Annotated in this window: 43 protein-coding genes (1 of these 43 running past the window's edge); 16 read left to right on the plus strand and 27 right to left on the minus strand. The window is 56.7% G+C overall.

Annotation, left to right across the window (positions count from 1 at the left end; translation table 11 throughout):
- Positions 1-80: 80 nt before the first annotated feature.
- The 6 genes from RY113_RS07755 to RY113_RS07780 all read right to left on the minus strand — a co-directional run bounded on the left by RY113_RS07755 (position 81) and on the right by RY113_RS07780 (position 6180).
- Positions 81-341 carry a helix-turn-helix domain-containing protein gene (locus tag RY113_RS07755; protein ID WP_315914126.1) on the minus strand — a complete coding sequence of 87 codons (261 nt, stop codon included), beginning with the start codon at positions 339-341 and terminating at the stop codon, positions 81-83.
- A gap of 583 nt (positions 342-924) precedes the next feature.
- Entirely contained in the window at positions 925-1596 is a 672-nt protein-coding gene (locus RY113_RS07760; protein ID WP_315914127.1) for a DapH/DapD/GlmU-related protein, read from the minus strand.
- A gap of 51 nt (positions 1597-1647) precedes the next feature.
- The gene (locus RY113_RS07765) at positions 1648-2865 is read right to left on the minus strand and encodes a hypothetical protein (protein ID WP_315914128.1); all 1218 of its coding nucleotides are present in this window, start codon (positions 2863-2865) and stop codon (positions 1648-1650) included.
- 37 nt (positions 2866-2902) lie between these two features.
- On the minus strand, positions 2903-4063 hold the full coding sequence (locus RY113_RS07770) for a glycosyltransferase (RefSeq protein WP_315914129.1): 1161 nt from the start codon (positions 4061-4063) through the stop codon (positions 2903-2905).
- Entirely contained in the window at positions 4064-5245 is a 1182-nt protein-coding gene (locus RY113_RS07775) for a CDP-glycerol glycerophosphotransferase family protein (protein ID WP_315914130.1), read from the minus strand.
- A gap of 569 nt (positions 5246-5814) precedes the next feature.
- Positions 5815-6180 (minus strand): transposase, encoded by a 366-nt coding sequence (locus RY113_RS07780; RefSeq protein ID WP_315914131.1) that lies wholly within the window; start codon positions 6178-6180, stop codon positions 5815-5817.
- A gap of 575 nt (positions 6181-6755) precedes the next feature.
- Here RY113_RS07780 and RY113_RS07785 point away from each other — a divergent pair.
- From RY113_RS07785 to RY113_RS07805, 5 genes are all read left to right on the plus strand, one after another.
- Positions 6756-8246 (plus strand): polysaccharide biosynthesis tyrosine autokinase, encoded by a 1491-nt coding sequence (locus RY113_RS07785; RefSeq protein WP_315914132.1) that lies wholly within the window; start codon positions 6756-6758, stop codon positions 8244-8246.
- Between the two features lie 100 nt (positions 8247-8346).
- Positions 8347-9801 (plus strand): sugar transferase, encoded by a 1455-nt coding sequence (locus tag RY113_RS07790; RefSeq protein WP_315914133.1) that lies wholly within the window; start codon positions 8347-8349, stop codon positions 9799-9801.
- Positions 9802-10053: 252 nt separating this feature from the next.
- Positions 10054-11844: a DUF4012 domain-containing protein gene (locus RY113_RS07795; RefSeq protein ID WP_315914134.1), complete on the plus strand. Its 1791-nt coding sequence runs from the start codon at positions 10054-10056 to the stop codon at positions 11842-11844.
- 173 nt (positions 11845-12017) lie between these two features.
- Complete coding sequence (locus RY113_RS07800; RefSeq protein ID WP_315914135.1) at positions 12018-12644, plus strand: LPXTG cell wall anchor domain-containing protein; 627 nt, start codon at positions 12018-12020, stop codon at positions 12642-12644.
- Between the two features lie 101 nt (positions 12645-12745).
- Entirely contained in the window at positions 12746-13204 is a 459-nt protein-coding gene (locus RY113_RS07805; protein ID WP_315914136.1) for a VanZ family protein, read from the plus strand.
- Positions 13205-13251: 47 nt separating this feature from the next.
- Here RY113_RS07805 and sufU read toward each other — a convergent pair whose 3' ends face one another.
- The 3 genes from sufU to RY113_RS07820 all read right to left on the minus strand — a co-directional run bounded on the left by sufU (position 13252) and on the right by RY113_RS07820 (position 16128).
- Positions 13252-13713 (minus strand): Fe-S cluster assembly sulfur transfer protein SufU, encoded by a 462-nt coding sequence (gene sufU / locus RY113_RS07810; RefSeq protein ID WP_110104588.1) that lies wholly within the window; start codon positions 13711-13713, stop codon positions 13252-13254.
- On the minus strand, positions 13710-15029 hold the full coding sequence (locus tag RY113_RS07815; RefSeq protein ID WP_315914137.1) for a cysteine desulfurase: 1320 nt from the start codon (positions 15027-15029) through the stop codon (positions 13710-13712). The genes sufU and RY113_RS07815 overlap by 4 nt, the downstream gene beginning before the upstream one ends.
- 127 nt (positions 15030-15156) lie before the next feature.
- Positions 15157-16128: an acyltransferase gene (locus RY113_RS07820; protein WP_315914138.1), complete on the minus strand. Its 972-nt coding sequence runs from the start codon at positions 16126-16128 to the stop codon at positions 15157-15159.
- A gap of 197 nt (positions 16129-16325) precedes the next feature.
- Here RY113_RS07820 and RY113_RS07825 point away from each other — a divergent pair, with 197 nt between their 5' ends.
- Positions 16326-17639 carry a UDP-glucose/GDP-mannose dehydrogenase family protein gene (locus RY113_RS07825; protein ID WP_315914139.1) on the plus strand — a complete coding sequence of 438 codons (1314 nt, stop codon included), beginning with the start codon at positions 16326-16328 and terminating at the stop codon, positions 17637-17639.
- A gap of 346 nt (positions 17640-17985) precedes the next feature.
- Positions 17986-19695: a right-handed parallel beta-helix repeat-containing protein gene (locus RY113_RS07830; RefSeq protein WP_315914140.1), complete on the plus strand. Its 1710-nt coding sequence runs from the start codon at positions 17986-17988 to the stop codon at positions 19693-19695.
- A 91-nt stretch (positions 19696-19786) separates the two neighbouring features.
- On the opposite strand, the gene RY113_RS07835 is transcribed toward RY113_RS07830, so the two are convergent.
- On the minus strand, positions 19787-20728 hold the full coding sequence (locus RY113_RS07835; RefSeq protein ID WP_315914141.1) for a glycosyltransferase: 942 nt from the start codon (positions 20726-20728) through the stop codon (positions 19787-19789).
- Between the two features lie 434 nt (positions 20729-21162).
- Between RY113_RS07835 and RY113_RS07840 the strand changes: the two genes are divergently transcribed.
- The 4 genes from RY113_RS07840 to RY113_RS07855 are packed head-to-tail and all read left to right on the plus strand — an operon-like array spanning position 21163 to position 26340.
- A complete protein-coding gene (locus RY113_RS07840; protein WP_315914142.1) occupies positions 21163-22488 on the plus strand; it encodes a hypothetical protein in 1326 nt (441 codons plus the stop codon).
- Positions 22473-23930 carry a polysaccharide biosynthesis tyrosine autokinase gene (locus tag RY113_RS07845; RefSeq protein WP_315914143.1) on the plus strand — a complete coding sequence of 486 codons (1458 nt, stop codon included), beginning with the start codon at positions 22473-22475 and terminating at the stop codon, positions 23928-23930. Before RY113_RS07840 ends, RY113_RS07845 begins: the two co-directional genes overlap by 16 nt.
- 2 nt (positions 23931-23932) lie before the next feature.
- A complete protein-coding gene (locus RY113_RS07850) occupies positions 23933-24829 on the plus strand; it encodes a hypothetical protein (RefSeq protein WP_315914144.1) in 897 nt (298 codons plus the stop codon).
- Positions 24830-24834: 5 nt separating this feature from the next.
- The gene (locus RY113_RS07855) at positions 24835-26340 is read left to right on the plus strand and encodes a lipopolysaccharide biosynthesis protein (protein WP_315914145.1); all 1506 of its coding nucleotides are present in this window, start codon (positions 24835-24837) and stop codon (positions 26338-26340) included.
- An 8-nt stretch (positions 26341-26348) separates the two neighbouring features.
- Here RY113_RS07855 and RY113_RS07860 read toward each other — a convergent pair whose 3' ends face one another.
- The 11 genes from RY113_RS07860 to rfbA all read right to left on the minus strand — a co-directional run bounded on the left by RY113_RS07860 (position 26349) and on the right by rfbA (position 42108).
- Positions 26349-27659: a Coenzyme F420 hydrogenase/dehydrogenase, beta subunit C-terminal domain gene (locus RY113_RS07860; RefSeq protein WP_315914146.1), complete on the minus strand. Its 1311-nt coding sequence runs from the start codon at positions 27657-27659 to the stop codon at positions 26349-26351.
- Positions 27656-28819 carry a polysaccharide pyruvyl transferase family protein gene (locus RY113_RS07865; protein WP_110104598.1) on the minus strand — a complete coding sequence of 388 codons (1164 nt, stop codon included), beginning with the start codon at positions 28817-28819 and terminating at the stop codon, positions 27656-27658. Before RY113_RS07865 ends, RY113_RS07860 begins: the two co-directional genes overlap by 4 nt.
- Positions 28816-29574 carry a CDP-alcohol phosphatidyltransferase family protein gene (locus tag RY113_RS07870; RefSeq protein WP_315914147.1) on the minus strand — a complete coding sequence of 253 codons (759 nt, stop codon included), beginning with the start codon at positions 29572-29574 and terminating at the stop codon, positions 28816-28818. Before RY113_RS07870 ends, RY113_RS07865 begins: the two co-directional genes overlap by 4 nt.
- Positions 29575-29654: 80 nt before the next feature.
- A complete protein-coding gene (locus RY113_RS07875; RefSeq protein WP_315914148.1) occupies positions 29655-30818 on the minus strand; it encodes a glycosyltransferase family 4 protein in 1164 nt (387 codons plus the stop codon).
- A 15-nt stretch (positions 30819-30833) separates the two neighbouring features.
- Entirely contained in the window at positions 30834-36224 is a 5391-nt protein-coding gene (locus RY113_RS07880; protein WP_315914149.1) for a PKD domain-containing protein, read from the minus strand.
- 29 nt (positions 36225-36253) lie between these two features.
- A complete protein-coding gene (locus RY113_RS07885) occupies positions 36254-36952 on the minus strand; it encodes a DUF4352 domain-containing protein (protein WP_315914150.1) in 699 nt (232 codons plus the stop codon).
- A gap of 4 nt (positions 36953-36956) precedes the next feature.
- Entirely contained in the window at positions 36957-37958 is a 1002-nt protein-coding gene (locus RY113_RS07890; protein ID WP_315914151.1) for a glycosyltransferase family 2 protein, read from the minus strand.
- Between the two features lie 8 nt (positions 37959-37966).
- Positions 37967-39031, minus strand: a complete 1065-nt coding sequence (locus RY113_RS07895; RefSeq protein ID WP_315914152.1) for a glycosyl transferase — start codon at positions 39029-39031, stop codon at positions 37967-37969.
- Complete coding sequence (locus RY113_RS07900; protein WP_396334224.1) at positions 39028-40212, minus strand: DUF1972 domain-containing protein; 1185 nt, start codon at positions 40210-40212, stop codon at positions 39028-39030. Before RY113_RS07900 ends, RY113_RS07895 begins: the two co-directional genes overlap by 4 nt.
- 101 nt (positions 40213-40313) lie before the next feature.
- Complete coding sequence (locus tag RY113_RS07905) at positions 40314-40775, minus strand: adenylyltransferase/cytidyltransferase family protein (protein WP_110104606.1); 462 nt, start codon at positions 40773-40775, stop codon at positions 40314-40316.
- Between the two features lie 460 nt (positions 40776-41235).
- Complete coding sequence (gene rfbA / locus RY113_RS07910) at positions 41236-42108, minus strand: glucose-1-phosphate thymidylyltransferase RfbA (protein WP_315914154.1); 873 nt, start codon at positions 42106-42108, stop codon at positions 41236-41238.
- A gap of 51 nt (positions 42109-42159) precedes the next feature.
- On the opposite strand from rfbA, the gene rfbB reads away from it, so the two are divergent.
- The 5 genes from rfbB (at position 42160) to RY113_RS07935 (ending at position 50914) form a co-directional block, all read left to right on the plus strand.
- A complete protein-coding gene (gene rfbB / locus RY113_RS07915) occupies positions 42160-43197 on the plus strand; it encodes a dTDP-glucose 4,6-dehydratase (RefSeq protein ID WP_315914155.1) in 1038 nt (345 codons plus the stop codon).
- Entirely contained in the window at positions 43194-44639 is a 1446-nt protein-coding gene (locus RY113_RS07920) for a bifunctional dTDP-4-dehydrorhamnose 3,5-epimerase family protein/NAD(P)-dependent oxidoreductase (RefSeq protein ID WP_315914156.1), read from the plus strand. Before rfbB ends, RY113_RS07920 begins: the two co-directional genes overlap by 4 nt.
- Before the next feature lie 5 nt (positions 44640-44644).
- Positions 44645-45829: an L-2-hydroxyglutarate oxidase gene (lhgO, locus tag RY113_RS07925; RefSeq protein ID WP_315914157.1), complete on the plus strand. Its 1185-nt coding sequence runs from the start codon at positions 44645-44647 to the stop codon at positions 45827-45829.
- 440 nt (positions 45830-46269) lie between these two features.
- Positions 46270-48888: a WecB/TagA/CpsF family glycosyltransferase gene (locus RY113_RS07930; protein ID WP_315914158.1), complete on the plus strand. Its 2619-nt coding sequence runs from the start codon at positions 46270-46272 to the stop codon at positions 48886-48888.
- 205 nt (positions 48889-49093) lie between these two features.
- Positions 49094-50914 (plus strand): DUF4082 domain-containing protein, encoded by a 1821-nt coding sequence (locus tag RY113_RS07935; protein WP_315914159.1) that lies wholly within the window; start codon positions 49094-49096, stop codon positions 50912-50914.
- Between the two features lie 75 nt (positions 50915-50989).
- Here the strand turns inward: RY113_RS07935 and RY113_RS07940 are convergent, their stop codons facing one another.
- The 6 genes from RY113_RS07940 to RY113_RS07965 all read right to left on the minus strand — a co-directional run.
- The gene (locus RY113_RS07940; protein ID WP_315914160.1) at positions 50990-53017 is read right to left on the minus strand and encodes an O-antigen ligase family protein; all 2028 of its coding nucleotides are present in this window, start codon (positions 53015-53017) and stop codon (positions 50990-50992) included.
- Complete coding sequence (locus RY113_RS07945) at positions 53004-53738, minus strand: hypothetical protein (RefSeq protein WP_315914161.1); 735 nt, start codon at positions 53736-53738, stop codon at positions 53004-53006. The genes RY113_RS07940 and RY113_RS07945 overlap by 14 nt, the downstream gene beginning before the upstream one ends.
- Positions 53739-53860: 122 nt before the next feature.
- Positions 53861-54730 (minus strand): glycosyltransferase, encoded by an 870-nt coding sequence (locus RY113_RS07950; RefSeq protein ID WP_315914162.1) that lies wholly within the window; start codon positions 54728-54730, stop codon positions 53861-53863.
- Between the two features lie 76 nt (positions 54731-54806).
- On the minus strand, positions 54807-55958 hold the full coding sequence (locus RY113_RS07955) for a glycosyltransferase (RefSeq protein WP_315914163.1): 1152 nt from the start codon (positions 55956-55958) through the stop codon (positions 54807-54809).
- Positions 55955-57208: a glycosyltransferase family 4 protein gene (locus RY113_RS07960; RefSeq protein WP_315914164.1), complete on the minus strand. Its 1254-nt coding sequence runs from the start codon at positions 57206-57208 to the stop codon at positions 55955-55957. Before RY113_RS07960 ends, RY113_RS07955 begins: the two co-directional genes overlap by 4 nt.
- Positions 57205-57671 carry the final stretch of an oligosaccharide flippase family protein gene (locus RY113_RS07965; protein WP_315914165.1) on the minus strand. Its footprint extends 997 nt past the window's final position, so the window shows 467 of its 1464 coding nt (coding positions 998-1464); the start codon falls outside the window, past its right edge; the stop codon is at positions 57205-57207. The genes RY113_RS07960 and RY113_RS07965 overlap by 4 nt, the downstream gene beginning before the upstream one ends.

Here is a 57671-nt window from a genome sequence, read left to right on the forward strand (position 1 = left end):
CTCTATTATATCGAATAACGGGCAAAATTAACAGGCTTTTATCAAGAAAAACCCCGAAAAATCAACGAACCCCGAACCCGTCACCAGAGCGTGTCCAGAGTCCTGAGGACCGGATCCGTCTCGATCTTGCGTGCCTGCGGACGGCTACGCCGACGCTCAGCAGCACAGTCCGCGCTCACCGGCCGGTAGCCACGGGTCTTCGTCGAATTCCGTCCACGCTCCCGCCAAATGATCGTGTGGTCCCGGCCAAGGTCAACACCGATCTGACGATCCGTCTTGCCAGCCAAGATGCTGACGGCGATGTCCGCCCGATCCGAAAACGACAACGGTCTACGACCCACCAGCAACTCCTCTACTCAACCAACTTGTTGCTTCGAGGGTATGACACCGCCGATCCTCCGGTGCCTCAAACGCTCTCTTGCACGGGAAGTATTTCACATGCTGTCCAATCCGCAACCGGTCATCCATGGCAAGGAACTACGCGAATTCCGTCTGGAAATAGGGCTCAGCATCAGCACCGCAGCACGCCTTCTAGACTGCGAGCTCAACCGCTATCCCGACTCGAACGAGGCATCACCAAAGACCAAAAAAGAGCCCTTGAATACCAGAAATGGCTCACCGACTACCAGCAGTCACAACCGCTGAGAACAGTAGCTTGACAACTATAGGAGCATCAGTTGGTTAGTTTCTTTTGGGTCAAAGTGGCAAAAAAATGGTCAGGTCAGGGCTGAGGAAGGTCGCGTTATTCATGAGGGACTTGCGGTAGAAAATTCAGATATAGACAATCCGATCCTCGCCCAAGGCCCTGGCACCTCACAAAAGACTTTGCAGCCACGTGGCATGAATGCAAAAAAACAAACTGCATCCAGCGTTCGGTTCTCCGCCTGGCTGACAGCACGCCGGGCCCAACCCAACCCTTGAATATCAGCTGATAAGACGGGCAGGAACTCCCGCTAGCACAGAACCTTCAGGGAAACTTCGGGTAACCACAGCACCTGCACCAACAGTGCAGTGATTGCCTAGAACAACTCCATCCAAAACCACAACTCGATGGCCTAACCAACAACCTTCACCAATTGTTATTCCTCTACGCACCACAGAATGCGAACTCGCTCTCCCAATTTCATCAAGAACATGATTTTCGGCAATGAGAGTCACCCCAGATCCAAACTGACATCCTTCTCCGATCTCTATTTTACCTCCAACACCAATAATAGAGTTTGGACCAATATAGGTGCGCGAGCCGACCACTAGACCTTCCCCGGGGTTTGATGGATGAGAGGCGCACTGAATCCAAGCTCCTTCTCTAATAGTTACCGAGTCCCCTAATGTTATTCCTCGCTTTCCAAAAGCATTGATTATTGAATTATCTCCAATCACACAAGATGATCCCATAACAATATTCTTACCATACATTATAGAAACTCGCCGGCCAAAAAACATAGGAAACTTTGCGCTACCTATCCGAATGCGCCAAAGAAAGCCCCGCACGAAAGCCAGACCGCCTTTCCGTAAATACCAACCAATGAGGACACCGGTTTCAATATTCTCCTGCTGTGGCCTGTACCTACTCAGCATTCTCGATACTATATTCACAATCACTCACCTATCTAAATCTAAAATATGCATTAAACAAATATCATTCCTTCAGGAATGAACAACAACTGAGTAACTCTGCATCTCACTATTTCGCCGTGAATAGCGTAAATATGTAATAGCCACAAGTATCGCTTGGAAACTGCATGCCAAAAACTGTCCCCACACTGCGCCAACTAGGCCACCCAAATATAGCCCAATGAAGAATAATCCAACCGTAAGGACACTTCCAATCAATTGCAGCCCGAGAGTAGTCCTAGGCCAATGTACTCGTAGTCCCATAAAGAACGGCATACTAATTCCCAACGCAACTGTCTGCAGCGCAATAGGGATTAAAACTGATCGAGCTCCGTCCCAAGTTTCCCCTAGAACAAGCCGACCAATACCGTCAGGAATGAAGGCTAGAGCCAGGGTCCAAAAACCAGCGGAAATTGCAAGTAACAAGGACAGCCGAATGAGCCAAGAGGTCCGTCGCTTCACGTCTACTTGGTTGAGCAAAGGGGCACCAAAGGACGATACCGTACCAAGGAGAACAGTCAGTGGACCACTTAGCGTAGCGGCGCCACGGTACGAACCCGCCGCCGAAGGACCAGAAAGGCCGCCTATTGCTAGTCCCAAGGACTGGCTAGCTCCCCGCATTGCTACAAACTCCAGTAAAAAACGATGCCCGACATAATCCCGGGTGAAATAATAACGAAAAGTTCCGACAATTGAGGATTTCAATGGCACATAAAAAGTACCAACAAAAAACGATATGCATCCCGCTGAAGCCCAAGCGACCGCAACATTCCAAGCCTTCATTTCTCCTGATGGGACAATAATGCTAATACCCATCAAAAAAAGCACGGCAAAAAACAACCAAATAGAATCTAAAAGAAGCGCGATTCGCATACGCTGTTGGACAGCGCAGGCAAATCTCATTACCTCTTGGCCGACAAGAAAAGGTAACGCAACAGCAAAAGGTAGCAATGAAAGAAATATACTGGGAAAAAAATACTTGACGATAACAAGAAGACTAACAGCAACTGGAACAGCCATGATCGTAGCAAATTTGACAGCCCGCGCCGAAGATTTCCTCAAAACTTGGAACTCGCCCTTTGCTATGACAAGTTCTTGGCCAACAAATGACTGAAAAACTCCTATTAGGATTACAAAGACAATATAGGCGATGGCAAATTGACCGAACTCGCTAGCTGATAATAAAATAGCGGCCGCAAGAGTGGATCCGAAATTTGTAACACTTGATACAGCTTGGTCCAATGCACTCACTACTGCACTACGATATGAACGAGACTTCAAAGACCCACTATCCAAGATGACCTACCGGATACGGCCGAGTATTCAGTGCGCGAATATATTCGTTACGGATAGATTCAGTAGTCAAATCCCAGGTAATTGAATAGGACGGAATTTCAGGAGCGCTACAGCTAGTAATCATAGCCTGAGCCACTTTCAGAACTTCGTCGATTCCACCAGAAAGCACCTCGGTAACAGCATTTCCAAGCCACTCCTTGGAGCTCCCGCCATTTGCCAGGGAGACTACATGACAGCCACTGAATACCGCTTCCAAATCGACGAGACTCTGCACCTCAACCCAAGAACAATTTAGTAAAACGATACTAGATCGCATTCTATTCAAAACTTCTTCGTGGGGCAAGCCAGGAATCCAATTTAGAATGTCACAACTACGAACTAAATTTTCGAATTCCTCGACATATTTCCTCTCATTATAATTACGAGTTCCAATGAATGTTATAGGGACTTTGCGTTTGATAGCAGTTTTCGCAATATCTAATTGACGCTTCCTAGACTCAATTCTTCCGACTACTAAAATCCCGGTTCGATTTTCAACAACTGAGTATTCAAAAGCAGGCTTGCCATTAGGTGTAATAGTAGCATTACGGCCATGCCAACTAAATTCTGATATTATTGAATTGCGCTCAATATTTGATAGAAGGAAAATTCCGTCCGCTGATTCAAGCACTTTACAAATATTTGATCTCAATAGAATGCAATCCCTTAGGGCTTGTAGTCCACTCTTCGCTCGATGCGTAAAACTCGTGGAATCCGCTTGCCAAGTGCGTAAAAGGAAAACCGCCAATGAGCGTGTGTTTTCAGAAAGAAATGCTACAATCTTTTGCCCAGTTTGTAGACGCTGAGCTCGGCGCATCGATTCCACATATATTTTTCCATGGTGAATAGTGCTAATAAAAAATACGTGACCTGCAGCCAGTCTCGCAACGGCCAAAAACTCGAAGTTACGGTCCATATTGAAATAATGTACAATCGAATCTCTTCGAATAGCGAGGTTCGGCGAATAGGCTACAACCCTAACATCATCGCCTAAAGATTCGAGAACTTGAGCATAGTGCAGGGCTTGAATAACATCCCCGCCTTCTTTTGTAAATGCATCTCTTCGAAGGACAAGGTCGACGAGGAGCGGTTTCTCAGTATATAAGTTGGTCATTTAGAGTTTGCCTTGTCGATCTACTTCAATAGTTTTTATTTTTGCTTCTGGTAGATGCCCTTGAATACTTAGGAACTCTAATAGCCGAGCTGCTGGTTTATCAAGATTCACGACTCCGAATCGGGCCCTAGCGTCATCACGCAATTTTGATCCGGATGCTTTGCCCATAATTTCCGAAGAAAATAGACCTATATTGTTACTGGATTCAAGTTTGTGGCCTGGAAGCGAACACATCACATCCTCGGGGTAGAGTCCGCGAGACTCAGTGTATTTTTCTTCATCTGGCACTAAGAACCCAATCGGACGGTCCAACATTAGGTAGTCGATCCACACACTTGAATAGTCAGTTATCAGGCCGTCTGACGCACCTAGTAGTCCGTAGAGCGTCAGGCCCGCCTCGGCGATCTGGGAGTCGGACACCACATTCAGACCTTCAAATTCAATGTCAATGGCATCGAGCGGATGTTTCTTCGCCACAACTTGGATACCGTCCGACGCCAACCGCCCAAGTACATATGAGAAGTAACTTCTCAGGTCTTGTGAACCGCCGTCCTTCCACCCACCAACTAAACCAGTGCCCGTGGACGTTCGATAAGTTGGTAGCCATACAATAAATGGCTTTAGGGGATCGATTCCAATAAATTTGAGTGAGTCAATGGAATTCGTCGCCAAGAGCTGCTCCTGTCGCGGCAGCCCGAACATTAGTATTCCACTACTCGGTGTGCCCAATTCTTTTGCTCTATATTGGGCGAAAACTTGACTCGAACTTACGAAATAGTCTGCAGGAACTGTTGGCCGCTTACCCTCTCCACTGTGCCCCTCTTTCTTAGGTCCATCTCCGTGCCAAAGATTTACGAATACTTTACCTTGAACGGGTCTTGGATTTCCGTAAAGACCATGAGTGAAAAAGACGCATTTTGAAGTGAGAAATGCGTAATAGCCACGGAAAGAGCGTTTTGGTAGGAATCTCACGGATTCTTTGGGTGCTATATTAAGGATTTTCAAATGCGTGGAGGAAGGAGCATCTAACCATGCAAACGGTACCTCCAGACGAATAAGCTCTCGAGCAATTTCTACTGCATTACCCTCATCAGAAGGCCATCCTGTAACGACGGCGTGCTCACGTATCGGCGTAAGCCGAAGTAGGATCTCTGTGCATGAAACTAATGCATGTCTGATCATTTTCTTAATTGAATTTCCTTACGTTCGATAGCTTTTGTTCTGCACAACGTAACTGCTATTTTACAAAATGACTGTTATATATATGTATATATTTTCGTCCACAGGCTGATCATCAACTACAGTTATTCCTTCTATCCGGCCGAATAGGTAAAGATATTATGTTAGGATGTTCATAACTCTCTGCCCATAATTGTAAAGTTTTTGGTGGAGGCCATGTAGAAAAGATTCTCAGTTCGCTCAAGACGGATAAGTGTATTAGGATTTGAAATGCCGCGATTAGTGCCCTAGACGATCTGGCGAATTCCGTAAGCCAGATGGTGTCTGGACGGCTGGATCATCAAAGGTTCTTGAGTGTCATCTTCTCACTTTGCTCTGATCATTGACGAATTTTGTCTTTTAGCCTCGTTCTTGCATGAGGGGGACTTTCTGGTGGATCAGGGCTTACCGGCTGGCTGATTGTTCTGATTTTGGCATATGTGTGTGACCTTGTGGCGGGTGACGGTTCCATACCAGCCACGGTGGTGCCAGTTGTTGTTGTCTGGCACAGTATGGACGGTGGAGGGTCTCACTTATGTTGGGCTCAATGCCGTGCTCCGTTTCAGCCGCGTGAGCAACAGCTGCTCATCTGGTGCCGTGGAATCCAAGTGCAGATTGATCTGGCGGGCGTTGATGGCGATCGTTCCACCAATTTCAAAGAGCTTGGCCTGGAGTTTCTTGGGTTCCCAGCATCTGGCCTTCTTGCCGGCGATAGCAATCCTTGCCGTCCAGGTTAGGATCTCCGCGGCGAGTGACACTATGTGGCACCAGAGTTCGATGCCGGCGAATGATTTGAAGGGCAGGTTCGCGAGGCCAGTGTCATTGGCATTGCGAATTATGTCCTCACTGCGGTCCCGTAAACGGTGGCGGATTTCCAAAGCAGCGAGTGCCCCTATCACTGGTTCTTCGCGACAGCTGTGTACCGGTTCCCGTCGATATCCGAGATCCCCAACTACGCCCCGACCTGAAGGATTCCCATACGAACGATGACTCGCATCCCCTTCGGTCTTGAGGCGAGATCGGGCATCGCGCTGATGTCGGCGACCAATGCGCCCTGTCATTCTGTTCCGTCATTGTCGATGGCCCGTGTCCATACCTTCTTAGGGACCAAAGGGAGAACGTCGGCCACATCACCGTGGATCGGCCACCGAAGGACTTGGAGAAATTGTGTAATTTGGCAATGAGCCAGTCCAAGACACCATGCGTGCCTCCAGCGGAAACGGTGCGGACCATGACCTTTCGTCCTCACCGATACCCCTTGGGCAGCTTCTTCGAGTATTCTTTGGCGCCTTGGATAGGGTCGGCAGTTATGCTCGGGCCGGCATTGCCGGGACGAAGCAGCCTAGCAAGCTAGCACCTCGTGTCAAAGACACGGCTGGAATGCAGCTATGATAGGTCCGAATACATGGCAAAATCTAGTCTACAAACAGAATCTAGATCTGGCACCAAACAAGAGCACGTGGGGAATCTACACTTGGAACTTCTAGGCTACATACGGATTTTGCGGCGCAATTGGATTTTGATTGTTGCATTAACCATATTAGGTCTCCTTGTCGCTGTGTCAGTTAGCTTGCTCAGTACACCGCTGTACACAGCAAAGACACAACTCTTTGTCGCAACTCAGAATTCGGGCTCTGTCCAAGACCTGCAAACTGGTAACTCGTTCATCCAAGCACGCGTATCTTCATACGTTGTAACAACTACAACACCTTCAGTCCTCCAACCTGTGATCGACTCTTTGGGTCTGCAAGTTTCGTCCCAACAACTTGCCGATAGCATCAAAGCGAGCTCAGATTTAAAGACGGTCCTCATAACAATCAGTGTCAATGACAGCTCTCCCGTGCAAGCAGCAGCTGTTGCGCATGCCGTGGCTGTCAGTCTAATCGGAGCTGTCGACCGACTGGAAAAACCCTCAGACGGTGGCCCCTCGCCAGTGAAATTATCCGTCGTGACACCAGCAACCGCCCCCACCTCACCATCATCACCCAATCTCAAGATTAATCTAGCCTTGGGTCTAATTGTGGGGGTCGCATTCGGAATCACGGCCGCCCTGTTGCGCACGACTTTAGATACTAGAGTACGCAGTGAAACTGACCTTCGGCGCGTAACAGAATCACCGGTTTTGGGTGGCATTTCATTTGATCAGGAGGCAATCAAAAATCCTCTGCTAGATCAAGCCACGGGCCATAGCCGACGCTCCGAGTCCTTCAGACAACTCCGGACCAATCTCCACTTTGCTCAAGTCAGCAATAAAACCAAGACTATCCTTGTCACGTCATCACTACCAGGCGAAGGCAAAAGCACTACCGCTACCAATCTAGCAATTGCAATCGCCGAATCTGGACAGACTGTGGCGCTGGTAGATGCTGATCTTCGCCGGCCGACGGTAGCTAAATATTTAGGGCTTGAGGGTGCGGCTGGATTGACCACCGCATTGGTAGGAGATAGCAATATTAAGGATTTACTACAGCCTTGGGGCAATCACGAACTCCAAGTACTGACGTCCGGAAAAATCCCACCAAATCCCAGTGAATTGCTCGGATCCGATGCTATGTCCGCATTGATTAGAAGTCTAGAGGAACACTTCGATGCAGTGGTCATCGATGCACCACCTCTCCTCCCCGTTACTGACTCAGCGGTCTTGGCTCAAAAAGTGGGCGGTGTCATTATGGTCGTGGGTTGCCATTCAGCAAAACAGCAGGAAGTATCGAAAGCCTTGGAGACTCTCCAGCTTGTCGATGCCAATGTTCTGGGCATCGTGCTGAACCGGGTTGCCGTTAAAGGCCCGGATGCATACGCCTACAGTTACTACGGTTACAGCACAGCTCCCGAACGTCAGGATTCTTCATCGCGGAGCGACCGTCCTTCTTCCATTACCAACGCATCGGCCAATGCCGTTGTCGAGGAGGACGACTTTGACAGGATCTTGCGTGGCGCAGAAACACGTGCATCGCGTCGCGGTTAGATTTATTGAAAAACTTGGCAAGTTTGTTGCAGTAATATAAATGCACGAAAACTTCCATATTCTTAGAGTAATATCATTTTTTGATTAGTAAATATGCACTATGGGGAAACAATTGAATTCAGGAAACTGGCGTTATCGGTACACCCGCCGGATCAGCGTCATAGATGGACTGGTTGTGGCCTGGTCGGTGGTCGGAGCGCACCTTTTCCGTTTCGGTATGCACCCGGCTGAGGCTAATGCAATTTCAGGGGCGCCTGTTGCTTCTTATAACCTGGTGACTTTATTACTACCTTTTATTTGGTGGCTAATGCTTGGAGCTTGGGGTAGTCGGGAATCCCGTATCCTCGGAACCGGGGCTGAAGAATACAAAAGAGTAGTCGCAGCCAGCCTTTGGCTTTTCGGATCAATGGCGATTGTTGCATATGCACTTCAAATAGATCTTGCGCGAGGTTACGTGGGAACTGCCTTCCCTGTTGGAACCCTTGGCTTGGTTGTTGGCAGGTGGGTTCTTCGCCAGCACATTGGCTTGGAACGTAGCCGTGGAGGAAGCGCTTCGAAACTCCTCTTGGTAGGGGGTTCAGCGGCAATGGGACACTTGGTGTCCGCATTAATCAGCACACCGAGTGCTGGCTATTCTCCTATCGCTGGATATCTCACTGGAGATGATACGCAGCGTGTCGACGATGCCCCCGAACTGCAATTGGTATTTGGCCACCCGAGTGCGTCCAATATCCATAACGCTGCTGTCGCCGTTGGTGCAGATGCAGTCGCCATTACCACGGGTGTCCATCTGACTCCCCAAACCATGCGTCAGCTTGGCTGGGATCTGGCCGCCGCAAACATAGGCATGATTCTGGCCCCAGCATTGACAGATATCGCAGGCCCCCGCATCCATACCCAGCCCGTAGCCGGGCTCCCACTCATCCATGTTTCAACACCGAAACTTACAGGTGGCAAACGTGTTGCAAAACGTGCTTTCGACATCGTTGGTTCTGGATTGCTAATCATGGGCCTCTCCCCCGTCTTCGCAGCAATCGCACTTGCAGTTAGGATGTCAAGCCCAGGACCCATCTTGTACTTTCAGGAGCGAGTAGGCTTGCGGGGTTCCACTTTCAAGATGACCAAATTCAGATCGATGATACCTGATGCGGATCGCCAACTGGCTAGTCTATTAGTTGAACAAGGGTCAGCAGATGCACCCCTTTTCAAGGTGGAAAATGACCCACGCGTTACTCCGATCGGTGGAATTCTGCGGAAATACTCCTTGGACGAACTGCCCCAATTGTTCAACGTATTCTTGGGAAGTATGAGCTTAGTTGGACCACGACCTCAGCGCGATGGTGAAGTTGCACTTTATGATAAAGCCGCCCATCGCAGACTGTATGTCCAACCCGGGATGAGTGGCCTCTGGCAAGTCAGCGGTCGATCGAACCTGTCATGGGATGAAAGTATCAAGTTGGACCTGTATTACGTCGAGAATTGGTCCTTGGCAGCCGACCTAGTCATCCTCGTCAAAACATTCAAGGCTGTTTTTTTCAGCACAGGTGCCATATAGCAGATCTTGGCAGAAGATAGCCAAATCTCGATGGATTTCAATATTATTTTTCTCGCAGTGAGGGTTCACAGGATGACAGCTCCAACAATCGGCACGAGAGTCACAGACCCTCTACGCAGCATTGGATGTCCGTAAATAATGGTGCGCATAGCTGGTGTCAACAAGTCCATGAATAGTCCGGCAGCTGGCATGGGGCCACGTCGCCGGAGCGCGAAGACGACGCTGCTCCGGAAGAAGAGCCGGAAACAATTTTTGAGGTATAGTGCGGGCGCCCTTACTCTCGCTGTCCTGTTGGGTGGCGCCACAGCATGGCTCGGCTTCCGCGCCATGGAAATCAAAGACAACCTGGACGCCACAACCCAGTTGTTGCCGGTCCTCAAGAAAGAGCTACTGGCCAATGATGTTTCGAGAGCCACCGCCACCGTAAACTCGTTGGCGAATCATACGGCAGCTGCAAAGAAGGCCGGCACGGATCCTCTCTGGAAACTGGCTAGCGGGTTGCCTTGGATAGGTCCCAACTTGGCGGCAGCCTCGGAAGTGACCACAACAGCAGATGATGTGGTGAACCTAGCTGCGAAACCATTGGTGGGCGTATTTCAGTCCTTGGACTGGAAGGCGCTCACCCCAGTTGACGGAGCTGTGCAGCTTTCCCCCCTACAAAAAGCAGCCCCCAGCGTAGTTTCTGCTTCTAATTCAGTGGAGCTCTCCTACCAACGACTGGCCGGTATTGATCAGAAACCTCTACTTGCACAAATCTCAGAACCTTTGAATAGCGCTAAGGACCAGCTGGATGAGTTGCGTGGGCTGCTATCCACTGCTGCTGACGCTGCGGAACTAGTGCCTGCAATGATGGGCATTGATGGTCCACGGGATTATTTACTGCTGATTCAAAACAATGCAGAAGTCCGTGCCAGCGGCGGCATCCCCGGCGCTCTTGCCGTGCTCCATGCTGAGGATGGAAAGATTACTCTCACAAACCAGGACTCAGCCAGCGCCATGGGTACAATCAGCCCAGCCATCAAAGTGGATCCCGTGCAGGAGACCATCTTTTCCACGCGCATAGGCAACTACATGCAGGACGTCAACATGACACCTGATTTCCCCACTGCGGCCTCCACAGCCAGATCCATATGGCTGCAACGCCACCCTGGTCAAGTAATTGACGGTGTCATCTCCATTGACCCGGTGGCACTTTCCTTGGTGCTGAAGGCAACAGGTCCCATCACGGTGAACCCTGCCCTGCCAGAGGGTGCCAGCATTGGCGAACTACCCACCCAGCTGACTAGCTCCAATCTTGTTCCGGTGCTACTTTCTGAGGTTTATGCGCAGATTCAAGAGCCATTGCTCCAAGATGCCTACTTTGCAGAAGTTGCGAAGAAAGTCTTTGATACTGTGGCCTCTGGCAAAACTCCCGGGGATAAACTCGTTGAATCCTTAGCGACTGGTGTCAGTGACAACCGGATCCTGCTTTGGTCTGTGCGTGGAAATGAACAAGCCATCCTCAGTGATACAAATATTGGTGGCGCCATCTCGGGTCCCAGTGTGCCTGCTGCTGGCTTTGGTGTCTATTTCAATGACGGCACCGGCGCCAAGATGGACTATTACGTAAAACGTAAGGTGCAGCTAATCCAGCGGTGCCATGCAGGCGGTTATGCCCAGTACACGGCCAAAGTCACTCTGGCCAACACTGCGCCTGCCAACGCTGCCGAGTCACTTCCCGCGTATGTTACGGGAAATGCATTTTTTGGCGTGCCTATTGGCAGTGTGGCTACAAATGTTGTTGCCTACGGGCCCTCACAGGCCCGTGCCGAACAAGCCCGGGTAGATGGCAAGGCTGTTGGCATTGCCTCCTATACCCATGCTGAACGTCCAGTGGGGATTGTGCACGTGCAGCTAAAACCTGGCCAAACCCAGACCGTGGAAATTGATTTTTCCAAAGTTGTCCAGAATGGACAGGCACAACTGAACGTGACGCCCACTATTCAGGACACCAAGGACGTTATTTTGCCCGAACAGAAGGCTTCAGGGTGCACAGTAAACTAATGGTGCAGAAAAATGAAAACAACACCCTAACCTATCGATAAAACCGCACTAGCCAAAGGGTGAGACTTCATCCACTCGGTTGGTAAAGTCACACTCAAACTGATAATCTGACACTAAATCGGGGTCTCACCGGGGGAACCGCCGATACCTAATATGAATCTGGGGAACATACCTTGAAGAAAACTCTCATCAGCCTTGCCCTTGCGGGCGTCCTGACACTTTCCGTAGGAAGCGTTGCCGCTCAGGCCGCACCTTCCGACTCTTACCCGGCTGGCCCTCCGTCATCCAACGTTTCCACCGGAACCGTTGTTCCCGGTGAAGCTGTCATCTTTGCAGGCTCAGGCTTCAAGCCCGGTGAAATCATTGACATCACCGTTGTCCAGAGCAGCCCTGTAGCTGGCGGCGCTCTTGGCTCAATGGGTGGCGGCGTTTCAGCCTCCGTACCCATGATCATCAAGCCTGCTGCTCCGGCACCCACCACCACAACGGCTGATGCCAACGGCGGCTTCTCCACGGCCATCACCTTGGACCAGACGGGTACCTACACCCTGACCGCCACAGGCCGCGAATCAGGCGTTACTGTAAGCCAGGTTGTTAAGGTAGTTGCTGACAATGGTGCAGGATCCGGCGCCAATGGCTCAGGAAATGACGCAGCTGGCAACAACGATGGCGGCTTGGCCTCCACGGGTATTGATTCCAGCGTTCTGATCTGGTCACTGGTTGGCGTAGGCGCCTTGGGTGCTGGCGTTGGCACCGTGGTGGTTTCTCGCCGCCGCAACCGCGAATCCGCTAACGCATAAAGAACCACTGCGCTGCGGGGGTAACCCGCTAGCACTAAGGAAGGCCCGGAACCATTGGTTCCGGGCCTTCCTACTTTTATGGGCTCGCCTAGACTGATCATGTGAACACCTGGCGCCGCAAAGTGGCTATCATCCTTGTTGTGGGCTACTTTGTGGCCTTGGCCGCCATAGTGTTCTGGCCTACGCCCGTTGACCGGCCCGTTGGCGGAGAGCTGCTCAATTTCCTGCGCTGGCTACGGTCCTTGAGTATCCCCCAATGGATTGCCAGCTACACCACCATCGAGTTCACCGCCAACGTCATCATGTTCATCCCGTTCGGGATCATTGTGGCAGTGCGGCTGCGTCCCTACTTGTGGTGGCTGGCGTTGCCCGCTGGCGCGCTGCTTTCGACGATCATCGAACTCAGCCAGAACTACTTCTTGCCCGAACGCTTCGGGGACCCTCGCGATGTAGTTGCCAACGCCTCCGGTGCGTTGCTCGGGGCGCTGTGCGTTGCCCTGTTTCGGGTATCCAGGCCTGCGCAGCCACTAGTCCCGCCCGCCTCAGAGCTACCCACCTAAGCCAATGCGCTCGGCAAGACGCCCCGCCGGCGCTTAGGCTATCGGCCCTACAGGGTCTGGCTTAGGGCGTCCTCGGCAGCAACCCAGGCCAGCATGGCGCACTTGACCCGTGCCGGGAATTTTGAGACACCGGAGAGCGCCGCAGCATCGCCGAGGATCTCCTCATCAGCCACCAATTTCCCGCGTGAACGCATAACCTCGCGGAAACTCTCAATCAACGCAGCCACTTCCCCGCGGTCAAGCCCCACAACCATGTCACTGAGAATAGAGGCCGACGCCATTGAAATGGAGCAACCGTCCCCTGCCCAATGGATGCCTGAGACCTTTGAATCAGCCGTCTCTATCCGCAAGGTGATCTCATCCCCGCAGACAGGGTTGAGCTGGTGGCACTGGCCCACGTTGGCGGGTAGGTGCTGCCCATCAAGCTGATCGTTGCGCAGATCCCCGCCCCGCCGGGTCTTGGACTCTTCCAAAATGATCTGCTGGTACAGCGAATCCAACGCGCTCATACTGCTGCTCCTTTCACGCCAAAGTAGCTACGGACCCCGGCCACGGCGGCCAAGAATGCGTCCACTTCCCCGGTGGTGTTGTACAAATAAGTGCTCGCCCTGGTGGAGGAGTTCAAGCCTAAGCGGCGATGCAGCGGCTGGGCACAATGGTGACCCACGCGGACGGCGATGCCGGCAGCGTCAAGGAACTGTCCGACGTCGTGCGCGTGTACCCCGGCCACCTCAAAGGAGGCCAAGCCTGCGCGGGGAACGCCCGAGGGAGGACCTAGGACCCGGATCCCCTCGATACCTTCCAGCCCCTTCACCAGGCGCTGGCCAAGTTCCGCTTCCCAGGCATGGATACGCTCCATCCCGGTCTCACTCAGGTAGTTGCAGGCGGCAGCAAGCGCGGCAGCCTGGGAAATGGGCTGGGTGCCCGCTTCAAAACGCTGCGGGGCCGGCAGATAAGCGGCCTCCTCCATGGTGACAGTGGTGATCATGGAGCCTCCGGTCAAAAACGGCGGCATGGAATCGAGCAGCTCGCCGCGGCCGTACACGCCACCAATGCCTGTGGGGCCGAGCATCTTGTGGCCGGAAAACACGGCAAAATCAACGTTCAGGGCCTTGACGTCAAGGGGCAGGTGAGGTGCCGATTGGCACGCGTCCAAGACCACCAGGGCGCCCACGGCATGGGCCATTGCCGTCAGTTCCGCAACCGGGTTGATGACACCGGTGACGTTGGAGACGTGGGTGAAGGCAAGAACCTTGGTGCGTTCTGTAATAAGTGTTGCGGCGGCGCTCATGTCCAGGGTGCCGTCGTCGTGAATGGGGATGAAACGCAAAGTAGCCCCGGTGCGGCGGCACAGTTCCTGCCAGGGAATGAGGTTGGCGTGGTGCTCCATCTCGGTGACCAGGATTTCATCTCCGGTAGCGAGGGCGAACTTTTTGGCAGCCTCTGAAACGGCGCCAACACTAGCGTTGCCGAAGGAGTAGGCGATGAGGTTCAGCCCCGCCGTAGCGTTCTGAGTCCACACCAGCTCATTGTCTGCGGCGCCAATGAAGGCGGCCACCGTGCTGCGGGCGTCTTCGAAGACGTCAGTGGCCTCCACCGCCAAGGTGTGGGCGCCGCGGTGCACTGCAGAATTGCGCTGCTCGTAGTACTCCTGCTCGGCTTCCATCACACTGAGCGGGTTTTGCGAGGTTGCGCCGGAGTCCAGGTAGACAAGCGGCTTTCCATTGACTTGTGTCTCAAGGATGGGGAAGTCATTACGGATGCGCAGCACCTCTGTATCGTTGAGCGGGCCGTCGTGAGGATGGCTGGCAGATTTCAAGATCAAGACGGGCTACTCCCTATTGTCTACAACACCGGCCGGTTTGGGCTGGCACAGGACATGACGCAAATACGTCACATTCAACATCCCTAATTATCGCATTATTTGCTCTGTGTGGCACCTCAGGGGTGGCTTACCTGCTGCGGCTGGTTACGAGCCTTGCAGGATCAGGCGCTTGGAACAGCCACCTCACAGGAATGACTTGACGCCACTTGGACAACAGCGTGCAAATAACCAGCGAGAGGATCAGTCCCGGAATAGCAATCAGCCACACGTTGCCTAATCCCATGGCCTCCACCAAATAGAGCACGCACAAAATGATGGGAAAGTGGGCAACATAGTAGATCAGGGAGTTCCTGCCTACGAAGGCAACGGGACGCACCCACCGCGCCGCGGAGTACTTCTCAGTGAGGGTAATTGCTGCCACAATCCCCATCAGGCTAAAGAGAGCGAACTCCCCGCGATACGCCAGCTCAGTGCCTCTGGCGGCTGAGACAATCCCAAAGAGTGCAGCAACAGCACCGCAGTATCCCGCAATAGGCCACTGCGTGAGTTTTGCGAGAATATTCCGGTGTTGCATGGCCAGGTGTCCAGCGAAGAAGAATCCCGCAAAGTAAAGCAGTTTCTTGGCCAGCCCGTCCTCCAACGGGATGGAAGCCACTATCAGCGCAATGGGTGGCAGCCACGCGGGCAGTTTCGTTACTAGGGGCGCCACCATGTAGTAGCAGGTGATGTAAAAAAGGAACCACAAGTATCCTGTGGCAATCCATGCGCGGGGGCTTGATAACTCAAGACCGTGGCCATAGAGCACCATGTGCAGTCCGGCCCAGAGTAGGTACGGCCAGAGGAGCGCTTTGAACTTCCCCACGTAATATATCTTCAGCCCTTTGCCCATGGAGCGGGTCAGCAACAGCCCTGAAAGAAACATGAGCGTTGGCATTCTCAAGGGGAGGAAGAAGTTATTTACGGCTTCGAGCCACAGTGGCATCTCATAGCCAAAGAGTGCCGGAATGGCTGGTGCATGCCAGATAAGTACGAGAAGAATGGCTAAACCCCGCAGAGTATCCATCCATTGGAGCCGTGTACCTGCCTGCGGAACACTCATCAAGTCCCCTCCCCTGGTGTGACCCACCGTGCATATCCGAAGCCTAGTGCAGCACCTCTTCCTTAGCGAGCACTTCCTAGCTCTGCTGCTTGGCTCTGCTGCCGCCCACTTCTTTCCACCACTTAGCCGCGCACCATGGCCTACACTGGCCCTGACATCAGAGGGCAGTATTCCTTTGCAAGGCTAAAGGGGTTTCCATGCAAATTTCAGTCATTGGTTGTGGCTATCTTGGCGCGGTTCATGCCGCCTGCATGGCCGATCTAGGGCACACAGTGGTGGGGGTGGATGTTGACGTTACTAAAGTTGATGCCCTCAATGCCGGAATTGCCCCGTTTTTTGAACCAGGCATGCCGGAAATGCTCGCTGACGCACTCGCCTCAGGCAGGCTGACTTTCACTACGGACATAGCCGCCGTCAAGGATTGCAAGGTTCACTTCCTCACTGTTGGAACGCCCCAGCGCAAAAACGAGAAGGCCGCTGACCTCACATTTGTCAACGGCGCCATCGAAGCATTGCTCCCCCACCTGCTCCCGGACGCCATTGTGGTGGGAAAATCCACGGTTCCGGTTGGCACAGCGGCACGCCTGAGCGATCAGATCCAGGAAAGCTGCCCCGATGCTATTCTGATCTGGAACCCAGAGTTCCTCCGGGAGGGCTTTGCCGTCTCAGATACCCTCTCCCCCAACCGCCTGGTGTACGGCATCCGGCCGGGCCACGATGAGGCCACCTTGGTCCTGGATGAAATCTACGCATCAGCGCTTCACGCAGGAGTGCCCCGCATCATCACTGACTTCGCCACAGCGGAACTGGTCAAGGTTGCCGCCAACGCTTTTTTGGCCACAAAAATCTCCTTCATCAACGCTATGGCCGAAGTGTGCGAGGTTTCCGGGGCTGATGTTGTCCAGTTGGCTGATGCCATGGGCCACGATCCCAGAATTGGCAGGAAGTTCCTCAATGCAGGCCTGGGCTTTGGCGGCGGCTGCCTGCCCAAGGACATCCGAGCGTTCATGGCCCGGGCCGGTGAGTTGGGCGCTGACCAAGCGCTGACGTTTCTGCGGGAGGTTGACTCCATTAATATGCGCCGCCGCTCCCGCACCGTCGACCTGGCCCGGGAGGTCTGCGGTGGCAGCCTGCTGGGGAAAAGAATTGCCGTCCTGGGGCTCGCCTTCAAACCCAATTCCGACGACGTGCGCGACTCCCCCGCACTGAGCGTGGCTGCCCAATTGCAACTTCAGGGCGCCTCCGTGGTGGCCACCGATCCCAAAGCCGTGACCAACTCCGCCAGACGGTTCCCTGACCTTGTTCTGACGGAGTCCCTAGAAGAAGCCGTCCGTGATGCCGATGCCATCATGGTCCTCACCGAATGGCAAGAGTACGTTTCCATGGATCCTTATGAACTGGCCGGCCTGGTTGCCACGCGGACCATTGTGGATGGACGCAATTGCTTGGATCCGGAAAAGTGGCGCTCGGCAGGCTGGACATACCGCGCCTTGGGACGTCCTCAGCTATAGCGCCGAAAGTCAGTCCTGCAGCGCAGCTACAAGTGCGCGACCCACAGGTCCATAAACCACCTCAGCTGCGCTAGATGTGAGTGTGATGGATAACAAATACGTCTCTGTGTGAACAATCACAAAACCTCGCCTGACATGTGATTTGAACCACTTTGATTCGTCACAAAATGACCCAAAGATGCCTGCAACAGGGGGATGCCTCAATACAAAACCCCTACTTGGTACAAATGGCACACAATGATGCTTATACCCGAAAGTTACGGCCAACAACACCCATTAACTTGGGTGATTAATAACAATAAGGTTACGATCATTACCGTCGCCTTCCCCCCAGCTAAGGATTTTCATGCACAGCCCTGTTCCAAACCGCCGATTTACCGCGCGCAAATTCACTGCCGCAGCTGCCACAGCAGCTGTTGCAGCCGCCGCGCTACTTGGCGGAAGTGCCACCGCAATGGCGGCCACCTCCACAGTGACCGCCACAGATTCCTTCAACAGGAGCGTATCTAGTGGTTGGGGCGCAGCCGATTCCGGTGGCACCTGGATAGCAGCCGGCGGCCAGACTCTAGTCAACGGCAGCAGCGGAAATCTTGTGATCAAAAACGGCCAAGGATTCTCCAACTCACTCTCCGGCTTCAGCTCCCGCACCAGTGATACTCAAATTGCATTCTCAATGAACAAGCTGCCCGTGGCCGGTGACATGTACATGTACATCACCCCCCGCCAGGCCGGCAAAAACGAATACCGCCTCAAGGTCAAGGTCAGCCCCAACGGCGCCGTGCGTTTTGACGCAGTGCGTATTGTCAACGGCGCTGAAACACTACTGCAGAGCGCAGCAGGCGGCTTCACGGCAAAAGCCAGCGGCACCATCAATGTCAAGGTTTCCCTGAAAGGTCTGGACAAGACCACACTGAGTGCCGTTGTCTGGCCCTCAGGTTCACCGCTACCTGCCAACCAGCTCACCGTCACTGACTCCACCGCAGCACTTCAGACCACTGGCACCGTAGCCTTGGGCGGGTACCTCAGCGGCAGCGCCACGAACGCGCCCATCACCGTGCGTTATGACAACCTGAAGGTTTCCGGCAGCACCGAAAACAACACAGCCCTGCCAGGCATTCCCAGCCTCGATCAGGGGCGCGATTCCCTGGTACCGGGTGCGTACAAGCCCAGCGAAAGCACTACAGGGGTTCTCTCCGGTACGGCACTGAAGCCGTACAACACCAGTGGCGCCCCCCTGATCATCACCCAGGACGGAACAGTTCTGGACGGTATGGAGATCTGGGGTGACATCAAGGTCCGCGCTGCAAATGTCACCATCAAGAACAGCCGTCTGCACGGCGGAGTGGAAATCCCCAAGTCCAACACCGGTGTGGTGGATGCCAATGACGCCAAGGTCAAGAACCTTGTGGTGCAGGATTCAACCATCATCCCGCAGAGCCCTTCCTACTACCGTGATGGCATTGTCGGCCACGACTACACGGCGCTCCGCAACCACATCAAGGGCACCAATGACGGTCTCGGCATCTTCAACCGTCCCACCGGCCCGGCGGCAGCCAATGTCACCGCCAAGGGAAACTACATCCATGCCTTGACGTACTGGAGTAAAGACCCCGCCCACAAGGACGGCACCCACAATGACGGTATTCAGCTCCAGGGTGGAGAGAACATTCTAATCTCCGGCAACAACATTGTTGGTGATGTGGTTCCTGGAAAGGGCAGCGCCGCCCCGGTACGTGGCCTCTACACCACCACGGCAATGTTGCTGCAACAGCATGTCACCAAGCTCAAGAATGTTGTTGTTGAACAGAACTACGTTGATGGCGGCTTCACCAGCATCACCATCGATCACAGCGCCAACAAACAAAGCCACATTGACATCACTGTGCGCAACAACTACTTGGGCCACAACCAATACGCCTGGGACGGTGCTAAGTACCCCATCCGCGTTGTGGACCGCGCTGCCAGCACGGTGACCGGGCTTTCCACCAACAAGTGGGCGGACACCAAAACCCCCTTGACCGAGGGCACCAACAAGGGCATTTACTTCAACAAGTAACGTTGCCTGGGCCAGCAATGGCACCACCTAAACGGTTCCGGACGTGTTTATTTCACGACCGGGGCCGTTTTGGCGTTATGCACCCCGGCCTCTACTGACGCGGGTGGCGGCGGTACTCACTGTAGACGTACCCGAAAGCCCCTGAGAGCATGCCCAACCCTCTGGCGACGGTCCGCATCCCCTTGGCCCGGTGGCTGATGCGCCTCACTGCAACTCCTGCAATGTAGCGCCCGCCTCCGCCTACCAGCCGTACTCCGCCGAGCCCGGCCAGCCGCACCCGGGCGGAGATTCGCTGGAGTGGGCCCGGGGCAAGTTCAAGGCAAACCCGTGCCCAGGAATTACCACTGCGCAACGCCCTTCTGAGCACCCAATCAGTGGTGAGCCGCCCTTCCGGCACCCTGTCAATCACTACTGCTTCATCGCACCACACCATTTTTGCCCCATGCTTCACCAGCTGCCGGGTAAACAAAGTATCTGATCCGCCACTGAGCCCAAGCCGCTCATCAAACTCCAGGCCCAATTTGCGGATGGTGGCTAGATCCAACAGCAGATTGTTGGTGGCGGCGACACTCAGCCGGGTACCGGAGGCCATTCGCCTGCGAGTAAAAAATTCTCCCGCCTTGATCCACTCTGAGGGTTCGTGTGCGTATTCAGATAGCACCGGCCCAGCAACAGCAGTGGCTCCTGTGCTCCGCTGCACCTCCAGCAGCTGGTTGAGCCAGTTCTCCACCGGAACCTCGTCATCATCAATAAACACCAATAGGTCTGCACCGGAGGATTCCATCAATGCCCGGTTGCGGGCGGCCGAGATTCCTGGCTTGGTTTCATTGACATAACGTAACTTGGCCGTTGCCAGATCTTGGACACTTTTGCGGGCGCTGCCTTGGGGATCATTGTCAACCACCAGCACGGTGGCTTCCATGGTGGCTGAATCAGCCTGCTGCAACAGCCTAGGCAAGGCAAGTTGCAGATCCTCAGGGCGCTGATACGTCAAGACGGCAATCACCACTGAAGGGTTGGCTGGTGCCTCCACTCGCTTCTCCTCATCTTGCCGGGGCCACTGTAGATCATTCCCTCGGATGGAACGTGCATCACGGTTTGTTACAGCTCTATCATGCAGGGAAGTCTCCGGGCAATGCCCCTTCTCTGGTGACGAAATTGCCACAACAGCACCAACTGCTTCATCTGAGCGTAAACCCCAAAGTGGTGTGCTAGGCTCGCCGTATTCTGGCTCAATCCGGTAAACGCAGCGTATGGAGGGTCCGCAATGATCACTGCTCTCAGGGCTTTGTGCACCAAGCTCCTCCGTGATGAAATGTTGGCATCCAGCGCTGCCCTGTCAGTACCCGCAGCCTTCACGGTAGCTAGGTGATGCCGGTTGCGGCGGTCTACATGCCCGTCATCAAGGTTCACTGAGCCCTTTCCGTCTCTCCAACAACTCAGCGGGCAACGTGCGGGGTCAACCCCATGACCGAATCCCTTATTCGCACGCCGCTTCTTCTGGGAACTGCCCTCGCAGCGCTCTTGATCCTCGTGTTCTTTTTCAGGCGGTCTCCAAAATCCATGATGACGGTATGGGCCGCCACACTTTTTTGCGTGCCCATTTGGCTGGGCGCACAGGTGGGTGTTTTCTATTCAGCCATAACCGTTGTCACCCTGTTGGTCATTGCGTCATCGTCAGTGCATGGATTCCGATTTTCCGTAGTCGATTTTCTTGTTGGTTCCTTCGCCACCTTGGTGATTCTGGGGTGGGCTCTGGGTTGGGTTCAGTGGGGCCACCTGGTGATTGTCTGCTGGGGGTGGATGATCCCTTACATGGGAGGGCGGCTCATGCCCTCCCGCGTTAACCCCCAATGGATTTACAGCTGCATTGCAACGGGGGCATTGGCAGCGTCCTGTTTGGCCATTGCCGAGTTCCTGAGCGGGAAGAATCTGTTCGTGTTAATCAAACTGAACAACAATCTCTACCAGGCCTGGCACACCTTGCGCTATCGAGGGGGCGAGCTCAGGGTAGAAGGAGCCTTTGGGCAATCCATTGCCCTTAGCGCCAGCCTGGCGATGTGTTCGGTATTCATCCTTGTGGTGTGCTGGCCACAGTGGTTGAAGCTGCTCTCATTGCTGATCCTTGCCACGGCGGTAGGGCTCACCTTTAGCCGAATTGGGATGATAGTTCTGCTCTTGACCCTTGTCATCGGTTTACTCACCTTGCACCGAGAAATGCTGCCGGCGTTTCGCTGGAAAGTGGCCGGCCTTTTGGCTGCTGGTTCCCTTGTTGGCCTTCCGCTGCTGGCTGAAGTATTTTCCGCCGCCGGTAGCGAAGCCACGGGAAGTGCCGCTTACAGGGGGGAAATATTTTCCCTCTTCGATACGGCTTCCTTCCTGGGTTTGGCGAAGAGTTGGACAGCAAGTGCGGATGGAAAGATCTACTACGGTACTTTCCAATCAATTGACAGCGAGCTGGTCCTGACGGCCCTGCGGTTTGGACTCATCCCAGTGTTCTTGCTGATTGGCGCAATAATTTGCTGTGTTCTCACGGTGATGTTTAAGCGGGCCACCCCGGCAGCGGTGGCAGTGACCGGCATGATCCCAGCCTTCGCTACCGTTGCATTGATCACTCAGTACGCAACGCTGGCATGGTTTCTGGCGGGCTTGGCGGTGGCAACATATCCCCGTGCAGTAACAACTCTGGGCGCCGGAGCCCTCGCACTGACCACGCACACCCGCCCAAGCACCGCCACCACCACCGCCCCCCTGAAGGTTTATGGAGAGGAAGCACCATGGCTTCGATCATGACAGCAGGCACGGCGCGTTCAGCACGCATTATGCCCACCCTAGCCAAACGTTGGTATGTGGTGCTGGTGGCCGTTGCAGTGGCTGCGTTAGCCGCGTTTGCGCTGTCATTTACGGTGACACCTGTCTACACCTCCAGCACAACGCTGTTCTTTTCATTGCGTAGCGCTGGTTCAGCCACTGATATCAATCAAGGCTCCGCGTACACGCAAAACCAGATGCTCTCCTTTGCCCAGCTAGCGTCCTCATCCTTAGTTTTGGATCAGGTCCTGAAGGATCTTGGCCCGGCAGCCACTAAAGAGAACATTCGTCGCAGCATGAGTGTTTCGGCCCCCCAAAACACGGCTATTCTCGATATTTCAGTGGGGACCACTAACCGGGAGCTCTCGGCTAAGACAGCCAACAGCATAGCCAAGAACTTGACGGCTGCGGTGACCAAGGTTTCTCCCGATGAAAGCACCAAGCAGGGCGGAATTGTTGTCAATGTTATTGAACCTGCCGTCCCAGCACAGTTCCAGTCATCGCCCGATAAGCGAAAAAATGCCCTGTTGGGCGGCATGTTTGGTGGAGCTCTTTCTATTCTTGCCATTGCTCTGACGGTGATGCTGGATACCAGAGTCCGTTCCACCGCTGTTCTCAAGAGCATGAGCGACCGCCCACTGCTGGGCACAGTAGCGCAGAACCGGGCCAGTAATGACTCCCGGCCTGTGGCCTTGCGGGCACCAAACGGTTCCGCCACGGAAAGATTCCGCCAGATCAAAGTGGGGTTGAGATTTGCGGCGGCAAGCCATCAGATGAAAGCCATCGCCATCACTTCTGCCATCCCCTCAGAAGGCAAAACGCTCACGGGCCTGAACTTGGCAATCATCATGGCCGAAAACAAGGACCGGGTCCTGCTCATTGACGCGGATCTGCGCCGGCCAAGCGTGGCAGGATCTCTGGGATTTGAAGGCGCCGTGGGGCTGACAACGGTATTGGTTGGAGACGTGAGCTTCGATGACGCGGTCCAGCATTTGGGATCAACGTCTCTTGATGTCCTCGCCGCTGGTGCCATCCCGCCCAACCCAGCCGAACTGTTGGGCTCTGAACCCATGCGCCTCCTGCTCGAAGAAGCCAAAGCGAAGTATGACGTTGTCTTAGTGGACACCGCGCCGGTGCTGGCTGTTGCCGATGTGGCCGTCATTGCACAGTTGGTGGACTCGATTGTCTGGGTGGTCGATTCGCGAAAACTGCATCAGGCCCAACTTGACCAGGCGTCAGAGGCCCTCGACGCCACGGGTGCACACGTGGCGGGAATTATCCTCAACCGTGTCAAACCGCTGCGGCTACACGATGTCTATTACACGGAGGGGAAAGGCGAGCCAGCTCACCTCGAGAAGACCCGTGTCCCGCACAGTGTTGTCTCTGACAGCAGCCGGGCTCACATTTCACAGGGAACAGACTAGCCATGTCTGCACTGGCCCATGAAGTGTTGGGTTTGCTGAGCAATCCCGCGCTCATTGCCGTCACTGACAAGCACCATGGCTTGGGAAACCGGATCAGGGCCGTGCTGGGTGCCCGGATCCTTGCCCGTGCTGAAGGGCGTGCTTTTGCTTATACGTGGCCCGTGGGAAAGATGTTTGGTGCCGCGTTCAGCGAGCTCTGGGATTTTCAGGAACCCTTGGTGAGCACGGCAATATCACGCCTAGTTTCCCCGTGCTTTCCCTATAAAGACAACAAGCTGCTCTGGCTCAATGCCGCGGCCAGGGCCCAGCGTGTATGGCAAATACGTACTGCTCACGCACTGCTACTGCCGCCTGACTGCACGCCGTGGGAGCAGGAGCTGCGAGCGCTGAGCCCCGCCGAAGCTGTGCGTTCAAGCATCCAGTCCGCCTTCGCGGATGGCCCCAGCGGTGTTCCGTTCATTGGGGTCATGATCCGCACCAATAGCAACGCTCATCAGGAAACACTCAAGCATTCGCCCTTGGAGTGGTACCTGCACCGCATGCGGGAGATCCGGCAATGGTGGCCAGAAGTACCTTTCTACGTTTCCGCTGACACACCCGAGGCCTTCGCCGAGGTACAAAAGCATTTCTCTCACACCCACGGCAATGCCAACAAGGGGCCTTACAACAGTAAGCCGGCGCTCTCCTCCTCCGTTGTTGATGTGTACATGCTGGCAGCGGCCACTCATGTGCTGGGCCCCCATTATTCTTCTTTCCCGGAATTGGCGCAGCGCCTTGCCGGTCCGGAACTACGTTTGGAAACCTCCCAAACCCCTACAGCCACCAGGCTTACGGACCGTACCGGGCTGTCCACCCCGGCTGATCCGCTAGTGCCGTACGTGCGCAGCCGGTTGGGGTGAGGGCTGTGGAACCACGAGTTGAGGAAAGCGGCCTGGGAGAAGGTCTGGGCCAAGGACAGGGACTGGGCCGCCGGGCCGTTCACGGTGCAGCCGTCACCGTGGTGGGTCAAGGAGCCAAGGTCCTGCTCCAAACATTGTCAGTTATCATTTTGGCCCGGTTGTTGAGCCCCAGCGATTACGGCTTGTTCGCCATGGTCATGGCCGTAGCGGGAGTTGCGGAGATCTTCCGGGACTTTGGCCTCTCACAGGCAGCTGTCCAAGCCAAAACGCTGTCCCGGGAACAGCGTGATCAGTTGTTCTGGATCAACACCGCTATTGGTGTTGTTCTTGCCCTGAGCGTCTACTTCGGGGCGTGGCTCATAGCCGCCTTCTTCAGACACGATGAGCTGGTTCCCTTGATCCAGGCGCTCTCACTGGTGTTCTTGGTCAATGGTGCTGCCACTCAATTCCGGGCAAGCCTGACGCGCTCTCTGCGCTTTACGGCCTTGGCTGTGATTGATTTCCTCTCAACCGTGGTTGGGCTGGCGGCTGCTATTGCCTTTGCTCTTTCCGGGTTCGGTGTTTGGTCTCTTGTCCTTCAAGTGCTGATCTCCTCACTGGTTGTTTTACTAGCCTCAGTGATCTGTTCCCGCTGGCTTCCCGGACGGCCCAGGCGTGGCACCCAGATAGGTGGTTTCCTGCGTTTCGGCTGGCACATGGTGGCAACCCAGGTTGTTACGTATGTGGGAAATAACGCCGACACCGTGACAATTGGGTTGGTGTTTGGTGCTGCCCCGCTTGGTAACTACAACCGGCCCTATCAACTGGTCATGAACATTGCCAACCAGTTGCGCAGTCCTATCTCCAATGTGGCCATTCCTGTCTTGTCCAGGTTGCAGGATGCCGGCGCTAAGTACTGGGAGTTTGCACGGGTGGGCCAACTTGCCCTGGGCTACACACTGGTGGCTGGTCTTGCCGTTGCCACGGGGGCGGCCGTCCCTATCACTGACATCCTTTTGGGGCATGAGTGGGTGGCCTCAGCACCCATTTTGAGCATGCTCTCTGCCGCCGCCATCTTCCAGACGCTGGCCTACTTTGGCTACTGGATCTATGTCTCCAAGGGCATCACTAAAGCCCTGTTCAAGTTCAATTTGGTGGGCGTTGGGGTCAAGGTGGTATTTCTGGTGGTGGGTGCTTTTTGGGGCGTCAACGGTGTTGCGGCGGGGTACCTGATTTCCACGTTCTTGAAGTGGCCGCTCTCGCTGTATTGGATTGCTCGCTCAGTGGAGCAGGTGCCCATCAGAATGTTCGTGACGGGGTTCTTGCGCATGTCAGCCCTGGCCGGGCTAGGCGCCGCAAGCGCCTTCCTGGCAACTGTATTACTGGCCAACCAAGGCAGGTGGGCCCAAGTGCTGGTGGCGATGGCCGCAGCCGTACTTGTTTATGCCCTGGGACTTTTTGTCCCGGCGGTGAGGCGGGACGTGGCGGATCTGCTCTCCGCAGCTAGTAGATTGCGCAAGAAGCAGTTGTAAACGCGCACCTAGCGCTGCTTTTCCCGGTCCAGACCCCGGCGCCGCCGGAAGGTTCCGCGCGCTGTCCGGAGGGATTCCCTGAGCCGGGGCAGGGCCAGACGCCACAGGGAAAAACCGGAAAATCGTGGCACTGACCCGCCGGCAGCCAGGGTGCCGGCCAGCCTGGCTAAAAGTGTTTCGCGGCGTTTTCGTTGCAGTGGCTGGACGGCCACCAGTTCAGCCACGTCCATTGCCTTGAGAGTGAGCACACCGGCAGCGGCTGCGGCCAGCACAAGGCTCCTGCCCCGTTCCGTGCGCGCGATCAGGGCACTAATACCGGCCCGGTCGGTAAACAGGGGGTACCCGGTGGCGTCGGTGCGCCAAAAGTCTGCGGCAGTAATGTCTGCACTCTCCCCCACCCCATCAGGACAAATCTTGCACCGCCATTGCGTGGTTGGACCGAGGTACTGACCCCACGATTCGTCATAGCTAGCGTTCCGCACTGTGCCATCGGTGTCGGTGATGGAAAAGTCTCCCGGCCACCCCTGCCCGCGGTAACGAAGTTCACTAACCCCGGCTCCTTCTGCCACCCCCAAATCAGCGGCTAGACGGTCCGTGGCATTCTGGCTGGGAGTGCCGGCACAGAAGAACGACAATAGGAGAGGGCCCTCGCCAGCAGCCGCCTCTCCCCCATCTTCTGCGCTGGCGCGTTCGCCACGGGGTCCCAGGGCACGGATGGCAGAGACCTCACACGGTTTACCCACGAAGGCTGTGCCAGCGTCCCGAGCACCGGGTACCGAGGCATTTGCCACCGGGGCGTAGCGGGAACCGGCAGCTTTGAGGGCTTGCTCCTTACTGATTATTTGTACCGGCACGGTCCTTCGCGCATTGTTCGGATCAGAGGCTGCGCCAATGACCGTTGCGGCCTGCCCGGTCTCCAAAAGCCAGGCGGAGAGTGCGCTGAGTGTGCCGCCGCTGCTGCCAGCATGGCGCACTGCTGGATCATTTGCCCACGCTTCCCAGGCCTGGACTACAGGACCGAGCTGGGCATGGCGGTGTGATCCGGGAGGCCGTTGAGCTACAACCCGGACGCCGGGGCACGCCGCAGCGAAATCGCGTTCCACATCCCTCCCCGGTCTCCCGGCAGCACCTGTTGGGGTACCTGCGCGAGCCTCTGGTGGGTAAACGTCCGGACTCTTACGGACGGGCCGGAGATAGCCTTCCGCGTTCAATTCCATGCTGAGCCCTGGATCAAGTTGCACGCAGCCCCCACAACCGGAGCAATTATCTGCCTCAACTACACGTTTGATGGCGGCGTCTAGCCGTTCGTGTGGGCTCATGAAAGGGACCGCAGTGCTTGCTCGGCCCGGAGCAGCAGGCGCTGCGCATTTTCGGATAGGGCCGCAAGGTCGCCGGCCATGGCGTCTGCGCCAAGTTGGTGGAGGACTGCTGCCACAGGATCCGTGGACGTGTCCCGCAAGTCAACGGTGTGCTGCCAGCCCAGATCCCGCAGCAGCGGTTCAAACTTCCGGGAGTAGGCCAAGGGAATGGCGGGGGTACCAACCGAGAGGGCGTTGAGGCAAGCGTGCATCCGAGATCCAATGACAACGTTGCCTGATGCCACTGCGGCACGGACCTCATCAAGATCCTTAGGGATAAGCACCTCGGCCTGGCTTTGCGCACTGTTCATGAACTCCCTGATGGCCGGAACGTCATTATCTTTACTGGTGGGCTGTTGTGTGCCCACCCCTGGGTAAGGGTCTAGGACGTGGGCCAGAAGTGTCAGCTGCCTCCCTTGTGCGAGCAGCCCATCATGCAGGCGGGTCACAATATCCCGGTAAGAGCGGAAATCAACGTGGGGGTTGGGATTCCATAGCAATCCGGAAATGTTCAGGATCACGTCCCGGCTTTTCTCTACCTGGGGGACTTCCATGGCAAAGACAACGTCCGTGCTTTGCACATCCACGGCCCGGCCCAGCCTGGCGGAGGCGTCAGCGCTTTCGGCGTCCCGGACCATGAGCACTTTGGCACTAGAGAGGGAGCCTCTAGCGAGGAGTCTGCCGCGTTTGGAGTTGAAGGGCCCCACGGTCTGCGGGCCTAGCACCAAGGGAATTCCGGCTCGGCGCACACACGCTGCCACAGCCGTCATGATGGAGTGCCGCTTCAAACCGTAAATATCAGCGAAGCTGTCTCCTGACCGGGTATCAATAACCAGATCAAAGCCAGAGAGCCACTTCTGCATGCCGCGGCGCCCGGTGACCTGCTCACGCACCAGTGAACGTAGCCGGCCCATGGGCAGGTGCGGGGAACCGTGCCCGTAGTTCACGAAGGTGATGGCGGCGTCTGGCCACACGCGCCGCACCAGCGCTGCGGTTCCTCGGCCCAGTGCACGGACTCCTAGGTTCGGTGAGCTATCGTCTGCCCAGAGGACCAGCACCTGCAAGGGCCCTGGAGCTTGAGGTTGCAGCGCGGCTGGCCCCGCCCCGGTGCCGTTCATCATGCCAGGGCCTTCATATCAGCAAACCATTTCGGCAAGGCCAGGATCAGGTAGCCCAAGTTTGCGGCGAAGATCAGGGTGTAGATGACGAAGAAATACTGGGGCCAGCCGAGTAAGAGGAAAATCAGGCACAGGACGCCGTAGTCCGTGGGGAGCCCCACCAGGGAGCGCAGGGGTGTGCTGGCTTTCAGTTCGGTGAAGTTCTCGGGGCCAGGATGCCTGGCTTTGAGCTGATCGTTGAGGATGCTGGCAAAGAAGGAGACAGCTGAAACCATGCTGAAACCCAGAGGTACCAGCAGCCAACCTTGCGGGCTCAGATTGAAATGCAAGAATGCGCTCAGCAATACAGCTAGATGCAGGGTTGAGCACTTGATGCAATCAAGAACGTGGTCAAGCCACTCCCCCGCCGGTGAACCGCCGCCGCGGAGCCGGGCCACCTGACCATCGGCAGAATCAAAGGCGTAGCCAATGACCAGCAGGGCTGTGACAAGGGCTCCCAGCCACACTGTTGGTGGCAGCACCGCTAACAAGATGATGGCACTGAAGGTAAAGAACGCACTGATCAAGCTGACGGTGTTGGGCGCCAGCCCCAGCAGGAAAGCCGCTGCGGCCACACGCCTGCCAAGAGGCCGGTTGACATAGATGGAATAGGCTGGCGCACCGCGTCCCCGCTTTTTCTGGGCCGTTTCAAGCTGTGCCATGGTGGCACGAAAACGGCCCCGGTGAGACTGTGCATCCTCGGCCACGGATTCACTCATCTCGTGCTCGTTTCAACGATCATTGGCAATGCCCCCAGAATGAATACTGCCCGCCCCTGTAACGGGGATTACGCACCACACTAGCCCTTGGACGCGCCAAAGACACGGACTTCTCTGGGCGAGATGATCTGATCAACAATCTCGGAAAGGTAATCCGTGTAGGCGTCAACACTGTGGCGTTTTTTGGCCGTCTGTAAGTCACGGGTGAGCCGTTCCTGCATGTCAGCCCACGTGGCCATCATGTTTTGTACCGCGTTGGCCAGTGCCACGGGGTCATTTGCCCTGACCGGAGCTCCCGCCTGGTAACCGGCAATGGCTTCAATCAAGCCTGTGGTTTCACTAGCAATGACCGGCCGTCCAGCGAGGATGGCCTCGACGGCCGTATTCCCGAAGGGTTCATCCGCGCGGGAAGGCACCACAACAATGTCACTCTGTGCCACCAAGTCCCAGATCTCCTCCTTGAAGCCCCGGAAGCGTACCTTTGTCTCAAGTCCGTAGTCACGGACCTGTTCGTGGAGCTGGTCCTGGTACCACTCGTAGCCGGAATAGACGGCACCAATCAGATCTAGTTTTGCATCAACACCCCGTTGCTTGAGGATTGACAGCGCGTCGATGGCCACATCCACACCTTTGCGCGGCGAGAGCCGGCCAATGTAGGCCAGCCGCAGAGGACCCGCAAGCTCAGTGCGCACCGGTTCAGGGGTGGACGGCCCGGGCACGGCGTTGTAGAGAACTTGGATCCGGGCGCCCAGCCGCTTGAAGGAGCTCTTGATGACTCCGGCACTGAAATTGCTGTTGGCAACAATGGCGTCCGCTGCGAACAACGGCAACGCCAACGCTTTTCTCATCAAGGCCCCGGTTGACGCTTCACCCTCATGGACATGGACCAGCAGTGGTATGCGGTGCATTTTTGCCAGCATGTTCCACAGCGGAATGGTGATGGTATTGACGTAGATGAGCTCGGGCTGCAGCTGCCGGATCAGCCGCGAGCCTTGGGTTATGCCCCGCAGGCTCTCTGTCACGGCATGGACAAAGCCCCGTGGTGTGAAAATGCTCTTGCGCAGGATGGGGCTGGGGCAGACAAGGACCTCCGCGCCCCGGGAGCGGAGCTCCGCTTCCAGCGGGCCTGCTTCCGCCAGTGACACGAACACTGTGTGACCTGCTTGCATCATGGCGGAAACGCTTGCCAGGAAAACTCTGTCGGATCCATAGAGTTCCGCCGTTGGGTGCACCAAGAGAATCATGGATGCTTATCCTTCCTATTTCTGCCAAATGGAGGTGATGGGAAGTGCGGCCTTGCTGGCGTCATTGGCCGGCAAGGCAAAGGCGTCTTCCAGGGTGCGCACAACGCTGAAGGGTGTGGTTGCTTCCGTGTACGTTCCCGGAAGAACCTGTTGGCCGGTGATGAGAGTGGGGATCTGCTGCCCATCAGCTGCTGCGCCCCACGTCAGGATCAGCAAACTATTGTGTTCTTGTGCCCAGGCAACGTACCCGCCAAAATTCTTCTTCAGCCAAGCATCACTGTCAGCAATGGAGCCTTGGTGCCCGTCATGGTCCAGGTTAGGAACCACGTAGGAGACAGCAGGCAGCTTGGAGAAGTCGGAAGGAAACGCCGTCAGAGGCTGGTTGGCCGAGGCCGGGACAGCGGGCCAATTCACCCACGGATTATTGACACCTGCATAGCGGCCGCTCACGCAGCCGGTGAATCCGGCGCTGGGCAGATCCTCAGCAAAACCCGTGAAAGTCTTGCCGGCGCTTGCAAGCTGGGTGGCAATGTTGTCCGTGGTGAACGCCTGAGGGCAAAGCCCACCGGCGGCGTCCTGGGTCTGCCCCGAGAACAGGCTCAGGTTATCTGGCCCAGCCACCGTCTTGGACATTGTTGCCCCGTCCTTGGCCAGCGAATTGATGAAAGGGGCCTCTTGGTTGCCCATGACATCAGCCGATGACCGCTTGCCCATCATGACTAGAACAACATGCTCAGGCGTGGGGACCTCCGCCGCAGCCGGGGCTGCCGGGGCCGGAGCAGGCGGGGCCGGGACTGCAGGAGGATCGGCGGGCGCAGCCGGAGCCGCGGGCGCCACCGGAGCGGGCTTAGGGGCCGGAACAGGAGCCGGTGCCGCCGGTCCGGGCTTAGCCTCCGGAGCAGGTGCAGGTGCCGGTGCGGGAGCTAGTTTAGCGTCGGGCCCAGCAGCAGCCTTGTTCGCGGCGGGGGCTTGGCTGGTGGTCACCACGTAATCATCGAAACTAGTCTGAACAGCAGCAGTAGCTGAACCGGCAAGGTACGCACCCAGCCCAACACTGCCAGCAGTTTGCAAAGCAGCAGTGCTATCCGTAGCCGACGCCAACCACGCCACAGGCTCACCCTGACCCGCCGGCCAGATCTTCCCCTGCACCGTAGTGGGCGAAGTACCCGTCACTTGCAACCGCAGGTTCAACACCATGTTCGCCGAATACGTCAGAGACGGAACCTGGACCAACTTCAACGTCACAGAATCCCGCAACAACACCAACCACACGGACCCGTCAGCCTTGACCCAGGACTTCATCGAATACGAGGACGCATCCACCCGCCGCCCAGCAACACTGGCATAGTTCCCACCACCAGTAGGCACACTATTCAACGCCACCGTCACCGCAGAATCCGTATCCGTGGAAGAGACCGAACCCAACGTGGCAAACCGTGTTGAACCAGCACCCAACGGCATCTTTCCCACACCGCCAGAAACCTGGAACATCGCCGCCGAACCAGTCAAAGACCATGCCCCGCCAGTATCAGCAGAACCCCAACCATTACTGACAGTGCGCCCAAACGCATCCTTGGCCACAACATTCGCCGGCTCCACAGGATCCGCAACCACCGTCACCGACTTCGTCACAGCCGCAGAAGCAAGCCCCTGATTATCAGTGACCACCAAAGACACCGTGTAGCTACCAGCAACAGCATAAGTATGGGCCGCCGTCGCCCCCGTCCCCGTAGACCCATCACCAAAAGCCCACGCATAGGAGGCAACCGAACCATCCGCATCCGCAGAAGCCGAACCATCCACAGCAACCCCCAACCCCGAAACCACCGCAGCAAACCCAGCCACCGGAGCCACATTCGCGGCGGGGGCTTGGCTGGTAGTGACCACGTAATCATCGAAACTAGTCTGAACAGCAGCAGTAGCTGAACCGGCAAGATAAGCACCCAACCCAACACTGCCAGCAGTTTGCAAAGCAGCAGTGCTATCCGTAGCCGACGCCAACCACACCCCAGGCTCACCCTGACCCGCCGGCCAAATCTTCCCCTGCACCGTAGTGGGCGAAGTACCCGTCACCTGCAACCGCAGGTTCAACACTATGTTCGCCGAATACGTCAGAGACGGAACCTGGACCAACTTCAACGTCACAGAATCCCGCAACAACACCAACCACACAGACCCATCAGCCTTAACCCAGGACTTCATCGAATACGAGGACGCATCCACCCGCCGCCCAGCAACACTGGCATAGTTCCCACCACCAGTAGGCACACTATTCAACGCCACCGTCACCGCAGAATCCGTATCCGTAGAAGAGACCGAACCCAACGTGGCAAACCGTGTTGAACCAGCACCCAACGGCATCTTTCCCACACCGCCAGAAACCTGGAACATCGCCGCCGAACCAGTCAAAGACCATGCCCCGCCAGTATCAGCAGAACCCCAACCATTACTGACAGTGCGCCCAAACGCATCCTTGGCCACAACATTCGCCGGCTCCACAGGATCCGCAACCACCGTCACCGACTTCGTCACAGCCGCAGAAGCAAGCCCCTGATTATCAGTGACCACCAAAGACACCGTGTAGCTACCAGCAACAGCATAAGTATGGGCCGCCGTCGCCCCCGTCCCCGTAGACCCATCACCAAAAGCCCACGCATACGAGGCAACCGAACCATCCGCATCCGCAGAAGCCGAACCATCCACAGCAACCCCCAACCCCGAAACCACCGCAGCAAACCCAGCCACCGGAGCCACATTCGCAGCGGTTACCGTGACGGTGCGGGAGGTGGTGGCCGGAACTCCAGATCCGGTTTTAACTGTGAGCACCACGGTGTACGTTCCGGGGTTGCTGTAGTTGTGGTTAGCCTGGACGCCAGTGCCAGCTGGCGTGCCGTCACCAAAGTCCCATTGATAAGAGGCAATGGTTTGCCCTGACGGTGCTGTGGACGCCGACGCGTTGACGGCGAGCGCCAAGTTGTTCGATGTTGCGGTAAACGATGCTGTTGGCACCCCTTGACCTGTTCCCAGTGCGTAGTGTGAGGCTACTTGCGCCGCAGAGAGTGCACTGTTGTACACAGCGAAATTATCCAGTGTGCCGTTGAAGTAGTTACTGGTGGGCGCGTTGGGCCAATTTCCCAGAGTGTCTCCGCCAACCCGCCAGTAGCCCAAGAAACTCTGGGCCGTAGTTGTTTGGGCATCGCTGCCCACCACCTGCCCATCCACGTAGAGCACCATGCCGGCGCTTCCCTGAGTGGCAACTATGTGGTGCCAGGCGCCGTCGTTGTAGGCTTTGGCGCTGGTCACTGTCTTTGTTGCCCCTGTGTAGACACCAAAGGACAGTGCCCCGGTGTTCAGCATGTAAACATGCCGGTCATAGTTGGAAGAAGTTCCTGAATTGCTGGAACCGTACCCCATGAGTTTGCCGCCACTGGTGGTGGTTGTCTTGAACCACAGCTCAGTGGAGAACGCGGGGTTCGCTGCCACTGTGGAGGTGGAGCCAATAACACCGTTGGCGGTGCCGTCAAAGGTGGAGGCTGGTGCCGTATCCCCGGCAATGGCTCCTCCCCCGGCGGGCGTTGTTCCAACTCCGGTGCCAACCTTGCCATCATTGCCGCCAACCCAGTCAGCCGCAGCGGTAGCCGCCGTACCGCCCAGAGGCCAGAAGAGGGAGGGGTTGTCATTGAGAACACCGCTCACGTAGGGCGATGCCACAGCAGTGCCAATGGTTAGCGAGACTTGTGGACTCGAGACGCTGTTGCCATCAGGATCAGAGGCCACCACATAGTAGCTTTGGGCCGAGCCTGGAGGGAGCCCTGTATCGGTCAGGGTGATGCTTGGCAGGTTCCAATAGGTGGATTGCACGGTGCTCGTAGCCACTGGCTGCGCCTTGCCCACCCGCATCAAGCTGTAGTTCAGGAACAGATCATCCCTGTCCCAGTTGGCCGGGATACTCACCCGTGCCGAACCTGCTGCGACGGACTTGGCCGTGGGGGTCCATGCTGTTCCTGACAGCCGTGGGCCCTGCTTTGGACCGCCCGGCGGGTTTGAGGAGAACCTGACCAGTCCTTGTTGTTGCTGGTTGTTGACGCCCACAAATTCACCGCCAACAGAGATGAAACCGCCAGTTCCAACAATGGAGAAGCCCGCCTGTCCCATGCCTGTGGCGGTCCCGGTGAGCCAATCCGGATACCAGTCCACCACAGCGGGGGCAGGGTAACCGCTCCAGTCCTTGTAAATGCTGTTGACCCACGGACTGCGGCTTAGCGTGCCCTTGGGTGCTGCCGTGGTGGCGCTGGCGTTGCGCATGTTTTGCGGCTGCTTTTGCACCATGCCACCGGCCGATTCACACGCGTGCTCATGACTGGTGGTGTAGACAGTTGTGCCGTCCGAATAAACCCCGTAATGGTCTCCGTGGCAATCGGCAATCCACCGGATGCTACCGTCTTCTGGTGCGGCGGCAAAGGTGCCTTCCAGGTTTCCCACCGTGATATCGGCATATACCCAGCCTGTTCCGTACACGGCGTTTTGATCCGTGGTGAGTCCCCAAATTCCTGCTTTGCCGGCGCCGCTGCCACTTCCCTTACCGTTTTGAATGATGGTGGGTGCCTGCCACGGAAGCAAGGCTCCTGAGGAGAGGTCAAGGGCAGCCAGCCCGCGCTGCGAAACACCGTTGATGGTGCCAAAGCGGCCTGCCGCAATCAACTTATCCTTTTGCGGGGTCAGGACCATGGCGTCCACTTGCAAATCAGAGGTGGGCGCCCAGGCAAGCAGAGCGCCGCTGGTAGTGAAGGCGGCGAAGCTCTTGCGCACAACGCCGTTGCCAGCACCGATGAGCCCGGCAACATAAACCGCAGTATTTGTCACCACAATGGCGTTGACATAGGAGCCACCCACCGCCGCCTTGAAGGTGGATAAAAGCGTGCCGCTAGCTACATCAAAGGCCGCCAGATTAAAACGAGTCTGGCCGTCAACGGATGTGAAGGAACCACCCACGTAGAGCTGTTTTCCATCCGGGGATGCCGCGAGCGATTTCACGGTGCCGTTGATCTTGGGGGCAAAGGATGTAATGATGCCCGTCCTGATGTCATACGCCAGAAGGTTGCTGCGCGGCATGAGGTTGGTGCCGGGGGCAGCTTCAGCCGGGCGGGCATTGGTGAACGCTCCGCCTGCGTACACAATGTTCCCAATGATTTGTTGAGTCCACACCACCCCGGAATCGATCTGCACGGTTGGCAGCCGGTCACTTGTCACAGTGGTGGCGCTGCGCTGTTCTATGGGGGCCGGGCCAGGCAGCAGATCTGCTGCCTGGGCGGGTACCGTGAAACCCATGACAGTGAGGCTCAATGCGCCCAGCAGCGCAGCCAGGAATATGAAGGACCGTCGCAGTGCTCGGGTAATGGTTTTCATCGCTTGTCCACCTCGGTTGTCATGGCGCATCAGGAAACACTGCCCACAAATTGGGCGCTTGCCTGACCGGCGGCATATTCCACTGACAGGCTCAGCCCGGTTCTGGCATTCGTTGGGATAAGAAATACGTAAACGCCCTGCGTAGAAGCTCCGGGTGCAAGCTCCCCTGAGAAGGGCAGGTATGGGTCTGAGGTTGTTGGCTGCCCCAGAACACCGCTGGCATTGCTCAGTGTCACTATTGCCGAATCGACACTGATGCTCTTGAGCGAACCATTGCGAATGGAAACGAACATGGCCACGGCCGGGCCGGCAATTTCACCCGGTGTGGTTGCTTTTGTTTCCAAGGCTTCTGCCTTGGAGACGGTGATCGAGACCTTATCCGGCAGGGCCGCCGTCTTGTTGAGCTCAACTTTTGTCACCGGCCCGGGGCTGACTGCGGGAACCTTTTGCAAAATGGACCCGCCCGACGGCGCCGGAACAGGCTTGCTTCTCCCTGGCGCCACGCTTGGTGTTGCCACCGGCTGAGCCGGGGACGCCGCCGTGGGAACCGCTGTGGGAACCGCTGTGGGAACCGCTGTGGATGCAGCGCTGGCTCCCGCCGAGGAACCAGCCAGCGGTGCGGGATCCGCCGCCGTGGTTGAGGTACATCCGGAGAACAGAACTGCGGAAAAAGCCACCAACACCGTGAGCGCCACGGGTGCCAGTCTGTTTGCGCCAAAGTGACTCATGGTTTCACCTATTCCCTAGTGTTCCGCTGATTACTGCTCCGGCACCCGATGCCGGCGAGGTCCTGCGCAGCTGTTTCTCTGGCGCACGGGTCCGGATCTCACGCGCCCTTACCAACCCGCTGAGAATTCCCCGGACATAGGCGCGCAGAGGTGCCGGTGAACGCAGCAATTGCCTACGCCCGCCCCGGCACAGAATCTCGTAAGAAACCTTGGGTGTTGCATAAATCCAGCTGCGGAATTCTTTTCCCTGAACATGTTTAGCGCCGTAGAGCAGGCGGTTGCGGATGTTGTAGAAATAGTAGATTTCTGATTTGGTCCCCTCCCCGCTTACCCCGGTTTGCGTTCCGCCAGGGTCATGCACCGCGGAAATTTCGCGAAGGACAGCCAGGCGCCCGCCGTGACTGACAACCCGCCGTGAGAGGTCCACATCTTCCCAATACAGGAAGTAATCTTCATCAAAGCCGCCCACTGTCCGCCACATCTGCCCGGAGATGGCAAAGCAGGCTCCTGACAGCCACGGTTGGTGCGGTGCATCCGGTAGCGGACGGCGGCGGCTCGCCACCCTCCCCGAGGCCGAGTACAAATCCATCCCGTCAAACCACACCTCGCCACTGCTGGTCCTGATCAGGGGTGCGGCCATGAGAGTTGCCTCGGCAGCGACTGCGCAGACCAGCGCCACCAGGTCACCGGTGTCAATCCGGGCATCAGGATTGAGCACTGCCAGCGCCTGGGCCCCCTCGCTCAAGGCCACAGCTGCCCCAGTATTGACAGCGGCGCCAAATCCCCGGTTGCTCTCCAACGCTAGAACGCTCCAGCCGTAACGGGTGGCCAGCACGTTGAGCCGGGCTAGTTCCGTGGCACTGGTGAAATTATCAACAATGACAATGCGGCCCCCAGCTGCTTTCAGCTCAAGTCCTTGGAGGTTTTCCTCCAGAAGGTTCGAAGAGCCGTAGTTGACAACTAGCAAGGCGAAAGCTGTGGGAGTTCCCCCTGAAATATGCGCCATGGCCCCTCCTAACCCACATCTGAATTGACGGCAAGCCTGCTGTGTATCCCCGCACCGTGCTTCGCTTGGTGGTCAAGCGCGTTTTCAAAAACCCGCAGGTGTTCAGCACCTGTGGACTGCCATGACCGTGCCGATAAGTCCGGTGCGGTTCTGGGGGAATGCTCGCGCAGACGCATGAGTGTGCCTTCTACAGCGGCTGCCGTGAGCTCATTCCTGAACAGATACACCCATCCGGGCCCTGCCTCTTCTTGTAACAACCGGTTGACGGGCGTATCAGGTAGCAGTACCGGACGGTTTAAGGACAGCGCCGCCATGGCAGCACCTGAATTGTGCATGGCGCAATACGGCAGAACAACCAGTTCTGCTTGGGTGACGGAGGCCACCAACTCGGCATCGGAGAGGTAGCGGAAATCGAACTCCACCCTGTCATCTCCCTGTGCCATCTCCAGAAGGTTGTGGCTGATCTCTTCCGTTGCGGCTTTGCCGGAAATTGATAGGGTCAATCCCGCCAGCTCTGTTTTCAGAAAGGATTCGAGCAGGGTTTCCACTCCCTTATAGCGACGGATCAGACCAAAAAAGGTGATGCGCCCTGGTGTGGGTTTGTTAACAGCGATGCCGGCAAACCAGTCCCGGTAATGGCCATGCAAGATGGTGGAGGCCGGCATGTCCGGGCCATGGCCGGTGCTGCTATTGAGGGTGATGGTTACGCGGGTCAGGCGCCCCAGCCACCCTTCTAACAGCAGTTGGCTGCGGGACAGGGATTCATGCGGCGCTATATTGTGCCGGGTTCGCACCACGGGTTTCCCCGATAGTTGAAGGCGGGCCAGGACCGCGGCAAACAACAGTTCACGGGCAACGCCCTTGAGCCCGCGGTTTCCAGCGTAAATCACCTCGGGCCAGTGAACGTGAAAAACATCGTAAGGCGCAAAGAGCGCACGCTTGAAGGAGAATGTGAGCACCTCGCACCCCGGCTCCTGTTCCAGAGCCCGGGCCAATTGCACAATATAAGGATTGGTTGTGGGCCTCGGTTCAGCAAAAGATTCCAACACACGCACCGTTGTTCTAGATTTCATCGTGATGCACCATGCTCCGGAACCACAGTGTGGCGCCTCAGCGGCGCGTTGAGTTCAATCTCCGGCACCGGAACCACCCGGCCCAGATCCCGCCTGACTAAGCGCAGGCACAGATTCTCATAACTATCAGCAACGTCATCCCAGCAATACGCTCCGGCCCGTGCCAAGGCCTTTGCTCCACGGAGGGCAACGTTTGATTCGGCACATTCTGCAGCGGTTACCAGTGCGGGAATTTGTTCTTCAGTAGAAAAGTACTGGCCGGCGTCTGCGAGTACTTCCCGGTTGAAATTCACGTCAAAGGCATTGGTGGCTGCACCGGCACCCATGGCTCGCAGCAGAGACGGGTTGGTCCCTCCCACGGAGTGCCCATGCCAGTACACCAAGGCGTGTGAGTAGAGCTCGTTGAGAAGGTCCTGGTCCCATACTCCGCCCAGAAACCGCACCCGTGAATCAGCAGCGTTGTGTATTTGTTGGGTGTACTGCTCCGAATACGGTGCCGAGCCCACCACTACCAGCGGGTACTTTGCATCGCTACGGCTGAAGCCTTCAACAATGGTGTGCACATGATTTTCGGGTTCAAAGCGAGCAACCAGCAAATGGAACTTACCGGGTGTTAAACCGATGCCGCGAAGTTTCTCCGAACCTATGGCCCCCAGAATGGGGGCGCCGTAGGCCATCAAATGAGTTTTTGCGCCATATTTGGTGGCGTAGTATTCCTGGATGCCGGCGGCATCGGCAATGAGGGCATTGGAAAAACGCACGGCCATGCGTTCTGCCCACTGGTAGTAGCTTTTGCCGGCACTGCCCCATTTGGCCCGCTGCCATTCCAACCCGTCAACGTGAGTGGCCACAGGAATTTGTGCGGCTCGCAGCACCGGCAACCACGGCGCATTGGCGGCGTTGAAAACCACTGCCGCGTCCACACGATGGGCCAGAAGATGGCCAGTGGAAAGCCCCGTGTGCACCAAGGTTTCCAAGGACCGGCGCCGGGGCGCCGGCAGCGTCACCAGGTTCATTCCCAAGTACGTTGTTGGCGGAGGAGAACTTGCGTTAGTTTGCCGGCAGTAGACAGTAACTTCATGCCCGCGTTCAGCTAGCCTTCGGCCCACTTCTTCTACACACGTTTCAAATCCGCCATAACGCGCAGGCACTCCCCGTGTACCGATTAGTGCGATGCGCATTGCTTGCTCCCGATCATCTGACCGAACCATAATTGCCCCCAGACATCTTTTTTTGTAATAATGAGACCTGCAGACCGTCTTCGCGGCTGCGTTGATGAGGTTCACCGCACTAGTCGATGAATCTTTTTTGCCTCCTCGCTCTCTCGCTCCAGAAGCTCAAGCGTTCGCCTCAAGATGGTGCTGGATGTGTGGACGGTATAGGGAAAATAGATAATTTCAACGCCTAGCGGCGCAAATTCCTGTTCGAGTTCTAATCCCTTGGCTGTGCCCTTCCAGTCATCGCCTTTGAAGAGAACGTCAAACGTGGTTTGGCGCCACATATCCACCTTGCTCGCCAAGGTTTCTGCTATTGCCTCATCCACGAATCCAACATTGCGGACTATTTCAAGGCGTTCACACAGCGGGATGACAGGTGTTCGGCCCTTACGGGCAATCAGCAACTGATCGGAGACCACCCCGGCGATGAGAAAGTCGCAGCGTGAGCGGGCTTGGCGCAACAGGTTTAGGTGGCCAACATGAAAGAGGTCAAAGGCCCCGGCTGCGTATCCAATTCTCATTGCCATGTCATTCTCCGCGTAGTGTGCTTTGCACTGGGAGGACTTTCAAAATGGCGCAATGAAGAATTTCGCAGCCACACATGGGGTGTCACTACTGCTCCGGTAATTAACGGAATGCAGCGTACCCCCGGGTACCCCTGGCAAAACATGTGAGACCTTCTTGTAATAGACCTTGCGTCAAGTGGTTAGTCCTTGTTAGTCCCATTAAAGAATCAACTCAGCCCGAAAGCACTACACGCCACTACCCGATTCGGGCAGCACAAAAGGGGCCGTGTACTTGTGTAGTACTTGCATATTTGTGAGGACTACTTGGTTTGCACAGTCGTGTCCCAGCTGTGTCCTAGAAGTTGCTGGCAAGTTTTGGGCGCAGCTGATAGGCCCGGGAGTTTCGGGCACATGTCAGCGCAAATCGCGCGGGTCAAGCGGGATTGGTGTTTGCTACTTTTTAGAGCAGTTCTTGTTGTGGTTAGAGCAGTTCTTGTTCCAGAAGCTGCAGCAGATAGCTTCCATAGCCGCTCTTGAGCATGGTCTCGGCGCGCTGGCGTAGTTCCTGGTCACTGAGGAATCCTTGGCGCCAGGCAACCTCTTCCGGGGCGCCTATTTTTAATCCCTGACGGCTTTCTACAGTGCGCACAAAGGTGGAGGCATCATTGAGATCGGCAAAGGTACCTGTATCCAGCCAAGCTGTTCCTCTAGGCAGGATTTCCACATGGAGTTCCCCACGCTCTAGATAGGTGCGGTTGATATCCGTAATTTCCAGCTCTCCGCGCGGAGAAGGCTTTAGATCTGCGGCGATTTCGATGACATCATTGTCATAGAAATACAGCCCAGGCACAGCGTAATTGCTGCGCGGCTTCTCCGGCTTTTCTTCCAGTGAGAGAACTCGCCCGTCGGCGTCGAAATCCACCACACCGTAGGCCCGGGGGTCCTTGACCCAGTAACCAAATATGGAGCCCCCGGAAACATATTCATGCTTTTGCAACTGGCCACCCAAGCCGGGACCATAGAAGATATTATCTCCGAGAACCAGTGAAACGGTGTCATTACCTATGTGTTCGCGTCCTAAAATAAACGCTTGCGCCAAGCCCTCAGGTTCCGGCTGGACTTTATAGCTGAGGTTGATACCGAATTGGGAGCCGTCACCTAGAAGCCGCTGAAATTGTTCGGAATCGTGGGGCGTGGTGATAATCAGGATGTCACGGATCCCGGCCAATATCAGGGTAGAGAGCGGATAGTAGATCGTGGGCTTGTCATAAACCGGAACAAGTTGCTTACTAATGCCCAGAGTAATTGGGTGAAGCCGCGAGCCGGTTCCACCTGCAAGAATGATGCCACGCATTATTACCGTCCTGTACCTTGTTTGCATGGCACCTACAGCTACGCTGTTGCCATGATGCAAATACTGGTGACCGGCGGTGCCGGTTTTATTGGGTCCAACTTTGTCCACTATGTCATGGCTCACACCAACTTTGAGGTGATGGTGGTGGACAAATTGACGTATGCCGGGAATCTGGCCTCGCTTGCGGGGCTGGACCAGTCCCGCTTCCGCTTCATAGAGGGCGATATTTGCGATGCGGAACTGATGGATGAGCTGGTGTCCGGCGTTGATGCAGTGGTCCATTACGCGGCGGAATCGCACAATGACAACTCCCTTGCAGACCCAGCACCATTTTTGGCCACCAACATCATGGGTACCTACACCCTGTTGGAGGCTGTGCGCAGGCACGGGAAACGCTTCCACCACATTTCAACGGACGAGGTGTACGGCGATCTTGCCCTCGATGACCCGAACCGTTTCACTGAGCACACCCCGTACAACCCATCAAGCCCCTATTCCTCAACAAAAGCAGGATCAGATCTGCTGGTCCGGGCTTGGGTGAGATCGTTCGGGATTGCGGCTACCATCAGCAATTGTTCAAATAATTACGGCCCGTACCAGCATGTAGAAAAATTCATCCCCCGCCAGATCACCAACGTGATTGACGGTGTGCGGCCCAAGCTCTACGGTTCCGGAGAAAACGTCCGCGATTGGATTCACGCGGATGACCATTCCTCTGCTGTTCTGACCATTTTGGAAAAAGGCACTCCGGGAGAAACATACCTGATCGGTGCTGACGGCGAACACAATAACAAGGCCGTGATCGAGGCAATATTGACCGAGATGGGACAGGATTCGCACGCCTATGATCAGGTCAGTGACCGTCCCGGACATGATCTGAGGTACGCCATTGACCCCACACGGTTACGCACAGAACTTGGCTGGCGCCCCGCTCACGCCGATTTTTCCGCCGGGCTGGCAACAACCATCCAATGGTACAAATCCAACGAGTCCTGGTGGCGTCCGCAAAAAGACGCCACGGAAAGTAAATATGCAGCCGCGGGCGAGCGGGTTGTGGAAGCACAAGTAAAGACGGCGGCCAAACGATGAATCCAACAGCGTCACCTCACGGCCCGGTCTTTGGAAAGTCTCTTGGCACGCGGGATACCCCCATTCCGGGTGTTCTCCTTTTTGATCTGCCAGTCCATGGCGATAACCGTGGCTGGTTCAAGGAAAACTGGCAGCGTGAGAAAATGGCGGCTGCGGGGCTGGCTGATTTCACTCCCGTGCAAAACAACATTTCCTTCAATGAAACAGCTGGCACCACCCGTGGCATCCATGCCGAGCCTTGGGATAAATTCATTTCAGTGGCCACGGGCGCAGTGTTCGGTGCCTGGGTTGACCTGCGCGAAGGAGCATCCTTTGGCACCGTTTTCACCACAGTGCTGGACCCGTCCTGCGCTATCTACGTACCTGCCGGGGTGGGTAATGCCTTCCAAACCTTGGTAGATGACACGGCTTACTCCTACCTGGTCAACGATCACTGGTCAGCGGCAGCTCAACACCTGTACACATTCCTCAATCTTGGTGATACTACAGCGAACATCCCCTGGCCTATCCCCCTAGACCAGGCGGAATTATCGGAGAAGGACAAAAACCATCCGTTCCTCTCCGAGGTGGTACCCATGAAGAGCAAAAAAACGCTGGTACTGGGCTCCAACGGGCAGTTGGGCCGCGCCATCAAGGCATTTTACGGCGCAGACCCCCACGTGGATTACGCAACACGCAGCGACCTTGAGCTGGCTGGCCCGGCACCCTTCTCCGGCTTTGACTTCACTGTTTATGACACCATCATCAACGCAGCCGCCTATACGGCTGTGGATGGGGCGCAGACACAGGCCGGGCGAGCCGCCGCGTGGGCAGTCAACGCCACAGCTGTTGCTGCGCTGGCGAGCGCCTGCACACAACACAAGATCACGTTGGTGCACATCTCCAGCGACTACGTCTTTGATGGCAGCCTGGAAGTGCACGGTGAAGAGGAACCCTTCTCCCCCCTGGGTGTCTATGGCCAGTCAAAAGCTGCAGGTGACGTGGCTGCTGCCACCACACCCAAGCACTACATCATCCGCACCAGCTGGGTGATAGGGGACGGCAGCAACTTTGTTGCCACCATGGCCACACTCGCTGCCAAGGGTGTGAAACCAAATGTGGTCAACGATCAATTTGGGCGCCTCACCTTTACCGAGGATATTGTCCACGCCGTGAAGCATCTTTTAGACACCCGCCCACCGTACGGCGCCTATAACGTCAGCAACACCGGACCCACTCAAAGCTGGGCTCAGATTGCCGCGGACGTCTATGAGCTTCTCGGTTTCCCCCGTGACTTCGTGACAGGAATTAGTACGGCAGACTACTTTGCCGAGAAGGAAAACATTGCTCCCCGCCCTGTGAACTCAACGCTGAACCTCGCCAAGCTCCAAGCGGCAGGGAACTCTCCGCCACCGGCAGCTCAACGGCTTGGCGAGTATCTGCAGTCACGGCGGGAGAGGTGAGCGGGGTGCGGGCCGCAGTGGTTGGTGGGGGCATTATTGGTGTTGCGGTGGCCCGGGAGCTGCTGCAGTCAGGGGCTGCCGCCGAGGTGGTCCTGTACGAGAAGGAAAACGAACTGGCCCAACACCAGACCGGGCACAATAGTGGCGTGGTCCATGCCGGCCTCTATTACGAACCAGGCAGCCTCAAAGCGCGGCTGTGCAGGCGTGGTGTCAGCTTGCTACAGGATTTGGCTCAGCGGCAAAATCTGCCTTTCGATGAATGCGGGAAGGTGGTGGTGGCACGGGACGGCAGTGAGCTTGGACGCCTTGCCACCATTCTGGAACGGGCCCGTGCCAATGGTGTTCCCGGAGTCCGGATGATCGACGGCGGGGAGCTGGCCCGGATTGAACCTCATGCCCGCGGCATTGCGGCACTGTACTCACCCACCACGGCCATCACCGATTACAAGGCATTAACACTTGGCTTGGCCCGTGAGTTTGAAGAGCTCGGCGGCGAGGTTCGCCTTGGCCTGCCCGTCACGGCGTTGGCGGATAAGGGCTCTGGAGTGGGCGTTGGCACCAGTTCCGGTTCAGAGAATTACGAGCTAGTGGTCAACTGTGCCGGGCTGCAATCCGACAGGGTAGCCAGAACCGCCGGGGATGAGAATTTCCCGCGCGTCGTGCCTTTCTTTGGGTCCTATTTCCTGCTCAAGGACACCAGCCGCCATCTTGTGAACGGACTCATTTACCCCGTCCCGGACCCCCGCTACCCCTTCCTGGGGGTGCATCTGACCAAGCGGATCGACGGCGAAATTATGGTGGGTCCCAATGCTTTCCTCGCAGGTGGCCGGGAAGCCTATGCGCCGTGGCAGCTCTCGCCCAAGGATTTGGCGCAGACTCTCTCGATGCCAGGGTTTTGGCGCTTTGCCGCAGGCAATATCCCGGCAGCAATCCGTGAAGGACGCACTGTTCTTAGTAAACGCTCCTTTATTGGCGCGGCCCGTGATTACGTCCCGGACCTCACCCTTGGCGATGTTCGCCCCGGCAGCCGCGGCATACGCGCGCAGGCCATGAATGGTGATGGCAGCCTTGTGGATGACTTCGTCATTACAGGTTCGGCGAGGATGGTCCACGTACGCAATGCCCCCTCCCCCGGAGCCACATCATCCATGGCAATTGCCGAGCACATAGTCCGCGAGATCAAGGGCTAAATCCGCCCTCCAGCGACCCACTCATTACCTGCCCCCGGCGCCACAAACCAAGTACACGCCAGCATGAGCACTGCTACTTGCAAGTACCAAGCTACTCTGGCGGCCGCTTCTGCGTGCCCATAAAGTCGGCATCGATACGTCTTTTTCTGGCATGCCGAACCTCAGCGTGCGTTGCCATCTTGGACGTGTCCGGCTGTGTTCTCACCCATTGCGAACATAGCGGGTTCACACTCGAACGGCCGGGGGGCAAATGTACATCTGCATGTCTACGTGCGCGGAGATCCGTGGGCAACGTGAGAGTGCTAACCCATGCCCCAACGTCTGCCGAATGTGTTTCCTACAAACATTCCTTGAAGAGGTCGGCCGATCCGCCTGCGGAATTTCCCGCACGCTGACCGGCAGTTTGGCCCGCCTCTCACCGCAGAAGGCAGGTCTTCACCGTGGCCATTGATGTTCCCGAATCCATGTACTCAGCAGGCATTCCAGTCCATCTGGTTGATTTTGAACGCACCATGTCAATTATCTCTCACCGGCTGGTTGAAGCCGCCCAGATACCCCTTTGCGTTGTGTCCATCAATCTCGATCACATTCACCATTTCGGCACCTCAGGCCGCTGGAATGGTGCTTTGGAACATGCGGGCTCTTCGGAGTTCCTGAATTTGATTGACGGCGCACCTATTGCGGCACAGGCCAGGCGTTCAACGGGCCGGGTGTGGCCGCGGCTTGCTGGCAGCGACCTTATTGAACCAATCCTGGAAAAGGCGATCGGGCACGGATCTCGTATTGGGTTTCTAGGTGGCTCGCTCGAGACTCAGCAGGCTCTGCAAACCCGTTTTGCTGCCGAACGCCCTGACATGGCTATTTCCGGGTGGTGGTCACCCGAGCGTAGTCAATTATCCAACCACGGACTGTCCAAAGAATTGGCGGCGGAAATCCGTGCCGCCCAGACCGATGTGCTGGTTGTGGGGCTGGGAAAACCCCGTCAAGAGTTGTGGATGGCAGAATACGCCGCCCACACTGGTGCCAAGGTGCTGCTCGGATTCGGTGCTGCCGTGGATTTCATGGCCGGAAAAGTTGCCCGCGCCCCGCGGTGGGCCTCGGACAACGGTCTTGAATGGGCGTGGCGTCTCTCCCGTGAGCCACGGCGACTGAGCCGGCGCTACCTAGTGGACGGGCCGTCGTCGTACGTGGCACTGCGTGCCAGTACGGGCGTGAAAACTGCGCCGAAGGGCCATACCTCCAGGGAGCCGTATCGGATCAAAAGTGCCCGAGCCGTCCCCGTTGCCGGAAGCTTTGCCGGGCCGGAGGACACGGCGGATGTGGCAGTTCTGGTTGTCACCTACAACAATGCCGAGGATATACCCAAGCTACTGAAGTCGTTGCGGGAAGAAACGGCGGATCATTGCCTCCGGGTGATTGTTGCGGATAATTCCTCCTCTGATGCAACACTGGAGACGCTAGCCGCCCATCCTGACGTCATCACCGTCAGCACCGGAGGTAACCTTGGCTATTCCGGTGGTATCAATGTTGCTGCCAAGCTTGCCGGCACAGCCGAGCACCTCTTGGTCCTGAACCCCGATCTATCTGTGAGCCGGGGTGCCATCAAGGCAATGTTGGCCCGTATGCGCCATTCGGGTGCTGGGGCTGTTGTGCCGCGCTTGCTCGATGACGACGGCCAAATTTATCATTCACTGCGCCGGGAACCTTCGCTGTCCAGAAGTATTGGCGATGCGGTGGTTGGTAGCCGTTTCCCGGACCGCCCGGCGTGGCTTTCGGAAATTGAAACAGATGCAGAAAGTTACGTTTACGCGAGGCAGGTCTCATGGGCCACAGGAGCCGCGATCCTTATCCGTAGCGAGCTGGCCGCGAAACTTGGCCCGTGGGACGAACGGTTCTTCCTGTATTCCGAGGAAACCGATTACTTCCGCAAGATTCGAAACGCTGGCGGGACCATCTGGTTTGAACCTCTCGCTGTCATGAACCATGAACGCGGCGGTTCCGGTAGCTCAGCCGGCCTCACGGCTCTCATGGCCGTCAATAAGGTTCGCTACGCCCAAGCTCACCATTCCCGGCTCTACTCACTGGCCATGCGCGGCATTGTGGCAGCCGCTTCGGTGGCACGTGCCACCCAGCCCGGGCACCGAATGGCGGCGGGGATGCTGTTTGGCATGCGGTCCTGGGAGAACCTGCCCAAGGCTTCACCTGGTGCACGGACTCTGCATAGAGCAGAGGGGGCGTTTCCTTCCGGGACCGTGATCATCCCGGCCTATAACGAAGCTGGGGTCTTGGCGAGGACTCTTCGTCCGTTGGCGAATCTGGCCGCGTCCGGGGCCATTGAAGTCATTGTGGCCTGCAATGGTTGTTCAGATGGGAGCGCTGCAGTCGCCTCAACATTCCCGGGAGTAGTGGTTCTTGACCTGCAAGAGCCGGGCAAAACTTCAGCGCTGAATGCCGCTGACGCCATCGCCACACGCTGGCCCCGGATCTACCTTGACGCGGACATCGAGATCACTGCCGGAGCACTTGCCGAGGTCTTCGCCCATCTGGCCCAGCCTGGGGCCCTGGCTGCCCGCCCCACCTTCCGTTATGACACCTCCGGAGCCGATCTGCGGGTGCGCTCCTACTACAGGGCCAGGACGCGGATCCGCGGAATGCAACAGCATCTTTGGGGTGCTGGCGCGTACGCTGTGAGCGCGGCCGGGCACGCCCGTTTTCCCACCTTTCCCGAGGCTACAGCGGATGACGCCTACGTAGATTCGTTGTTTATGCATGGCGAAAAGGTCATTTTAGATACGCCACCGCTTTTGGTGCGGACACCGCGCTCCACCCGCGAACTACACCACACCCTGCGCCGGATTTATCGCGGTAATCATGAACTTGCTCCCGGCACCGCCATGAGCTCCGGATTGGCGAATCTTGCTGCGAGCATTACCGGACCTCTGGAACTTGTGGATGCTGGAGTTTATGCATCGTTGGCGTTCGCTGGCAAGTTGCGCAGAGGCAATTCACTAACTGTGGGCGGCGGATGGGACCGGGATGAAAGCAGCCGCTTGGCCTAGTTCAGACAGGAGCGGAGCCTTCCAGGCCAGCCGACGCGCCGAGGTAGTATGTTACGATTTCATCTCGGGGGGGAGATTGCCTAGGTCTAAACGACAATCCTTCAGGACTATCCCAATCATGCAAAACATCACTGATCGCAAGCAGTCTGAGCGGGGTTCAACCCGCTGGGACTTCAAAAGCTGTCGAAAATCAACAATTGCCGGAATGGCGACCCTAGCTCTGCTAGTTCCACTTTTTGTGGCGACAACTTCAGGAAATTCGCCCAGTTACGCATCAGCAGTTTCAGTTCTCGACGCTTCTGCGCCCGGGGTCCTTGTGGACCCGGATACCGTTTCTGTTGAACTGGGAGCCAAATTCACAACGTCGCAAGATGGCTCCGTTTCGGCCATCCGGTTCTACAAGACTGCCGAGAATACAGGGCCTCACGTAGCGAATTTATGGTCTCCGCAGGGACGTATCCTGGCTACCGCTACTTTGCCCTCAACATCTGAAACGGCATCAGGATGGCAGACGGTGACCTTGCCGGAGCCAATCAAGATTGCCGCGGGGCAGAAGTATCTGGCTTCCTACATCGCTCCGAACGGTCGGTACTCAGCTGATGAGCAGGGCTTGAGGGAAGCAAAGAGCAAGGGACCACTGACCATTCTGGCTGGCGGAGGCGTTTACGCCTACGGCAAGGGTGGCACTTACCCGAGCAGTAGCTACAACAACTCCAACTACTACGTTGACGTAGTCTTCAACCCGGCTTCAACCACCGAGCCGACGGCACCACCGACCACCGCACCCCCAACGACAGCTCCGCCGATAACAGCGCCGCCGACCACGGCACCGCCCGCCAATCCTCCTGTCGCCGGGGACTTGAACCTTCCCCGGATTCCCTGGGAAGGCGGGGCAAGCTATTGGAAGCAGTTCAAGCACGCCAATGATGCCGGGTGGTCAGATCCTTCGTTCTTCCCCATCACGGTCTGGTACAACGGCATCAGCAGCAACGCTGAAGCCCAGTATGACAAGAAGGCGGGTTTCAACACCTACATCGGCATGGACGCCAACACGCCCTACAGCCTTTTCAAGGACAACGATGTTTACTGGATCGGCGGAAAACTCAACAACACCTTCACCGATGACAGCACCAACTGGGTGGGTAACTTCCTTGACGACGAGGTTGACGGCCGTTTCACCCCTGAAGCAGGCCGCAAGTGGATGCAATCGATGAAGGACGAATACGCCGGAAACGGCCGTTTCAATTACTCCAATTTCACCCAGATGGTCATTAGCAATGACATGAAGGCCTCCGATTCTCAGGCCTACGTCAATAACTACACCGACGCGGTTTCCTTGGACATGTACTGGTACACAGTTCCGTTCTGCAGTTGGACCCCCTACCGCCAGAACTACATCACGCCCGTTTACCAGGAAAACTGCCGAACTGCCTCAAGCTACGGCAAGACCATGAAGTCCCTTCGCCAGCAGGATGCCGCTGACGGCAAACTGCAGGCACCGTGGCAGTTCATTGAACTGCTCAATGGCGGCCCGGGCGGCGGACCGTTCACGGACAACATCACCCCGGGACAGTTGCAAGGTGCCGTGATGAGCTCCATCATCAATGAGGCGCGCGGTTTGGTGTACTTCAATCAGAGCTTGTCCGGACCGTGCCAAGGTGGCAGCCTGCTGCGTCAGTCACAGGTGAGCAGCAATTTCTGCGGTAAGCCTCAGGTTGATGCAGCTGCCAAGGTCAACAACCAGATCCACAAGCTGGCACCTGTTCTAAATACCCAGTCTTACGAGTACTCCTTTGGCGCGGGACTGGACACCATGTTGAAGACCTCGAACGGCTCTGCCTATATCTTTGCCATGATCGACGGCAGCTCTAAGCCAGGTAGCCGTGTTTTCCAACTCCCTAAGGACATCAAGGCCAGTTCCGTTGAGGTTGTGGATGAAAACCGCACCATCAGCGTCGGCGCTGATGGAAAGTTCACTGACAATTTTGCCAATGAATACAGTTACCACATTTACAAGATCGGCTAGCCTTCACCAGCCTTTTCGACGGGGTGCGGTCCGGACCATTCGTTCGGGCGGCACCCCGTTGGCATTTGCCGCGAGCTAGTTTCTTTTCCTGATCCTTCGAAGCTGGCGGATTCCCCGGTCCACCACAATGGCCGAACTCATAGCGGTGGCAACGCCCAGCGCAGCAATGGCCAGCAGAGCATATTTTGAGCGGACTGGTATGTACTCCACAGTGACTTGTGCCGGTTGCCTCTCGCTGGTGATCCGGGACTTTTCCCAGATGCCCATTTGCGCCTGTGGCAGCACCACAAGTTTCTCAATATCGGCAGTGATTTTCTCGGCTGTCAAGATCACATCTTGCGGGTTGGATTTCACGATCTCCACCGCTATCGCGGGACTGTTGAAGTTGGTCTGCCATTGCCCTCCGGCACTGGGAAGGTAGACAGCCACAGCATTCCTCAGGCCCGAGCCATAGAGCGGGGCCGAGGTTGGCACCACTGGAGCATTTACATGCCCATCCGCATACAGCCTCTGCACCACGGCCGCAAAGTGCACCACCGATGACGCTTCCGTGCGCAAGGCATTACCCTTTGTTGCCCCCGGCGGCGCCTGGAGCTCTATATTGAACTTCGCATAATAGACCCCCGGCGCACTGCGCGCCACCATGGCCATGGGGATAAAAATCAGCAGCACTGCCAGACCCACATACCAGCGTCGACGCAAGGATCCACTCAAACGTCTGGCTCCGGTGTTCTCCTGGGGATCACCACCATGCGCGCCGGGCGCGTCCAACTCAGCAGGTACAGTCTGCCTGATGTTCCAATGCCCTCCGCTGAGGCCAATCATGAGAAAGAGCATGCCGACTGCCTGCGGAAAATGGAACGAGTCAAAAAAAGCGCTCAGCAGGGCACCGGCCATTACAGCTGCGCTAAGTGCAGGGCCAAGGGCACCAATGAGCGGATCGGGTGCGCGCCGCCGCAGAAAAGTTGTCACCATGGCGGTCAGCACAAGTAGGGAAAACGCCACCGTACCAATCACACCCGTCTCAATGATGAAGCCAATGTACTGGTTGTCAAAGATGCGGTACTGAGGTCCCATGGTGCCTAATCCACGGCCAAACAAGGGTGAAATACTAAGGTAGTCTCCAACAACCGAGTAGCTGTCGGTACGTGAATCCACGCTGGGGTCATTACCGGAAAACATGCCTAGAATAGTCCCGCTCAGCCCTGGCACCAGAGCGTACATGACCACCGCCCCGCCGCAAGCAGCCCAGATTGCCATCTTCTTCACTGCTGGTTCCCACGTTGGAATGAGCACCAGGAGCACGGCAATAATCCCCAGCAGTGCAGACCGGGTGACTGACAGGAACGCCGCCATCAGGATCGCGGCTGTAGGAAACCAACGAATGAACATTCGCTTCCGGGATTCACCGATGGCCATTGTCAAAGCAATCGGGAGGATCATCGAAAGCACAGCGGCGTATTCCAGGGCATGCCTGGCCGTTGATTCCGGCCTAACGAAGTCACCTCGAGTATCCACGCCTCCGGTCCCGCCCGAGGCCAAGCCCGGGATTTGGAGAGAATCCACAAAGTTCAGTCCCGTAAAGAACTGCATGAGACCCAACGCCGCATAGAGTCCCCCAGCCAGTGCGATGCGCCGCAACAACACCAAGAACCGTTCGCGGCTCTCGATTCCGTCATTGGCCAGCAGGACCACTCCTGCATAGGAGGCCACGTTCACCAAGACCAGGTTGGAGGCGTTCTGGTCAATGAACGGCAACGAGGAAAGCGCAGCTACCGTGTAGCTTGCCAAGACAGCCAGGGCAAAGATCACGAACGCGATTCGCACCGGTTGCACCCGACGAAATTCATCGGGCCGCTGATGACGAACCTGATGCCAAATCCACCAGAGCAGAATGCCAAGTCCAAAAATGGTTGAGAGCGAGCCGGCTCCTCCCAATGGCGCAATACCGCGGTCGGAGGGGACTGCCACCAGAAGAAACAAATAGATAGAGAGCACCGTCACCGCATCTGGTGATTGCAGTTTCCGTGGCGGCGGCAGCTTCCTGCTCTTTGCTTGCTTTCCCGGCAGGGGTTCTGCCGCGCGGGTCTCAGGTGCCAACATCTGCTGATTCGCTGCTCTCAGCGCGGCCCTTCTCTACCCCGTCCCGGTACTTTTGCCGGCGAAGGCCGGTATCTGCGCCGGGCATGGCTGGGTCCGCCTGCTTGCCAGTGACAATAGCTCGTGGGCCCATCGGCTGGTCAGGGGCAGTATCCAGGCTTTTCTTTCTCCGTGCCCCCTTTTCCCTGGACATGATCCGATCAATAAATCCGGTGGCTATCAGAGTCACTGCTAGCCCGCCTAGGGCCGCCATGGCAGTCATCTGGATTTGTTTCTTGGCAATCTTGGTTGGTTTTGTGTCCACTGACAACGCCAAGGCCGTAATGACTGACGGTGCTGGCACCGACATGTCCTGCTGTAATGATGCCAAAGTGGCCGGTATGAGATCCAGCGAAGCCCGCAGCAGCTCCATGGTTTCATCCGCGTTCTCCCCTGCAACTGTTACCGCCATGATGGGGCCCGAGGTGGTGCCATCCTTGGACATGGCAATGGAGGAGCCCGGGAACTTCTCTAGCAGCGGTCCGGACACTTCCGGAGATGCCGCTTTGACCTGCAACACGCCAAGCGCCTGGTCCAGACCGCCCAAGTAAAGGTATGGGTTATCCCCAACGGTCACGGCCACAGCTGGGGGAAGGAGAACAATGCTGGCTTTCGCCTCGTAACTGGGCGGGACCATGGTGAACGCGAAATACGTTAAGACACCAGTAATGAGCAAACCAGCCACCACAAAATACCAGCGTCTTAGACAACTAACCAGTATGTCCCTAACCAACAATGAAAGCGCCCCCTAGCTCGATTTGACGTGTGACGCCAACCATATACCTGTTGTCTGTATCAACGTTTGTTTCAATTTGCACGTGTAGGCGCACCCCCAGCGAGGAAGGATTTGAAGGCGTTCAACCCTTTTTTTCCAGCGACGCCCAAGATCAGCGCCTTGGCTGCACCGCGCAGCGCGTCTTTTCCCGCCCGCAGCGGTGAAAACACACAACTATCGAGGATCAGTTCAAAAGCGGCAGGATCTCCTGCCTCATCCAGCCCCACCTTAAAAATTTCCCGATATTTGCCCGGAGCCACTCGGGTCCCCCTGACGCGGTTGCTGACATTTCCGGTGTGGATCATTTGCAGCCAGCCCGGAGGCCCGAGGATTTCAATGACTGGCATTAATTCCCCCAGCTTGGTGTGCCAATCGGTCCAGCACGTCAGTGGAGCCTCCCAGCTTTCTGAGACTGAACAAAAAGCATTCACGCGGTCCCTACGCAAATAGAGCCGCCCGCTTTGCTGGATCAGCCCATTGACCACATACACCGCCACCCGGCTCTGAGACTTGACCGCTGATTGCAGGCGAGAAACAAAGTCCACCGCCAGGCCGTCGTCGTTGTCCAAGTTGGTAGTCAGGAGGACGTCCCCGCCTGCGCCAGTTACCCCGCGAATGTCTGCAACGAGGACATCGTGGGGCACCTCGTCACGGTAGATGGCTGTGAAGAGGCCGCAGTTGCCGAGCTCGCCTATCCGCTCCCGTAACCACTGCGGACTTTGCGTGTCCAGGTAAATGATCCAATGAAATCCCTGTTCGGATTGCTGCGCGACAGCGGGGAGACAGTAGCGCTCAAAGAGGGCAATACGGTCCACAAGCCACCCTTCCTGGGCCCGGACCAGACTCTCCACACCGACGGATGGGAGGTTGAATCTGGTCAGGAGAACATGGTCAATACGCATCTTGCAGCTCCTCTGTAGTCAAGATTCCGGCGTGCTTGTGACTCGGAACGCCTGTCTGGGCCGTAAGTATCCAAGATCAATCCCCCCTATCAATCATTGCCATCAGCTGCCTGGCCCGCGCGTCCCAGGTATGTTGGCTGGCAAAAGAGCGCCGGGCAGCAACGAACTGATCTGGTTCCTGGGCTGCCAACGCCTGCCGGACCATGTGGACAAAGTTCGTTGCCGAGTCCGCAATGTTCACCCATTCACTGTTGAGCCACCTCGCTGAGGGCAGGTCAGTACTGACCACTTGCATGCCAGCTGCAAGATAATCCAGGGTCTTAATGGGGAAGCTGGCGCGGTTGAAAACAGTATCCGCGTAGGGCGTGATGCCGACGGCCGCGGTTTGCATCCGCGCAAAAGCATCACCTTCATCAATTTCCCCCAGCCACGAGACACCCTCGGAAGCCAGAAAAGTATCAAGACGGCGGCGGACCTGCGGATCCCGTTCCCTCCGCGGGCCAATGACTTCTATTTCCACACCGCTAGCCACCAGCTGATCAAGCAGGTCCAAGTCAAGACGTTCATTGAGCTGGCCCACAAGTGCGGCCACGGCACGGCGTTCAGGCGCGGCGCCGCTGTTGCTGCGTTGGCCACTGCCGCTACTACTGAGGCAGCCGTTAGGGAGGATGACAGGGACACAGCCAGGATTTCGGTCAGTGATCAGCGCACCCAGTGAAGGAGACACAATGCACACAGTGTCCGCCTCATCAATGTTGCTATGCAAAGTGCTGGAGACCACTTGCTGCGAGAGCCCCATCATGGCCGAACCTGCCACCCAGTCATCCGTGACATGAAGAATCTTCCGCCCGCCAATCCCCACAGGGAACACCTCCCGCGGTGACAGGAGAATAGTTGCACAGTGCTCAAAAGGCAGCTCTCGGAGCGTGGCCCTAATGGCCCGGCCCACAAGAGCCTTGACAACATCACGCAGTACCGGCTTGGTAAACCCGGGCGGAGCCGCAACACGCAGGCGCAGCATGCCTGGCTTGATCCCATCCAGCGCATAGCCGGGCCGTAACGGTGGCCTTCCCGAGGCTGCGGGCCCAAAAATTGGTGTGGGCGGATCCACCCACAATACGGAAGCCCGTTTGGCCAGGGCCTCAGCTAAGCGGTGATCGGTGCCCCTAGTATTTTCCCATCGACTCCCAGCGATCATGACCACCAGTCTGGGGGCGTCTGCGCTCATCGTTTCACCTGCTCAGCCACAGCAACAGGCGTTGCATTGAAATCATCAAGCGAATACCGTCCCACCAGTTTGGCCTTGAATTGGGTGGCCTTGTAGTTAAGGAACCTGCCTGCCGCCAGCGTTGAATGGCGCAGTTCATCAAGTGGCCCAGCCGGGGCGAATTCGAGGGCTTCCTTGTAGAACTCGAGTTGCTTATGCGCAGCAACCTCTAGAGAAAAACGTTCGCACACAAGAGTCCGAGAAAACTGCCCCAACTGGGCGCACAGGCGGGGGGACGTAGCCAACCGTTCAAGAATGATCATGAGCCTGTCCACGGCGCCTTCGCTCCCGGAGCCCACCCCGTACCAGCCCTGCCACAGGAATGTCTGCACCGATGACTTATCCAAAAGCTGCCAGTAGCCACTCTCTCCCTGGACAATGAGTGGAAGTTCAAAAGCCATGGCTCGCAGGGCCGAGCCACCCATGCCAATACTGACATCGGCACAGGCGTAGGCCGGCCGGGGGTCATCCAGCTCGCCCGCAAGAATGATCCGAGTGGTTCCCAACGCGTGGTTGGCGGCACGTGCCGCCTGCTCAACCTCCGCACGGGCTGGCCCATCGCCGGCAATGATGAGCTGAACGGGAAGCGTTGCATTGAGCCTTTCTACAGCCGTGATGGCGCACAGGATGCCTTCCAGCTTCATCTGGTGGGCCAATCTCGAAACTATCGAGACAGTGAAGACGTCCTTGCTGGTACCGAGCCCTGCCAAGAAGGCATCAGGGCGGGAATCATCTGAGACCGCGTTGAGAACTGTGTCCACGGGCGGCTCCAACAGTGCTGCCCGTCCACGGCCCCTGGCCTTTTCTGCGGCAAGAATCTGTTCCGTGCCTACCAGTAAAGGCATATTGTTCGGGATAAAAGGGGCAACCGACATGGACATGACCGTTGCCGTTGCCGCTGCCCCTCCACGTCCAGCACAGGCAAGGGCAGATTCGAGCGCCGGCGGCCATTCATAAGCGTGAACAACGTCAAATCCGCGTTGCTTCACTGTCCGGCGCAAGTGCCTGACAACACCCGGAGTTGGACGCCGATGCACCGCCGGGGACGGGATGAACTCCAACCCCAGTTCATGCACCCGGTCCACCAAGGGGCCCGGTTGCCCGTAAACTGCCACATCATGGCCCAGTGCTTTGACTGCCGAAGCCAGTTCGATGGCATTGAGCTGGCTGCCGCCAATGGCCAGATCATGAGGATAGACAAGTATTTTCATGTCACAAGCTCCTGTTCCCGGCCCCAGCTGCGGATGGCTGCCAGGTCCTTTCTGCGGATGAACAACAATGCGGCCATGGCAGCTGTGCCCAACCCGGTGGCAGCAATAACCGCCAGCCAGTCAGTGGCAATAGTGAGGGAGAGGACGTGGCTACCTACTGCTACGGGGATCGCCACTACAATGGCCGGCCACATCTTGCCAAGAAATTCGGCCAGGCGAAATCCTCGCGCCGTTAGCATTCGCAGGTAGATCGGCAGCACCACCAACGCGGCAACGCCAACGGGTGCCGCAGCTAAACCTGCCAGGCCTGCCCAGTGCGCGCCAGCAAACAAGGCGGGTATAAGAACCACCAGCCAAAGGATCTGTACTTTGAATATTGGTCCGGAACTTCCCAAAACAACCAGATAGTCATAGACCAGTTCAAAGAGGATCCGGAAAACAGCAAATGCGGCCAGCCACACCA

Source organism: Arthrobacter sp. lap29 (assembly GCF_032458965.1).
Taxonomy (GTDB): Bacteria; Actinomycetota; Actinomycetes; order Actinomycetales; family Micrococcaceae; genus Specibacter; species Specibacter psychrochitiniphilus.

Bases quoted from the DNA above. Each gene is read 5' to 3' on its own strand.
- RY113_RS07770 (WP_315914129.1), bottom strand. From the start codon at position 4,063: ATGACCAACTTATATACTGAGAAACCGCTCCTCGTCGACCTTGTCCTT.
- RY113_RS07775 (WP_315914130.1), bottom strand. From the start codon at position 5,245: ATGATCAGACATGCATTAGTTTCATGCACAGAGATCCTACTTCGGCTT.
- RY113_RS07790 (WP_315914133.1), top strand. From the start codon at position 8,347: ATGGGGAAACAATTGAATTCAGGAAACTGGCGTTATCGGTACACCCGC.
- sufU (WP_110104588.1), bottom strand. From the start codon at position 13,713: ATGAGCGCGTTGGATTCGCTGTACCAGCAGATCATTTTGGAAGAGTCC.
- RY113_RS07820 (WP_315914138.1), bottom strand. From the start codon at position 16,128: ATGAGTGTTCCGCAGGCAGGTACACGGCTCCAATGGATGGATACTCTG.
- RY113_RS07825 (WP_315914139.1), top strand. From the start codon at position 16,326: ATGCAAATTTCAGTCATTGGTTGTGGCTATCTTGGCGCGGTTCATGCC.
- RY113_RS07830 (WP_315914140.1), top strand. From the start codon at position 17,986: ATGCACAGCCCTGTTCCAAACCGCCGATTTACCGCGCGCAAATTCACT.
- RY113_RS07840 (WP_315914142.1), top strand. From the start codon at position 21,163: ATGACCGAATCCCTTATTCGCACGCCGCTTCTTCTGGGAACTGCCCTC.
- RY113_RS07845 (WP_315914143.1), top strand. From the start codon at position 22,473: ATGGCTTCGATCATGACAGCAGGCACGGCGCGTTCAGCACGCATTATG.
- RY113_RS07850 (WP_315914144.1), top strand. From the start codon at position 23,933: ATGTCTGCACTGGCCCATGAAGTGTTGGGTTTGCTGAGCAATCCCGCG.
- RY113_RS07860 (WP_315914146.1), bottom strand. From the start codon at position 27,659: ATGAGCCCACACGAACGGCTAGACGCCGCCATCAAACGTGTAGTTGAG.
- RY113_RS07865 (WP_110104598.1), bottom strand. From the start codon at position 28,819: ATGATGAACGGCACCGGGGCGGGGCCAGCCGCGCTGCAACCTCAAGCT.
- RY113_RS07870 (WP_315914147.1), bottom strand. From the start codon at position 29,574: ATGAGTGAATCCGTGGCCGAGGATGCACAGTCTCACCGGGGCCGTTTT.
- RY113_RS07875 (WP_315914148.1), bottom strand. From the start codon at position 30,818: ATGATTCTCTTGGTGCACCCAACGGCGGAACTCTATGGATCCGACAGA.
- RY113_RS07880 (WP_315914149.1), bottom strand. From the start codon at position 36,224: ATGAAAACCATTACCCGAGCACTGCGACGGTCCTTCATATTCCTGGCT.
- RY113_RS07885 (WP_315914150.1), bottom strand. From the start codon at position 36,952: ATGAGTCACTTTGGCGCAAACAGACTGGCACCCGTGGCGCTCACGGTG.
- RY113_RS07890 (WP_315914151.1), bottom strand. From the start codon at position 37,958: ATGGCGCATATTTCAGGGGGAACTCCCACAGCTTTCGCCTTGCTAGTT.
- RY113_RS07895 (WP_315914152.1), bottom strand. From the start codon at position 39,031: ATGAAATCTAGAACAACGGTGCGTGTGTTGGAATCTTTTGCTGAACCG.
- RY113_RS07900 (WP_396334224.1), bottom strand. From the start codon at position 40,212: ATGCGCATCGCACTAATCGGTACACGGGGAGTGCCTGCGCGTTATGGC.
- RY113_RS07905 (WP_110104606.1), bottom strand. From the start codon at position 40,775: ATGGCAATGAGAATTGGATACGCAGCCGGGGCCTTTGACCTCTTTCAT.
- rfbA (WP_315914154.1), bottom strand. From the start codon at position 42,108: ATGCGTGGCATCATTCTTGCAGGTGGAACCGGCTCGCGGCTTCACCCA.
- rfbB (WP_315914155.1), top strand. From the start codon at position 42,160: ATGATGCAAATACTGGTGACCGGCGGTGCCGGTTTTATTGGGTCCAAC.
- RY113_RS07920 (WP_315914156.1), top strand. From the start codon at position 43,194: ATGAATCCAACAGCGTCACCTCACGGCCCGGTCTTTGGAAAGTCTCTT.
- RY113_RS07935 (WP_315914159.1), top strand. From the start codon at position 49,094: ATGGCGACCCTAGCTCTGCTAGTTCCACTTTTTGTGGCGACAACTTCA.
- RY113_RS07940 (WP_315914160.1), bottom strand. From the start codon at position 53,017: ATGTTGGCACCTGAGACCCGCGCGGCAGAACCCCTGCCGGGAAAGCAA.
- RY113_RS07950 (WP_315914162.1), bottom strand. From the start codon at position 54,730: ATGCGTATTGACCATGTTCTCCTGACCAGATTCAACCTCCCATCCGTC.
- RY113_RS07955 (WP_315914163.1), bottom strand. From the start codon at position 55,958: ATGAGCGCAGACGCCCCCAGACTGGTGGTCATGATCGCTGGGAGTCGA.
- RY113_RS07960 (WP_315914164.1), bottom strand. From the start codon at position 57,208: ATGAAAATACTTGTCTATCCTCATGATCTGGCCATTGGCGGCAGCCAG.